The sequence below is a fragment of the Streptomyces sp. GQ60 genome (assembly GCF_059758875.1).
Window position 1 is genome coordinate 167,360 of sequence record NZ_JCAXEG010000003.1, and the last position, 56,915, is coordinate 224,274.

Consider the following 56,915-nt stretch of genomic DNA (forward strand, 5'->3'; position numbering starts at 1 on the left):
TCGAGGAGCGCCCACAGCTCGGAGAGGTTGTTCTCCACCGGGGTGCCGGTCAGCGCCACCCGCGCGGGCGCCGGGATCGTACGCAGCGCCTTCGCGGTCGCCGAGTGCGGATTCTTGACGTGCTGGGCCTCGTCCGCGACGACCATGCCCCAGGGCTGTTCGGCCAGCCGGGCCGCTCCCGCGCGCATGGTTCCGTACGTGGTGAGGACGAATCCCCCGGCGGGTTGGTCGGCCAGCCCTTCGAGGCTGCGGCCGGCGCCGTGGAAGCGGCGCACCGGCGTGCCGGGGGCGAACCTCTCGATCTCCCGCTGCCAGTTGCCCAGCAGCGAGGCCGGGCAGACCACCAGCGTCGGCTCGGGACGGTCGCGGTGCAGGTGGAGCGCGATCAGCGTGACGGTCTTCCCCAGACCCATGTCGTCGGCGAGGCAGCCGCCCAGCCCGAGCGAGGTCATCAGGTCCAGCCAGGCCAGACCACGCGCCTGGTAGTCGCGCAGGGTGGCCTTGAGCCCGGCCGGCTGGGGCAGCGGAGACAGCTCCCCGGTCAGCCGGTCCCGCAGGGCGGCCAGCGCGCCCACGGGCACCGCCGCCACGGGCTCGCCCTCCACCTCGGCGGTCCCCGTCAGCACGGCGGCCAGCGCGTCGACCGGATCCAGCAGGCCCAGCTCCCGCTTGCGCGCCTTGCGCACCAGCTCCGGATCGACCCGCACCCACTGGTCGCGCAGCCGCACCACGGGCCGGTGGGCCTGCGCGAGCGCGTCCATCTCCCCCGGGGTGAGCCGGTCCCCGCCGAGCGCCAGCTCCCAGGAGAAGGCGAAGAGGTGCTCGGCTTCGAAGAACGAGGTGCCGTCGGTGGCGGAACCGGGCGCGGTGGACCGTACGACGGCGGTCGCGGACAGGGTACGAGCCAGCTCGCGCGGCCAGTGGACCGCGACTCCGGCCTCCGCCAGCCGGGTCGCGGCCCGGCCCAGCAGGTCTTCGAGCTCGGGGTCCGAGAGGGCCAGGACATCGGGGACCGGCTGGTCCAGGAGCCGCAGCAGCGGCGGCCAGACCCGGGCCGCCCGGCGCAGCGCGAGGACGGCGTCGATGCGCGCGCGGGGTCCGAAACCGGCCGCGGCGGCGCCCGCCCAGAGCATCGCGGCGTCGGTGACCAGGGTCGGGTCGGCGAGGCTGTGCACCTGGACGACCGCGGCCCCGGCGCGGCGCACGTCCTCCTCCGGGTCGGTCCCGCTCTCGGCCTCGTCGAAGAGGCGGAAGGAGGACAGGTCGAGGCGGAGGGAGATCCCGACTCCGGTGTCCGCGCCGGAGGCGACCTGTGCGGCCCAGTCCCGTATCCCCGGAACCTGCTGCGGCTCGCGGGCCGCGAACGGCCGGCCCGCGGCGAAGGGCGCCGCGGGGGTCCGGGGCAGGCTGTCGGCGACGGCGTCGAGGAACGCCCTGACCAGCGCCTCCGGTTCGGGCAGGTGGAGCGGGCGGCGGCCGGCGAGCGGGGTGGCGTACCCCTCGTGGGGCAGGGCGGCGGCGACCGCGCGCAGGTGCGCGATGTCCTCGGCGTCCAGCGGCCCGGCCCGCCAGGCGTCGATGCCGTCGGGGGTCACCCCGGGCAGCAGACGGCCCCGTGCGACGAGGGAGAGCGCCTGGACGGCGGCGGTCCCCCAGGCGCGGGTCGCGGGATGCGTGACGGGTCTGCGGACCGCGCGGACGAGCACGGGCAGGGCGGCGGTGACCGTCAGCGTGACGGCGGGCACGGTGCGGGTACGAACGCCCTCGCCATGGGCGCGGACCACCTGGAGCGTGGCCGGGGCGCCCTCGGCGGGCAGGGGGTCCCCGTCGGGGGCCCAGAACGCGATGCGGCTCTCGCGGGGCACGGCGGCGGGCAGGAACACGGCCGCGTGCCGCGGCAGGGCGGAGGCGGACGCGTCCGACTGCCCCGGTGCGTGCCGCGTCGTCGGCGTGGCCATCGTGTCCCCCTCGCGCGCTCTCCGCGATCCCTGCGGCTTCCCGGTCGTCGGCGGCGGCCGGCGGTCTCCGTCGTCACCTTCGCGGTCAGCCGGATCCCCTCTGCCGTCGAGTCTAGGCGGGGGCACTGACAATGCTGCTGAGCTGCATGTTTCTCGGAGATCCAGAGGTCTTGAAATCGGAAACCCGACGGCCCGGCAAACCGACGACCAGGCGCCGCGGCCACCCCGCGGGCCAGCGATCCGGCTGCCCCGCGGCCAGGCAGCACAGCGGCCCGGCGACCGGCAGCTCAATGGCCCAGCGATCCGGCGCCCCGGCGGCCCGGCGGCCCTGCAATCCGCCCGCCCCGCGGGCCGGCAGGGAGACGGTCCGCCGGGGAAGCCCGGGAGGGGGGAAGCCGGGCGACCGGCAGCCCAGCGATCCGGCGCCCCGGCCGCCCGGCCGCCCCGGCCGCCCCGGCCGCCCCGGCAACGCAGCGACCCGGCGACCCGGTAGCGCAGCGGTTCAGCGGCCCCAGTGGCCGCGCTCGTGGGCGTACCCGTAGACCGGACGGTCCGGGGAGACGGCGGAGATGCGCCAGGGCCGGCCGGCCTCGTCGAGGCGGAGGGTGCCGGAACCGGTCGGGCCGCTCCAGCGGAGGTCCAGGTACCAGTCGCAGTCGCATCCGGTGCTGCTCGCCACCACCCGCAGGACGGCCGGTTCGGCGGCCGAGACCCGGAGCGGGAAGGCGGGGGCCTTGATCGCCTCCCCCTCGTTGTTGCCGGCCACCGGCCGGGCCAGCGGGCGCGGGGCGTCCAGGTTGACCGCGAATCCGGCCGGGGTGAGGCCTCCACCGCAGCCCTGCGACATCTGGTAGACGTTCCACGGCAGTGGGGACCGCCGCCCGGCCACCCGTACCTCCAAGTCCTCCAGGACCACGGCGTCCGGACCCGTGCCCAGCAGGGTGACCTCCACGATCTGCGTCCCCGCGTGAACGGCCTTCCGCCCCGCCGCCCACGCGGGCGCGTCGGCCTCCACCGGGGGCGGCGGCACCGCCGAGGGCGCCGGCTCGGCCAGGTACGCGTGGTCGCAGGCCGCCGCCCACACGTGCGACCGCACGGCCGCACGCAGGGGCGGGGAGGCCGGCGAGGGGCCACCCGTCGCCGCGGGCCCGGTGGATGCTCCCGTCGCTCCCGTCGAAGCTCCGGCCACCGGCCCGGTCGCCGTCGGCCCCGGCCCGGTCGCCGACGCCGTCGGCCCGGACGTCGCTGCCGTCCCCGTGGCCCCGGCCGTACCCGTGGCCGTCACCGGCGCCGTCGGTGCGGCTCGGGGCGCCCGGTGGTCCGGCCCCGTCCCCGGAAGCCACCTGACGCCCACCGCGAGGACCACGACCGCCGCGACCGCCACCCCGGCCAGCAGCAGCCGGCGCCCGGACCGGCGCGGCACGGGCGCCCCCGGAACATCGGGGTCCGCTGACGCCGCCTCCGGGTCGGTCTCCGGATCCGCCCCGCCGCCCTCATCTCCGGGCGACGCCTCCACCACCGCGACCGCCCGCCGCCGCGCGTCCGCCAGCAGCCAGGCCCGGTGCAGTTCCACCGCCTCCGCCGGCTTCGCCCCGCAGGCCCGTGCGAAGCGGTCCACCACCGCGAACTCCGCAGGCAGCGCCTCACCACTGCAGTAGCGGTGCAGGGTCGACGTACTCGTGTGGAGCGTGCGTGCGAGGGCCCCGTAGCTCCGCCCGCTCCGCTCCTTCAATTCCCTCATCGACCGCGCGAACGCCTGCGCCTCGGCCGATCTCCCCGTCCCGGAGTTCCGTTCCATGCCAAGGATGTTCCCGCAGCTGACGGTGTGTACGGCCGTTCCATTGTCCCGGATTCGTCCCGAACCGTAGGCCCCGGCCCGAGCGGGGGTAGAGCCTTCTCGACACACCGCTACACCATCACGGACCACACGGGGAGAACCGACCATGTTCCGACGCACCTCCCGATCCACCGGGACCGCCCGATCCACCCGATCCGCCCGGACCAGTGCCGTCCTCGCGGCCACCGCGGCCGCCGCCACCGCCCTCGTCCTGGCCGCCTCCACCACCTCCACCGCCGCCGTCACCGCGCCCGGCTTCCTGGCCGGGACCGACCTGCCCCCGCACCCGAGCTCGGCCTGGTACGCCGGGCAGGTCACCAAGGGGCTGCCCGAGTTCGCGCCGTTCTGCGTGGACGGCGTGCTCCCCGCCGCGGGGAGCTGGTACCGCGACTTCTCCACCGAGTTCGACACGGGCGCGGTACAGGTGTCCGTACGCACGTCCTCCAGCACCGCGGCCATCGAGCTCACGGCGGCCCTGGAGCGCAAGGTGGCGGCCTGCGCCGCCGACTGGCTGCGGACCACCCCGGGCGGTACGGCCTCCTGGCAGGACTACGGGAAGCTCACCGTCGAGGAAGGCGCGCACGTCTACGGGGTGCACACCTCCATGCCGGAATCCGAGCCGGGCGTGCACCTGTACGGCATCGGGCGCGACGGCTCCACCGTGACGATCGTGAAGTGGGGGCAGATGGGCTACCTGCACGAGGCCCCCCTCCCCGCCTTCAAGAAGACGACCGTGAAGGCCGTGAACAAGCTCAACCCCTGACGGGTCACGCACCCGGTGGGACCATGGAAGGGCCGGGGAGGCCGGGGAGGCCGGGACGGCGACGAGGTCGACGAGGTCGAGGCGGTGATGGCCATGCGCACCGGAAACGAGCCGGTGACCGCCCGCAGCGCGCTGCGGCTGCGCTTCTGGCTGAGCCTGTGGGGGCTGATCTGGGCCGGGGCCGGGGCGGCGGCGTTCTCGCTCGCCGCCCGGCCCGGGTGGGCCGCGGCCTGTGCCGCCGTCGCGGTGCTCGCGGCCGTGGACCTGGCCGTGGTGCTGCGCCGCATCCGCCAGGGCCCGCACTACCAGCCCGGCCGCGACGTCCCGCCGTACGAGCCCCCCGGCGCCTAAGGCCCGAGCCGGCCCGGCTACTTCTCGAAGCGGGCCGCCGCCAGGTAGTCCGGCTGGGGGTCGAGGGCGGCCGCGAGGCGGAAGTGTTTGCGGGCCTGGTCCGGCCGGCCGGCGCGCTGGTGGGTGCGGGCCAGCGCGAAGTGGGCGAACGCGTTGTCCGGCTCCCGCTCCAGCACGATCTCGAACTCCAGCTCCGCCGGCCGCAGTTGGGCGGCGGCGAAGAAGGCCCGGGCGCGGAGCAGCCGGGCCGCCGTGTTCTCCGGGTGGGCGGCTATGACCGAGTCGAGCAGCTTCACCGCACCGCGCGGGTCGCGCGCGGCGAGGAGCTGCTCCGCGGCCCGGTAGTCGATGACGTGCGTCTCGGGCGACGAGGACCGCGACGGCGGCGGGAGCTGCGGCGTGGTGTCGGACACGGTCTGTTCCTTCCCTCTACGGGCGGGTTCAACGCCTCGCGCACCGCCCGCTATTCCGTGGGCACGGGGCCCGGCGCTCCGTTCTCGCTGTTGACGCCGCGTGCACCGGTGGCGCGGTCCGCGCCGACGCCGGGCGGGATACGGCGGAGTCGCTCCCTGAGCTGGGTGTACAGCTCGGTGACGGCGGGCGACAGCGTCGCCGCCGGTGGCCGGGGAGACGGGAAGAGGCGGCGGAAGGGGTGGATCAGTCCGTCATACGTTCGGACGAAGACCTCCACGCCGGCGTCGGCCAGGGCTTCGGCGCGGGCATTGCCCCCGCCGCGCAGGGGGCCGTACCGGGTGGTGGCGGTGACCGCGGGGGCGAGGCCGCCGTACCCGCCCTCACCAGTCCGCGGACGCGGATCCGGGGGTGGGAGACCGAGCGGCTCCCAGCGACTTCGCGGGCCGCCGGATCCCGCTCAGGGGCCCGCCGCACCCGCCCGTCAGGCCGGAGGACACGCGCCGCCGGCGGCGGCCCGCGCCGTGAGCTCCTCCCACACCTTCCGCACCTGCGGGTCCAGCGCCTCCAGCGGCCCGTCGTTGTCGATCACGAGCGTGGCCACGGCCAGCCGCTGTTCCCGCGTGGCCTGCGCGGCCATCCGGGCCCTAGCCTCCGACTCCTCCATGCCCCGCAAGCCCGTGAGCCGGGCGAGCTGGGTGTCGGGGGCCGCGTCCACGACGACGACCAGGTCGTACAGGGGCGCGAGCCCGTTCTCGGCGAGCAGCGGTACGTCGTGCACCACGATCGCGTCGGGTCCCGCGGCGGCTTCCAGCTCGGCGGACCGGGCCCCGACCAGCGGATGCACGATCCCGTTGAGGATCCGCAGCTTCGCCGGGTCGGCGAACACGATCGAGCCCAGCTTCGGCCGGTCCAGCCCGCCTTCCGGAGTCAGTACGGACTCCCCGAAGGCCGCCACCACCGCCGCGAGCCCGGGCGTACCCGGCTCCACGGCCTCCCGCGCGATGCGGTCGGCGTCCACGACGACCGCCCCGTACCCCGCCAGCAGCCGCGAGACCTCGCTCTTGCCGGCGCCGATTCCGCCTGTCAGGCCAACTTTCAACATGCCGGGCAGACTAGCCCCCGCGCCCTGGGGCCCGTACGGACCCCCGACCCTAGGCCGTCTCTTTCGGATCTTGCCCGGCCCGCGCCGCCCGGCAAGATCCGAAAGAGACGCCCTAGACGGCTCCTCAGCCCTCGCCCTCGCGCTCCGCCAGGAACCGCTCGAACTCGAGCCCGATCTCTTCCGCCGACGGAATCTCGGCGGGCTCCGCGATCATGTTGCCCCGCGTCTCGGCGCCGGCCGCGGCGTCGTACTGGTGCTCCAGCCCCTGCACCAGGCTGACCAGCTCCTCGTCGCCCTCCCGGATCTGCCGGTCGATCTCCGTCTGCGTGCGGTGCGCCTCGGTGCGCAGCGCGTGCGCGACCGACGGCAGGACCAGCCCCGTCGCGGCGGTGATCGCCTCCAGGGCGGTCAGCGCGGCGTCGGGATACGGGGAGCGCGCCACATAGTGCGGTACGTGGGCGGCGACGCCCAGCACGTCGTGCCCGGCCTGGCCGAGGCGGAACTCGACCAGCGACTCGGCGCTGCCGGGGACCTGGGCCTCGTCGAAGGGGCTGCGGTGTCCCGGCATGAGGTCGGTCCGGTTGCCGTGCGGGGTGATCCCGACGGGCCGGGTGTGCGGGACCCCCATGGGGATGCCGTGGAAGTTGACCGAGAGCCGCACGCCCAGGCGCTCGACGATCTGCCGGACGGCGACGCAGAAGCGCTCCCACTCCACGTCCGGCTCGGGGCCGGACAGCAGCAGGAACGGCGCGCCCGTGGCGTCCTGGACGAGGCGCACCTCGAGCTGGGGCGCCTCGAACTCCGTCCAGTGGTCGCGCTGGAAGGTCAGCAGCGGGCGGCGCGCCCGGTAGTCCACCAGGCGGTCCGCGTCGAACCGGGCCACGACCTGGTGGGGCAGCGTGTCGAGCAGCCGCTCGACGATCTGCTCGCCGGTTTCGCCCGCGTCTATGTACCCCTCGAAGTGGTAGAGCATGACCAGTCCGGCCGAGTCCTGGGCGACCGCCAGGTCGGCCACCGCCAGGCCCTTGGCGTCCCATTCGTACAAACCTTGTGGATCAAGCACCGCCACCACTCCTCCTCCGCCGCGTTCCCTGGCAAGAACGTCCAAGAACCCGTGACCATTCCCCAGTTGACGGTATTCACGAGATCGCGGCCCGGGCACGGCGCGCGAGCCCGCACAACGCGGTAAGGCCCGCCCCCCTGAGGGGACGGGCCTTACCGGTGAAGATCAGCTCAGCTCACGCCGTGCTGCTGCGATCAGCTCTGGCCGCCGGCCAGCTTCTCGCGGAGCGCGGCCAGGGCCTCGTCCGACGCCAGGGCGCCAGAGGTCTCGTCCGCACCCTCGGAGGAGTACGAACCGCCCGAGATGCCCGCACCGGCGCTGCTGCTGCTGCTGCCCGCGGCCGGAGCGGCCGCACCCTCGGCAGCGGCGGCCTCGTCGGCCTCGCGGCTCTTGATGACCTGGGCCTGGTGCTGCTCGAAGCGCGTCTGCGCCTCGGCGTACTGGCCCTCCCAGGCTTCGCGCTGCTTGTCGAAGCCCTCGAGCCAGTCGTTGGTCTCGGGGTCGAAGCCCTCGGGGTAGATGTAGTTGCCCGCGTCGTCGTACGAGGCAGCCATACCGTAGAGGGTCGGGTCGAACTCGACCGAGGCCGGGTCGGCACCGAAGGACTCGTTGGCCTGCTTCAGGGACAGCGAGATCCGGCGACGCTCGAGGTCGATGTCGATGACCTTGACGAAGATCTCGTCGTTGACCTGGACGACCTGCTCCGGGATCTCCACGTGGCGCTCGGCCAGCTCGGAGATGTGGACCAGACCCTCGATGCCCTCGTCCACGCGGACGAACGCACCGAACGGAACCAGCTTGGTGACCTTACCCGGGACGACCTGACCGATCTGGTGCGTCCGGGCGAACTGCTGCCACGGGTCTTCCTGCGTCGCCTTCAGCGACAGGGAGACGCGCTCGCGGTCCATGTCGACGTCGAGGACCTCGACGGTGACTTCCTGGCCGACCTCGACAACCTCGGACGGGTGGTCGATGTGCTTCCAGGACAGCTCGGAGACGTGCACGAGACCGTCGACGCCACCCAGGTCCACGAAGGCACCGAAGTTGACGATCGAGGAAACGACGCCGGAGCGGACCTGACCCTTCTGCAGGGTGGTGAGGAACGTCTGGCGAACCTCGGACTGGGTCTGCTCGAGCCAGGCGCGGCGGGACAGGACCACGTTGTTGCGGTTCTTGTCCAGCTCGATGATCTTGGCCTCGAGCTCCTTGCCCACGTAGGGCTGGAGGTCGCGGACGCGACGCATCTCGACGAGAGAGGCCGGCAGGAAGCCGCGGAGGCCGATGTCCAGGATGAGACCACCCTTGACGACCTCGATGACGGTACCGGTGACGATGCCGTCTTCTTCCTTGATCTTCTCGATGGTGCCCCAGGCACGCTCGTACTGAGCGCGCTTCTTCGAGAGGATCAGGCGGCCTTCCTTGTCCTCCTTCTGGAGAACCAGGGCCTCGATCTCGTCGCCGACCTTGACGACCTCGTTCGGGTCGACGTCGTGCTTGATCGAGAGCTCGCGGCTCGGGATGACGCCTTCGGTCTTGTAACCGATGTCGAGGAGAACCTCGTCCCGGTCAACCTTGACGATGACGCCGTCGACGATGTCGCCATCGTTGAAGTACTTGATCGTCGCGTCGATCGCCGCGAGGAACGCGTCCGCGTCGCCGATGTCGTTGACCGCAACCTGCGGAGTGGTGGCGGTGGTCTCGGTGCTGCTCGTCATGTGGGAAAGGGCTCCGGTTACGGACAGAAAGTCGTAGGTACTGCTACGCCGGGAGCCCTTATCGGCATCTGCCGAAGAAGCCGGACAGCCAAGGAAGCCCCAGTTCCGCGAAATGCGGGGTGGGGGCCTCGAAAACCGAGGGGACATCGACAGATACAAGCGCAGCCTGCTAGGTCTGAGGAGCACAGGCTCGCAGCGCAACTTGTAGCATACGGGGGCAGCCGGACAGGGTCAATGCGCGAAGGCGCACACCCCGGGCGGATCACCGCACAACCGGCACAATTAACGGGCGGGCAGGTGCCGATGGCCCTTCCAGCCCGCTCTCCGCAGACATTCGCAGACTACGACGACGGGCCCCATGAACCAAGAGGACTGCGCCCCCGAAGCGGCGTACGACGCCGGATCGGCCGCCGATGACGATTCCGAGGCCACGCGGCGTGACGCGGGAGAAGCGGAGAGCAGCCGGGCGAGCCGGGGCTGGTGGGACCGCAACGCCGACGAGTACCAGAGCGAACACGGCGCGTTCCTCGGCGACGACCGCTTCGTCTGGGGCCCCGAGGGCCTGGACGAGGCGGAAGCGGCCCTGCTCGGCCCCGCCGCCTCCCTCAAGGGCAAGGACGTCCTGGAGATCGGCGCCGGCGCCGCCCAGTGCTCGCGCTGGCTGGCCGCCCGGGGCGCCCGCCCCGTCGCCCTGGACCTCTCCCACCGCCAGCTCCAGCACGCCCTGCGGATCGGCGAGGACGTTCCCCTGGTCGAGGCCGACGCCGGCCGCCTTCCCTTCCGCGACGCCTCCTTCGACCTCGCCTGCTCGGCCTACGGGGCCGTCCCCTTCGTCGCCGACCCCGTGAACGTCATGCGCGAGGTGCGCCGCGTCCTGCGCCCCGGCGGCCGCTGGGTCTTCTCCGTCACCCACCCCATTCGCTGGGCCTTCCCCGACGAGCCGGGCCCCGAGGGCCTGTCCGTCGCCGCCTCCTACTTCGACCGCACCCCTTACGTGGAGCAGGACGAGCAGGGCCGCGCCGTATACGTGGAGCACCACCGCACCCTCGGCGACCGGGTACGGGACGTGGTCGCGGGCGGCTTCCGCCTCGTGGACCTGGTCGAGCCGGAATGGCCCGCGTGGAACAGCCAGGAGTGGGGCGGCTGGTCCCCGCTGCGCGGCAACCTCATCCCCGGTACGGCGATCTTCGTGTGCGAGCGGGACTGAGCCGGTGACGGGACAGCGCGCGATCCGTACGGCCGCCCTCGACTCCCTTCCCGTACGGGAAGCCCTGCCCGCGCTCGTCTCGGCGCTCGACGCCCACGGCGCCGCCGTGCTCTGCGCCCCGCCCGGCACCGGCAAGACCACGCTGGTGCCGCTGGTACTGGCGGGGCTGGTGGGGCCGGCCGGCAGTGGATCGGCGCCCGGGCCGCGCCGCCGCGTCGTGGTCGCCGAACCCCGCCGGATCGCCGCCCGCGCGGCGGCCCGGCGGATGGCCCACCTCCTCGGCGAGCAGGTCGGCGCCTCGGTGGGCTTCACCGTGCGCGGGGAGCGGGTGACGGGGCCCTCCACCGTGATCGAGGTGGTCACCACCGGGGTGCTCCTCCAGCGGCTCCAGCGGGACCAGGAGCTCTCCGGTACCGACCTGGTGATCCTGGACGAGTGCCACGAGCGGCACCTCGACGCCGACACGGTCGCCGCCTTCCTCCTGGACGTGCGCGCGGCCCTGCGCCCGGAGCTGCGGCTCCTCGCGGCCTCGGCGACCACGGACGCTGCCGGCTGGGCCCGGCTCCTGGGTCACGGCGGCCCCGGTGACGCCCCCGTCGTGGAGGCGGCCGGCGTCTCCTACCCGGTGGAGACCGTGTGGGCCCCGCCGGCCCGCCCGGTGCGGCCGCCGCACGGGATGCGGGTGGATCCGGCGCAGCTCACGCACGTGGCCTCGGTGGTGCGGCGGGCGCTGGCGGAACGTTCCGGCGACGTCCTCTGCTTCCTGCCCGGCGTCGGTGAGATCGCCCGGGTCGCCGGGCAGCTCGGCGCGGCCGAGGCGGAGGTCCTCCAGATACACGGCCGCGCCCCGGCCTCCGTCCAGGACGCGGCGCTGTCGCCCGCGCCGCACCGCCGGGTCATCCTCTCCACCGCCGTAGCGGAGTCCAGCCTGACCGTGCCCGGCGTACGGATCGTCGTGGACTCGGGGCTGGCCCGCGAACCCCGGGTCGACCACGCCCGGGGCCTGGGAGCGCTGGCCACCGTACGGGCGTCCCGCGCGGCCGGCCGCCAGCGCGCGGGCCGGGCCGGGCGCGAGGCCCCGGGCGCGGTGTACCGCTGCTGGGCCGAGGCGGAGGACGGGCGGCTGCCCGCGTACCCCTCCCCCGAGATCCGGATCGCGGACCTCGCGCAGTTCGCCCTCCAGGCCGCCTGCTGGGGCGACCCGGACGCCACCGGCCTTGCCCTGCTCGATCCGCCGCCGGCCGGGGCCATGGCCGCGGCGCGCGAGGTGCTGCTCGCGGTGGGCGCGGTGTCCCCGGCGGGGCGGCCGACCCCGCGGGGGCTGCGGATGGCCCGCCTCGGCCTGCACCCGCGCCTCGCCCGCGCCCTCCTCGACGGCTCCGCCGCGCTGGGCCCGCGACGATCGTCGGAACTGGTGGCCCTGCTCAGCGAGGAGCCGCCGCGGGAGTACGGGGACGACCTGGCCGCGGCCTGGCGCCGGGCCCGGGCGGGCGGCGACCCGTACGCATCGCGCTGGCGCGCGGAGGCCCGCCGCCTGGAGCGCGCGGCGGCGGAAGGCGGCCCTGCGGGGCAGTCCACCACCCCGTCCCTGCCCGACGACGCCGCGGCCGGGCTCGTGGCCGCGCTCGCGTTCCCGGAGCGGGTCGCCCGGGCCAAGGGAGAGGGGGCCTTCCTCATGGCCTCCGGAACCGCCGCCGAGCTCGGCGAGGGGTCGGGGCTGCGCCGCGCGCCCTGGCTGGCCGTCGCGGTCGCCGACAGGCCGCCGCACTCCGCGTCCGCCCGCGTCCGGCTCGGAGCCCTCATCGACGAGGAGACCGGCCGCGCGGCTGCCGCCCACCTGTTCCGCGAGGGCGAAGAGGTGCACTGGGAGGACGGAGACCTCGTCGCCCGGAGCGTCAGCCGCCTCGGCGCCATCGAACTCACCGCCCGGCCCCTGCGCGACCCCGACCGCGCCCTCGTCCGGGCCGCACTGCTCGACGGACTGCGCACCGAGGGGCTCGGCCTGCTGCGCTGGACCCCGGACGCGCGGGCACTGCGGGCCCGGGTCGGCTTCCTGCACCGCACCCTCGGCCCGCCCTGGCCCGACGTGGCGGACGACGCGGATCTGCTGGAGCGGGCCGACGACTGGCTGGAGCCCGAACTGTCACGGGCCCGCCGGCGCGGTGACCTCGCGCGGATCGACGCCGGGCAGGCCCTGAACCGGCTGCTGCCCTGGGCCACCGGCGAGGCCGCCCGGCTCGACGAGCTGGCCCCGGAGCGGATCGAGGTGCCCAGCGGCTCCCGGATCCGCGTCGACTACGCGGCCGAGCACGGGCAGCCCGTGCTGGCGGTCAAGCTCCAGGAGCTGTTCGGGCTGGCCGAGACCCCCCGGGTCGCCGGGGTCCCCGTACTGGTCCATCTCCTGTCGCCCGCCGGCCGGCCCGCCGCGGTCACCGCCGACCTGGCCTCCTTCTGGCAGGGCGGCTACCGCGCCGTCCGCGCCGAGCTCCGCGGCCGCTACCCCAAGCACCCGTGGCCCGAGGACCCGGCGACCGCCGAGCCCACCCGGCACACCAACGCCCGGCTCAAGCGCTGAGCGGCCCCTCCCGCTCGGGGCGCCGGCCGCGCGCCTCCAGCAACAGCGCGAGCCCGAAGAGCGCGAGCCCGCCGGCCGCCAGCCCGATCGGGGCGTACGTGTGCAGCGCGAGGACCATGATCCGGTTCGACTTGACGAGGTCGACGGTGTAGTCGCTGTAGTCCTCGCGGATCTTCACGTGCCCGGCGAACACGGTGAGCTTCCCGTCGGGCGCGCTGCCCGCGATGCTCCCGCCGCGCATCTCCTGCTGGATCTCCTGCTCGGCGTTGACGGGCGCCCCGGTCACCGGGTCGACCCAGAACTTCGCCTTGGTCGAGTACCACAGGCTGGTTCCGGTGGTCTGCTCGAACGTCGCCGGGTCGATGGCCTCGATCGGCATCTTCTTCGGCAGGCCGACCTTCGTCCACGGAACGGTCTGCTCGAAGTAGTAGACGTCCATGCCCTTGAACGTGCGCGGACCCACGTAGTGGATGGGCGAGGAGGTGCGCGTCTGCTGGTCGAAGTAGAGGTAGTCGCGCGGCTCGGTGAAGAACGGCCACTTGAACTCGATCCCCTCGCGCTTGACCGGGTCCCCGTCGACCGCCTCGCCGGTGGCATGCACGGGGTCCTGGCTGTGCGCGTCGAAGATGTAGCGCTCCGGGATCTGGGAGACCATCTTCCCGTCCGGGTCCATGATGTGCGTCAGCGTGTCCCAGACCACCACGTCCTTGCCGGCGCTGGCCTCGATCGCCCTCGACGCCTCGACGTTGCCCTTGAGGGTCTGGACGATGGTGACCTTGTCGACCTTCTTGGGCTGCAGGGTGGCGTAGTCGATGAGGGTGGCGTCCTTCGCCTCCAGCACCATCTCCTGGTACTGGTTCGGCGGGATCTTCGCGAGCCTGGGGTACGCGTACCAGCGCAGCAGCGGTGCGAGAGCTGCACAGAACACGGCTACGGCTAGCAGGACGAGGCTTGCTCTGCGTCGCATGGCCGGGCCCTCCTCTACTTTCCGGGCGCGGCGGGCGCGGTGGTGAGCAGGGGCTTCGGTGAGGTCTTGCCTTCCGGCGCCCCCGTCGCCGTGATGGCGAAGACGAGGAGCACCGCGAGGACGAGACCGCTGGCGGCGGCGACGAATGCGCGCATGCCGGGGCCTCCGGAATCTGATTGGTCGTCAGGGCGGTGGCACCGTAGCAATGCGGGTGACAGATGAGAACCGTTTGCGCCACTGCTCGCGCGGGGACCTCGCGGTGGGCCGGTGACGGCCTGGACGCCGTCGCCGTCGTGGCGGGAACGCACCAGGTCCGGACGGCCGGTGCCCGGCTCGCACGCGGCCCCCGGATTCGCGGCGACGGCGCCGCCGGGGGCGGCCGGGGGCGGCCCGCGCCTCGGCCCGGGCCGAGCGGGGTCACTCCGGGGCCCCCGCCCCCGCTCGGGGGGCGGCGGGAGGCGGTGCGCGTCAGCGGGTCGGCGTGGGCGCCGGCGCGGCAGCGGACGCGGACGCGGCAGCGGACGCGGACGCGGCGGCGGACGCGGACGCGGCGGCGGACGGCGACGGCTTGGGCTTCGGCGACGGGGAGACGGAAGCCGTGGGCTTCGGAGCGGGCGCGGGCGTAGGTGCCTGCGTCGGGCTCGGCGTGGGCGTCGGGGTGGGGGTGGGCGTCGGGCTCGGCGTCGGCGTCGGGCTCGGCGTCGGCGTGGGGCTCGGCGTCGGTTTCGGCGAAGGCGTCGGGCTCGGCGTGGGCGTCGGGCTCGGCGTCGGCGTCGGCGTCGGCGTCGGCGAAGGCGTCGGGCTCGGCGTCGGCGTCGGCTTCGGGCTCGGAGTCGGACTGGGGGGCAGAGTCGGCTTCGGCGTAGGCGCCGGGGAAGGCGTGGGTGTCGGGCTCGGGCTCGGCTTCGGAGGTGTCACCACCGGGGTGCCGCCGCCACCGCTGCCGCGCCCCCGGCCGTCCGGGACCTCGTGCGTGCCCTTCAGGTAGTACGTGAACCACGACCGCACCGTCCGCAGGTACGCGGAGGAGTGGTTGTACGACAGCACGGCCCGGTCCAGATCCGCGTCCACCCGCAGGTCACGCGTACCGGCACACAGGTAGCGGCCGGCCGCGAGAGCGGCGTCGTGCACGTTGTTGGGGTCGCGCCGGCCGTCGCCGTTGGCGTCCTGGCCCCACGAGGCCCACGTGGACGGGATGAACTGCATCGGCCCGATCGCCCGGTCGTAGCGCGCGTCCCCGTCGTAGGCCCCGCCGTCGGTGTCCGAGATGTTCGCGAAGCCGTTGCCGTCGAGCACGGGGCCCAGGATCGGCCGCAGCGTCCTGCCCGCCGTGTCGACCTGGCCGCCGCGCGCCTGACCCGACTCGACCTTGCCGATCGCCGCGAGGAGCTGCCAGCGCAGTCCGCATCCGGGGTCGTTCCCGCCGACCGTCTGCTCCGCGTTGCGGTAGGCGGCGAGCACGCTCGCCGGTATCCCCTGCGCGCCCTCCCTCCCGCCCATGGCCACGGGCTCGTTGCGCGGCCCCGGGTCGGCGGCGGCCGGCGCCGCGGGCGGCGGCGTCGCCCCGTCCTCGGGCAGCAGCACGGCCGGCGGCTCCGGGCTCACCAGCGGCGGCAGGGCGGTGAAGTAGGAGCCGTCCCCCGCGGAGGCGTCGGGCACGGGTGCGGGCGCCGGCTCAGCGACCGGTGCCGCGTCCGCGCCGGCCGCGACCGGTCCCTGCGAGGCGGTCAGCACGGCGGCCACGAGAGCGGAGACGAGCACGGCGGCCCCGCCCTTGCGCACCACCCGGCCGAACCGCGTCGGTGTCCCCGCGGACGCGCGCCCCGGTATCCGAATCCGAGCCGTCATGAGCTGGACCCCCCTCCCCCTCGACGTCCGCGTGACCCTATGTCAACTCGCTGGACAGGGCACGCATCGTGGGTGGGAATTCATGATTTCCTCACGAGTTCCGTCGGCCACCCATACTGGATCCACCGATCGCACCGACCCGCACCGGTCGGTGAGCCGAGCCCCGAGACAAGGTCCCATGCCGTTCACCCTCAGCCATGCGGCTGCCGTACTGCCCGCCCTCCGCCGGTCCGGTCGTGCGCGAGGCCCCCTCGTCGGGTCGGCCCTGGTCCTCGGGTCCTTCGCGCCGGACACCTTCTACTTCGCCGACACGGTCGTCTCGGGCCTCAAGCCGTACGGCACCTTCACGCACTCGCTGCCCGGGATCCTGACCGCCGACGCGGTACTCACCGCCGTGCTCGCGGCGTGCTGGCTGCTGTTGCGCGAGCCGCTGATCGCGCTCCTGCCCCGCGGCCGGCAGGGCAGGGTGCACGCGTTCGTCCGGGGCGAGGAGTGGCGCGGGCGCCGACTGCCCGCGCTGGCCCTCTGGTTCTACCTCTCGGCGGTCATCGGCTCCCTCACCCACGTGGTGTGGGACGCCTTCACGCACGTCGACCGCTTCGGCACGCGCACCCTGCCGGAGCTGGGCGAGCCGCTCGCCTTCGGGCTGCCCCTCTACTCGTACCTGCAGTACGGGACTTCGGCACTCGCGGCCTTCTTCCTGCTCTGGTTCACGGCGACCGCGCTGCGCCGGCTGCCGGACTCGCCGCCGCCCGCGTCCGTCCCGGTGCTCGGCCGGGCCGAGGTGTGGGGTGCGCTCGCGCTGGTCCTCGGGTGCGTGGCGGTCGTGGTCACCCTGCGCGTGCTGCGCTTCTTCACCTTCTTCGACCGGATCCGCACCCCGCTCGACATCATCCCGACCGTCTGTTTCGGCGCGGGCGGCGGTCTCGCCGCGGGGCTGCTGCTGTACGGGGCCCTCGTGCGGCTGCGCCACCGGCGGGTCCGCGACCGGTCGGACGCGGACGCGGACGCGAGAACGCCCGTCCCCACCGCGTAGGCGGGGACGGGCGCTGCGCGGGCCACGGGGGCCGGGGATCAGTGCGCGGCGGACTCCCAGTCGGGGCCGACCCCCACGGACACGTCCAGCGGGGCCCGCAGGTCGACGGCGGCGCCCATCTCGCGGCGCACCAGCTCCTCCACCTGCTCGCGCTCTCCGGGCGCGATCTCCAGCACGATTTCGTCGTGGACCTGGAGCAGCATCCGCGACTTCAGCCCGGCCCCGGTGATCGCCTTGTCCACGCGCAGCATCGCGACCTTGACGATGTCGGCGGCGGTGCCCTGGATCGGCGCGTTCAGCGCCATCCGCTCGGCGGCCTCGCGGCGCTGGCGGTTGTCGCTGTTGAGGTCCGGGAGGTAGCGGCGGCGGCCGAAGACCGTCGCCGTGTAGCCGGTGGCGCGGGCCTCCTCGACGACGCGGCCCAGGTAGTCCCGGACTCCGCCGAAGCGCTGGAAGAAGGTCTCCATCAGGCCGCCGGCCTCGCCGGGCGCGATGTTCAGCTGCTGTGCGAGGCCGAACGCGGAGAGCCCGTAGGCCAGACCGTAGGACATGGCCTTGATCTTGCGCCGCATCTCGGCGTCGACCTCGGAGCGCTCGACGCCGAACACCTGGGAGGCGACGGTGGTGTGCAGGTCCTCGCCCGACTGGAAGGCTTCGAGCAGGCCCTCGTCCTCGGAGAGGTGGGCCATGACGCGCAGCTCGATCTGGCTGTAGTCGGCGGTCATGAGGGATTCGTAGCCCTCGCCGACGACGAATCCGCGGCGGATGGCCCGGCCCTCGTCGGTGCGCACCGGCACGTTCTGCAGGTTGGGGTCGGTGGAGGACAGCCGGCCGGTCGCGGCGACGGTCTGGCTGAAGCTGGTGTGCACCCGGCCGTCGGCGGCGATCATCTTGACCAGGCCCTCGACGGTGACGCGCAGCTTGGCCTGCTCCCGGTGGCGGAGCATGAGCACGGGCAGCTCGTGGTCGGTCTGGGTGGCCAGCCAGGCCAGCGCGTCGGCGTCCGTGGTGTAGCCGGTCTTGGTCTTCTTCGTCTTCGGCAGGTCCAGCTCGCCGAAGAAGACCTCCTGGAGCTGCTTGGGCGAGCCGAGGTTGAACTCGTGGCCCACCGCCGCGTGCGCCTCCTTCACCGCCTGCTGCACGGCGGCGGCGAACTGCTGCTCCATCGCTTCGAGATGGCTCCGGTCGACGGCGATGCCGGCCCGCTCCAGGCGGGCCAGCAGCTCGGACGTGGGCAGCTCCATGTCGTGGAGCAGCTCGGCCGCACCCACCTCGGGCAGCTTCACCGCGAAGGCGTCGCCGAGGTCCAGGACGGCGCGGGCCTGCGCCATCAGGGCCTCGGCCTCGGCGGTGTCGTCGGCGCCGAAGGCGAGCTGCCCGTCGGCGGCGGCGGGTGCCAGCTCCCGGTGCAGGTACTCCTGGGAGAGCACGTCCAGCGCGAAGGAGCGGCGGCCCGGCTTGACCAGGTAGGCGGCGAGCGCGGTGTCCATGGCCACGCCGGCCAGGATCCAGCCGTGCTCCGGGAAGACCCGCATCAGGGCCTTGGCGTTGTGGACCACCTTGGGCTTGGCGGCGTCGGCGGCCCAGGCGGCGAAGGCCCGCTCGTCGGCCTCGTCCAGGGCGGACGGCTCGAACCAGGCGGCCGCTCCGCCGGCCGAGGCCAGCGCGATCTCGGAGACGTTGCCGGTGCCGAGCGCCCAGCTGTCGACGGTGGAGATGCCGAGCGGGGCGCCCGCGTGGCTCTCCAGCCACGGCGCGAGCTCGCCGGCGCCGAGCACGGAGCCGTCCAGCTCGACGGCGGCGGCCACCGGGGCCGGGTCCTGCTCCTCGGCGGCGCCCGGGTCGACGGCGAGCAGCCGCTCGCGCAGGGAGGCGTTGCGGATCTCCAGTACGTCCAGGACTCCGGTGACGGCCGTCCGGTCGTAGGGGGCGCGGACCAGGTCGGCGGGGGTCTTGGGCAGGGCGACGTCCTTGACCATCTCGGTCAGGACCCGGTTGAGCTTCACGGCGTCCAGGTGGTCGCGGAAGTTCTGCCCGGCCTTGCCCTTGACCTCCTCGGCACGCTCGACGAGCTCCGCGAACGACCCGAACTGGGTGATCCACTTGGCGGCGGTCTTCTCGCCGACGCCCGGGATGCCGGGGAGGTTGTCGGACGGGTCGCCGCGCAGCGCCGCGAAGTCCGGGTACTGCTGCGGGGTGAGTCCGTACTTCTCCTCGACCTTCTCCGGGGTGAAGCGGGTGAGCTCGGAGACGCCCTTGGTCGGGTAGAGCACGGTCGTGTGCTCGGAGACGAGCTGGAAGGAGTCCCGGTCACCGGTGACGATCAGCACGTCGAAGCCGAGGGCCTCGGCCTGCGTGGCGAGCGTCGCGATCACGTCGTCGGCCTCGAAGCCGTCGACCGCGAAGCGCGGCACGCTCATCGCGTCGAGGAGCTCGCCGATCAGCTCCACCTGCCCCTTGAACTCGTCGGGGGTCTTGGAGCGGTTCGCCTTGTACTCGGGGAACTCCGCCGAGCGCCACGTCTTGCGGGACACGTCGAACGCCACCGCGAAGTGCGTGGGCGCCTCGTCGCGCAGCGTGTTCGCCAGCATCGACGCGAACCCGTAGATGGCGTTGGTCGGCTGCCCCGTCGCGGTGGTGAAATTCTCCGCGGGCAGCGCGAAGAACGCCCGGTACGCCAGGGAGTGCCCGTCCATGAGCATCAGGCGGGGGCGGTCCGCTGCGGTCGGCTGGTCGGTCTTCTTCGATGCTGAATCTGCCACGCCCCCGATCCTAGGCGCCGCCACCGACAAATCCGGACGGGCTGCGCTGCCGGCCGAAGGGACCGCCCGGAGCAGCCGCCCGAGCCGCCCGCCCCGGCCGCCGCCCGGGCCGCCGGTCAAATCCGGCGTCGGCGCCGCGGACGGGGCGTGACAGGATCGGATGTGTACGAAGAAGACTGCTCAAAGGGGAGCGACATGGCCACCAAGCCGCCCGCAGGTGATCCGGTACAGGACGCTCCACAGGTAGCGCCTCCCCAGCACGCGGCCGCCGGCCTGCCCGCGATCGGGCACACCCTGAGGATCGCGCAGGAGCAGATGGGCCTGGCCCGTACCGCCCGCACCCTCCTCAAGGTCAACCAGAAGAACGGCTTCGACTGCCCGGGCTGCGCCTGGCCCGAGGGCGACAAGCGGCACACCGCCGAATTCTGCGAGAACGGCGCCAAGGCCGTCGCGGAGGAGGCCACCCTGCGCCGGGTCACCCCCGCGTTCTTCGCCGCGCACCCGCTGGCCGACCTCGCCGGCCGCTCCGGCTACTGGCTGGGCCAGCAGGGCCGGATCACCCAGCCGATGTACCTCCCGGTGGGCGGCGAGCGCTACGAGCCGGTCAGCTGGGAGCGGGCCTTCGAGATCATCGCGGAGGAACTGCGCGCCCTGGACTCCCCCGACGAGGCCCTCTTCTACACCTCGGGCCGCACCAGCAACGAAGCGGCCTTCCTCTTCCAGCTGTTCGTCCGCGAGTTCGGCACCAACAACCTCCCTGACTGCTCGAACATGTGCCACGAGTCCTCGGGCTCGGCGCTGAACGAGACGATCGGCATCGGCAAGGGCAGCGTCTCCCTCGAAGACCTCCACCAGGCCGACCTGATCATCGTCGCCGGGCAGAACCCGGGCACCAACCATCCGCGCATGCTCTCCGCCCTGGAGAAGGCCAAGTCCGCCGGCGCGAAGATCATCTCGGTGAATCCGCTGCCCGAGGCCGGCATGGAGCGGTTCAAGAACCCGCAGACCCCCCTCGGCATGATCAAGGGCACCGCCCTCAACGACCTGTTCCTCCAGATCCGCATCGGCGGCGACCAGGCCCTCTTCCGCCTCCTCAACAAGCTGGTCATCGAGGCGGGCGGCGCCACCGACGAGGAGTTCATCCGCGAACACACCCACGGCTACGAGGAGTTCGCGGCCGCAGCCCACGACACCGACTGGGACGAGACCCTCACCGCCACCGGCCTCACCCGCCCCGACATCGAACGCGCCCTGGCCATGATCCTGGCCTCGAAGCGCACCATCGTCTGCTGGGCCATGGGCCTGACCCAGCACAAGCACTCCGTCGCCACCATCCGCGAAGTCGTCAACCTGCTGCTCCTGCGCGGCAACATCGGCCGACCCGGCGCCGGCGTCTGTCCCGTCCGCGGCCACTCCAACGTCCAGGGCGACCGCACCATGGGGATCTTCGAGCGGCCCGCGCCCGCCTTCCTCGACGCCCTCGACAAGGAATTCGGCATCACCTCGCCCCGCGAGCACGGCTTCGACGTCGTCCGCTCCATCAAGGCCCTGCGCGACGGCGAGGCCAAGGTCCTCTTCGCCATGGGCGGCAACTTCGTCGGCGCCACCCCCGACACCGAGGTCACCGAGGCCGCGATCCGCCGCGCCGCCCTGACCGTGCACGTCTCCACCAAGCTCAACCGCTCCCACGCGGTCACCGGCAAGCGCGCCCTGATCCTGCCCACCCTCGGGCGCACCGACAAGGACGTCCAGGCGACCGGCAAACAGTTCGTGACCGTCGAGGACTCCATGGGCATGGTCCACTCCTCCCGCGGCAACCTCGCCCCCGCCTCCCCGCACCTGCTCTCCGAGCCCGCGATCGTGGCCCGCATGGCCCGCGCCGTCCTCGGCAAGGCCTCCGCGACCCCGTGGGAGGAGTTCGGACGCGACTACGCGGCCATCCGCGACCGGATCTCCCGCGTCATCCCCGGCTTCGAGGACTTCAACGCCCGCGTCGCCCGCCCCGGCGGCTTCCAGCTCCCGCACGCCCCCCGCGACGAGCGGCGCTTCCCCACGAAGACCGGCAAGGCGAACTTCACCGCCGCCCCCGTGGAGTACCCGCGCCTCCCGGCGGGACGCCTGCTCCTGCAGACCCTGCGCAGCCACGACCAGTACAACACCACGATCTACGGCCTCGACGACCGCTACCGCGGGATCACCGGCGGCCGCCGCGTGGTCATGGTCAACCCCGAGGACGCCGCCGAGCTCGGGCTCGCCGACGGCTCCTACACCGACCTCGTCGGCGAGTGGCACGACGGCGTGGAGCGGCGCGCCCCCGGCTTCCGCGTCGTCCACTACCCGACCGCCCGCGGCTGCGCCGCCGCCTACTACCCCGAGACCAACGTGCTGGTCCCCCTCGACTCCACCGCGGACACCAGCAATACCCCGGCGAGCAAGTCCGTCGTCGTGCGCTTCGAGCCGGCCTGATAGAACGACCCGAACACAAGATGGTTAACGAACGTTGACGAACGGAGTCGGCCCATGGGCGAGCAGCAGCACGCGGTGAAGTTCCCGCAGGAGGTCCTCGACGAGTACACGGCCCTGGGCATCGACCTGCCCGCGCTGTTCTCGGCGGGGGACCTCGGCAAGCGGATGGACATCCGCATCCTCGAAGCCTCCGCCGAGCGCGTCGTCGCCACCATGCCCGTCGAGGGCAACACCCAGCCCTACGGACTCCTCCACGGCGGGGCCTCCGCCGTGCTCGCCGAGACCCTCGGCTCGGTCGGCGCGATGATGCACGGCGGCATCACCAAGGTCGCCGTCGGCGTCGACCTGAACTGCACCCACCACCGCGGCGCCCGATCCGGCCTGGTCACCGGCGTCGCGACCCCCGTACACCGGGGCCGCTCCACCGCCACCTACGAGGTGGTCATCACCGACGAACAGGACCGCCGGGTCTGCACCGCACGCCTGACCTGCCTGCTGCGCGACGTCGAAGCGGCCCCCGGGGCCTGACTCCGACGCGCCTGACCACGGGCCCGGCCCCGCCCCGCGAGGGACGGGGCCGGGCCCTCGCCACATCCGCCGGACCCGCCCCTGACACACCCGCCAGGCCTGCACCCCGCCGCACACCCGCCACGCAGAACCCCGCCACCCCAAAGCCCCGCCACCCGAGAACCCCGCCGCCCGCCCGGAATCCGCCAGTCCGCACACGTTCCGCCACAGACTGTTGTGTCACCGATGGTGACGGCCTACCGTCCCCCCATGGGGACCACGCCACGCACCGCGCTCCCGTACGCCGCTGCCGTCCTCGCCGCGCTGGTCCTGCCCGGATGCTCCAACTCCGCCCCGCACGCCGCCCCGAGCTCCTCCGCCGCCGCGCCCAGCCCCTCCTCACCTGCCCAGATCTGCACCGCCCTGGTCTCGTACTGGGCCAAAGAGGCCCTCAAGGGCAGCAAGTGGTCAGGGCTGGACTGGGAGCAGAAGGGCCTGTCCAACGATCAGTACGCGATCCACGAGGAAGTCGTAGCCGCCGGCCGGACCGAGGAGCGAACTCACGGACGGGCAAGCGGACTTGAGCTGATCGACCGGCTCGCGGCGCAGCGCTGCGCCGAGCGGGACGGAGCCACCCGGAGCTCCGAGAACTGGCGCCCTCCCCGGTGAGCCGGATGACCGGAATCGTGCATGCCATGTCCGGCTTCCGGTCACTTGTCGATGTACGGCCCCACCGCAGGTCGAGGGGCCTTTCACCGCCTGCGAAAGATCCAACGGCCGAAGTCGATCAGGCAATTCCGCTACTGTGCGTCACGTTCCCATCGGGCAGAATCAGGCCTTTACCTTCCCGAATGCCACCCGATGGATTCTTTCGGCCACACGCTGCAACATTCGACCAGTTTTGATCTATGACAGGACCATGAGGCCCTCAAGCCCCTTAGGGGAACGGGGATTTCTCAGCATGTGGTCAATCCCCGAGGTCGCTAAACGCCCGATATGCCCGTACTCCCGCCGCACATTCTTGGCCTTGGCATAACAAGAGCGTCACATCCTCCTTTCCCGCCTCCCCGCATTCGCCACCTCGGGCCTAGAGTCACGGCCAGTCACCGCGCCGCAAGGTGCGACTCAGCACGGCCGTGGATCTCCCAGTGCGGCCCGGCGAACAATCGGCGCCTCATCTGAGGCGGCCGCGCCAGGGAAAGGAAGAATCGTGCGACACCGTTCTTTGCTCGTCCTCACCACCGTCCTCACCACGGGTGCACTGACCCTCACCGCCTGCGGATCCCGCGACGAGGGCAAGCCTGCGGACAAGACCGACGGAGCCAAGACCGTCGTCGTCATCGGCGTGGACGCCCCGCTCACGGGCTCCCTCTCCGCGCTCGGCCAGGGCATCAAGAACTCTGTCGACCTCGCGGCCAAGACGGCCAACAAGAACAACGAGGTCCCCGGCATCGAGTTCAAGGTCGAGGCCCTCGACGACCAGGCGGTCCCCGCCTCCGGTCAGGCCAACGCCACCAAGCTCGTCGGCAACAAGGAGGTCATCGGTGTCGTCGGCCCGCTGAACTCCGGCGTCGCCCAGCAGATGCAGGGCGTCTTCGCCTCCGCCAACCTGGCGCAGGTCTCGCCCGCCAACACCAACCCCTCGCTCAGCCAGGGCGACAACTGGGGCAAGGGCGAGTACAAGCGCCCCTTCAAGACCTACTTCCGCACCGCCGCCACCGACGTGGTCCAGGGCAAGTTCGCCGCCCAGTACCTCTTCAAGGACGCCGGCAAGAAGAAGGTCTTCGTCGTCGACGACAAGCAGACCTACGGCGCCGGCCTGGCCGCGATCTTCTCCGACGAGTTCAAGAAGCTCGGCGGCGAGGTCATCGGCACCGACCACGTCACCGTGAAGGAGACCGACTTCTCCTCCACCGCCGACAAGGTCAAGAGCTCCGGCGCCGACTCCGTCTACTTCGGCGGCCAGTACCCCGAGGGCGGCCTGCTCGCCGACCAGATCAAGAAGGCCGGCGCCAACGTCCCGCTCATGGGCGGCGACGGCATCCAGGACCCCGCCTTCATCACCGCCTCCGGTGAGGCCAACGAGGGCGACCTCTCCACCTCCATCGGTTACCCGGTCGAGAAGCTCCCCACCGCCAAGACCTTCATCGCCGACTACGCGGCCGGCGGCTACAAGGACCCCTACGCGGCCTACGGCGGTTACTCCTACGACGCCGGCTGGTCCATCATCCAGGCCGTCAAGGCCGTCGCCGCCGCCAACGGTGGCAAGCTCCCGGCCGACGGCGCCCGCGCCGCCGTCGTCGACGCCCTCTCCAAGGTCTCCTTCGAGGGTGTGACCGGCAAGGTCGCCTTCGACCAGTACGGCGACACGACCAACAAGCAGCTCACGGTCTACAAGGTCGAGGGCGGCAAGTGGGTCGACGTCAAGAGCGACACGTTCAACCAGTAATCCAGTAGGACCGGGCCCGGTCCGTCCGACCGGGCCCACCCTCCCCAAAGAACCAGCCGCGCGAGGGCGCAACAGCGCCCTCGCGCGGAGTCTTATCCGACACGCTCATCGGAGGCCCTGCGGTGCACGAACTGCCGCAACAGCTGGCCAACGGCCTGTCCCTCGGTGCTCTCTATGGCCTCATCGCCATCGGGTACACCATGGTCTACGGCATCGTCCAGCTCATCAACTTCGCCCACGGCGAGATATTCATGATCGGCGGGTTCGGCGCGCTCACCGCGTACACCGTCCTCCCGACCGGCACATCCCTGCTGATCGCGATACCCGTCATGATCGTCGGAGGCGCGCTCGCCTCCGTCGCCGTGGCCACCGCAGCCGAACGCTTCGCGTACCGACCCCTGCGCAGCGCACCACGGCTCGCCCCGCTCATCACCGCAATCGGCCTCTCGATCGCGCTCCAGCAGCTCGTCTGGCAGTTCTACCCGGACGCCAAGAAGGCAGTCAGCTTCCCCGAATTCAAGGGCGCGGCCTTCAAGATCACCGACAGCCTCGCCATCCAGCGCGCGGACGCCTTCGTCCTCGTCCTCGCCCCCCTGTGCATGCTCGCCCTCGGCATCTTCGTCTCCAAGAGCCGCAGCGGCCGCGCCATGCAGGCCACCGCGCAGGACCCCGACACCGCGAAGCTGATGGGCATCAACACCGACCGCATCATCGTCATGGCCTTCGCCATCGGTGCCGCGTTCGCCGCCGTCGCAGCCGTCGCCTACGGCGTCGACAAGGGCCAGATCAACTTCGAGATGGGCTTCATCCTCGGACTCAAGGCCTTCACCGCAGCCGTCCTCGGCGGCATCGGCAACATCTACGGCGCCATGGTCGGCGGCGTGGTCCTCGGCCTCGCCGAAGCCCTCTCGATCGCATACATCGAAGAGATCCCCGGCATGCAGCAGCTCGGCGGTGGAGCCTGGTCCAACGTCTGGGCCTTCGTACTCCTCATCGTCGTCCTCCTCGTGCGGCCACAAGGCCTGCTCGGTGAGCGCGTCGCGGATCGGGCGTGAGAACCATGACCACCAACACCACCCCGCAGACCGCCCCGGCCAAGCAGGGCCCCGCCCCCACCGCACTGCTCTACGCGGTCGTCGCCGGCAGCCTCCTCACCATCGTCAGCGCCTTCCTGGCCTGGACGTGGACCCCCGAATTCCCCGGCGACCTGACCTACTACGGCAGCCCCGCCAGCCTCCAGTACGTCACCCTCGTCGGAGCGGCCCTCACCCTCGCCTTCGCGCTCTCCGCGCTCGGCGTCAAGGGCTTCCACTGGCTGACCCCCGCCGGATCCCACAAGGCCGTCAAGTTCCTGGCCCTCGGCAACTTCCTGGCCACCTGGTTCACGGTCATCTCCATCGTCGTCGTCCTCGGCAAGATCGCCGACCTCGACCCCGGCGCCTACGCAGCCCTCGTCGGCTCGCTCGTCCCGGCCCTCGCCGCGCTGAAGCTCACCGACGACAGCCACAAGGCGGCCCCCGCCAAGCCGCTGCCCTCCTGGGCCGAAATCCTCATCATCACCGGCGTCTTCGCCCTCGGCCTCTACGTCGTCACCTTCGGCATCGACACCGACGACAAAGAGCCGCAGCTCTTCGTCGCCTACCTGATCACCGTCGGCTTCGCCGCCTTCGGCCTGCTCAAGTCGGGCCTCCTGGACCGGTTCAGCACCATCACGGCGAACAACCGGCAGGTCACCCTCATCGGGACCGCCGCCGCCGCGATCGCCTTCCCGTTCATCCAGCAGAGCGGCGACACGTACACGCTCATCGCGGTCAACATCCTGATCTTCGCGACCGTCGCCCTCGGCCTCAACGTCGTCGTCGGCCTCGCCGGCCTCCTCGACCTCGGCTACGTCGCCTTCCTCGGCGTCGGCGCCTACGCCGCGGCCCTGGTCTCCGGAAGCACCGCCTCCGCCTTCGGCATCCACCTGCCCTTCTGGGCAGCGGTCATCGTCGGAGCCCTCGCCTCGCTCATCTTCGGCGTGGTCATCGGCGCACCGACCCTCCGCCTGCGCGGCGACTACCTCGCCATCGTCACCCTCGGCTTCGGAGAAATCTTCCGCATCGCCATGGGCAACCTCGACGGCCAGTCCGGCCCCGACATCACCAACGGCCCCAACGGCATCCCCAACATCCCCCACCTCGAACTCTTCGGGTGGAACTTCGGGGAATCCCACGTGGTCGGCGGCATCACCCTCGGCGCCTACGCCAACTACTACTTCCTGATGCTGCTCGTGATGGCCCTGGTCATCGTGATCTTCGCCCGCGCCGGCAACAGCCGCATCGGCCGCGCCTGGGTCGCCATCCGCGAAGACGAGACCGCCGCAGAAGCCATGGGCATCAACGGCTTCAAGGTCAAGCTCATCGCCTTCGCCCTCGGCGCCACCCTCGCCGGCCTCGCCGGCACCGTCCAGGCACACGTCAACAGCACGGTCGTCCCCGAGAACTACGTCTTCGCCGGGCCCGTCCCGCCGAACTCCGCGTTCCTCCTCGCCGCCGTCATCCTCGGCGGCATGGGCACCATCCGCGGCCCCATCCTCGGCGCCGCACTGCTCTTCCTGATCCCGGCGAAGCTGGCCTTCCTCCAGGACTACCAGCTCCTCGCCTTCGGCATCGCCCTCATCCTGCTCATGCGCTTCCGCCCCGAAGGCCTCATCGCCAACAAGCGCGCGAAGCTCGAGTACCACGACGAAGAGACGACTGACCAGGCCCCCACGGACCTGGCCACCGCCAAGGCGGGGGCGTGAACGACATGACCACCACGGACACCACCACCACGACCACCGTGCTCGAAGCCAGCGGCGTCACCATGCGCTTCGGCGGCCTCACCGCCGTCAAGGGCGTCGACCTCAAGGTCAACGCCGGCGAGATCGTCGGCCTGATCGGCCCCAACGGCGCCGGCAAGACCACCTTCTTCAACTGCCTCACCGGGCTGTACGTCCCCACCGAGGGAACCGTCAGCTACAAGGGCACCGTCCTGCCGCCCACGCCCCACAAGGTCACCGCAGCAGGCGTCGCCCGCACCTTCCAGAACATCCGGCTCTTCCACAACATGACCGTGCTGGAAAACGTCCTCGTCGGACGCCACACCCGCACCAAGGAAGGCCTCTGGTCCGCCCTCCTGCGCGGCCCCGGCTTCAAGAAGGCCGAAGCCGCCAGCGAAGCGCGCGCCATGGAACTCCTGGAGTTCATCGGCCTGAAGCACAAGGCCGGACACCTCGCCAAGAACCTCCCCTACGGCGAACAGCGCAAGCTCGAAATCGCCCGCGCGCTGGCCAGCGACCCCGGCCTCATCCTCCTGGACGAGCCCACCGCCGGCATGAACCCGCAGGAAACCCGCGCCGCCGAAGAACTCATCTTCGCGATCCGCGACATGGGCATCGCCGTCCTCGTCATCGAGCACGACATGCGCTTCATCTTCAACCTCTGCGACCGCGTCGCCTGCCTCGTCCAGGGCGAAAAGCTCATCGAGGGCACCGCCTCCGAGGTCCAGGGCGACGAACGCGTCATCGCCGCCTACCTCGGCGAACCCTTCGAAGGCGCCCCCGGCGCGGAGGAAGTGGCCGAAGTCGAGGCCGCCGAATCCGCCGCCCCGGACGCGGACGCGGACACCGACGCGGACGCGGCTCCGGACGCGGACGCCGACGCGAACTCGGACGCCGACGCGGACGCGGACGCGGACGCGGACGCGGACGCGGACGCGGACAGCACCACCAGCACGGACACGGAAGGAGAGGCCAAGTGACCGCACTGCTCAAGGTCGAAGACCTCAAAGTCGCGTACGGCAAGATCGAAGCCGTCAAGGGCATCTCCTTCGAAGTCAACGAAGGCGAAATCGTCTGCCTCGTCGGCACCAACGGCGCCGGCAAGACGACCACCCTGCGCACCCTCTCCGGGCTCCTCAAGCCCACCGCGGGCAACATCACCTTCGACGGCAAGCCCCTGGCCGGCGTACCCGCCCACAAGATCGTCTCCATGAAGCTGGCGCACTCCCCCGAGGGACGCCACATCTTCCCCCGGCTGACGATCACCGAGAACCTCCAGCTCGGCGCCTTCCTCCGTACGGACAAAGAAGGCATCGAGAAGGACATCCAGCGCGCCTACGACCTCTTCCCCATCCTGGGAGAGCGCCGCAAGCAGGCCGCCGGAACCCTCTCGGGCGGCGAGCAGCAGATGCTCGCCATGGGCCGCGCCCTCATGTGCCAGCCCAAGCTGCTCATGCTGGACGAGCCCTCCATGGGCCTCTCCCCGCTGATGATGCAGAAGATCATGGCCACGATCGCCGAACTCAAGGCGACCGGCACCACGATCCTCCTGGTCGAGCAGAACGCCCAGGCCGCCCTCTCGCTGGCGGACACGGCCCACGTGATGGAGATCGGCAAGATCGTCCTGTCCGGCACCGGCCAGGAGCTCCTGCACAACGAGGACGTCCGCAAGGCGTACCTCGGCGAGGACTGAGCACTCCCCTCGTCGTACGAGTGAGGCCCGCCTCCGGATCCTGGATCCGGAGGCGGGCCTCACTGTTTGCCGTACTTGGGGGGGGTGCTACTCGCCCTTGCCCGCGGCGGCCTTCTTCTCCTCGGCGTCCTCGATGACGGCCTCGGCGACCTGCTGCATGGACATCCGGCGGTCCATGGAGGTCTTCTGGATCCACCGGAACGCGGCCGGCTCGGAGAGCCCGTACTGCGTCTGCAGGATGCTCTTGGCACGGTCCACGAGCTTGCGGGTCTCCAGGCGGAGCGAGAGGTCGGCGACCTCCTTCTCCAGCGCACGGAGCTCGGCGAAGCGCGACACGGCCATCTCGATGGCCGGTACGACATCGCTCTTACTGAAGGGCTTCACGAGGTACGCCATGGCCCCGGCGTCGCGGGCCCGCTCGACGAGATCGCGCTGCGAGAACGCGGTGAGCATCAGCACGGGGGCGATGGACTCCTCCGCGATCTTCTCGGCGGCGGAGATCCCGTCCAGGACGGGCATCTTCACATCGAGGATGACCAGGTCGGGACGGTGCTCCCGGGCCAGCTCGACGGCGGTCTGCCCGTCTCCGGCCTCACCTACGACGGCGTAGCCCTCTTCCTCCAGCATCTCCTTGAGGTCGAGACGGATGAGCGCCTCGTCCTCGGCGATGACGACGCGCGTCGTCAGCGGCGGAACGTGCGACTGGTCGGCGTCGGGCGTGGGCGTCGACTCGTGCTCGGCGGTCACTGCGGCTCCTCTTTGCGGGGCTGTCCTGCTTGGATGAGCCTACCTAGCAGCGGCGCAGCATGGTCACCCGGTACACTCCGACGTGCAACCTAGCCGGGTTGGCGGAATGGCAGACGCTGATGTCTCAAACACATCTGTCCGAAAGGACGTGCGGGTTCGAATCCCGCACCCGGTACTCCCCAAAGAGCGAACGTCCACTTTCGTGTGAACGTTCGCTTTTTGCTACGTACGGCTGTCGCTCGTCACTCAGAGTGGCGCCATGGAGTTCCACAGCCTAGAGATACGACAGACAGCCGTTTCCTTGCTGCGCGGCGGCACGAGAAACGCGGACGTGGCCCGTCGGCTGAACGTGCCGCTCGGCACGGTCGGCTATTGGAAGCACAAGGACCGTGCGAAGCACGGCGAATGCCCCGGAGCGCACAAGCCCGACTGCCCCCGGTGCGACGGCACCACTCTCGACGAGCAGGCCTACGCATACGCGCTGGGCCTCTACCTGGGCGACGGCTACATAAGCCACTACTCGCACCACCGCGTGCCGACCCTCGCAATCACCTGCGACGAGAAGTGGCCAGGGCTTATGGACGCTGCCGAACACGCACTGCGGCGGGTATTCCCAGGCAATCAGGTGTGCCGCCTGCGCAGGTCCGGATGCCGCGATATCAAGGTGTCCTCAAAGCACCTGGCATGCCTGTTCCCGCAGCACGGCCCGGGCAAGAAGCACGACCGACGGATCTCCCTCGAGGACTGGCAGCAGGCCATCGTCGACGCCCACCCGTGGGAATTCATCCGGGGACTGATCCACTCCGACGGGTGCCGGGTCACCAACTGGACCGTCCGCAACGGCAAGCGCTACGAGTACCCCCGATACTTCTTCACCAACAAGTCCGACGACATCCGGAAGCTCTGTACGGACACCCTCGCCAAGGTCGGCGTCCAGTGGACGATCCTCGCTCGCGGCAGCGACCCCTTCAACGTGTCCATCGCGAGGAAGGCGTCGGTCGCGCTCATGGACGCCCACATCGGGCCGAAGCACTAGCCCGGCAGGTCGCCGCTGCCGCCCAGGTTGGCGACGAGCCGCCGCAGGCCGTCGATCGTCGCCGCGTACGCCGCATCGTCGACACCCTCCCGCATCCGCGCGTGGACCTTCGCGTTGCGGTCGCGCGCCCGCACCCGGCCGGCCTCGCCCTGCTCCGTGAGGGTCAGCACGCCCTCCGACTCCATGAGCCAGCCCCGGGCCGCGAGGTCGTCGTAGAGGGCGTCGAAGTCGGTGTCCTGGTCATCGTACGGGGCAAGCTTCTCCGTCAGGGCCGCGCGCTTCCAGTGGGCCGGGGACGCGGCCACGTGGTTGAGGGTCCACCAGTGGGGCTGGGTGAGGTTTTCCTCGGCGAGGGCGGCGCGGAGGCCGCCTATGGCGAGGTTGGCGGCTTCGCGGGCCCAGTAACCGATGGGCTGGGCCGCGAGCTGGTCCTGTGTGTACGTCTTCGTCGTCGTCATGCCGGGAGGCTATGACCTCGAGTCAGCTTGAGGTCAAGGCGTGTTGGCGGGTCCGGTCACCCTCGGCCCGTGAGGCCGTGCAGGACGGTCGTCACGTGGGCTGGGGCGTCGGCCGGGTCGAGGGGGGCGTGGGCGATGAGGAGGCGGTACCAGAAGGGGCCGAAGACCAGGTCGGTGGCGTGGTCGAGATCCGTGGTGGTGGGGAGCTCCTCGCGCGTTACCGCCCGAGTCAAGAGAGTGGCAACGACCTCGCGGCGGGTGGCGACCCAGGCACGGAAGGGCTCGGCGAAGGCGGGGTCGAGCTGGGCTTCGGCCATGAGGCCGGTGAGGGCTCTGGTGCGGACGGGGTCGCGGCCGACGCGGTAGAGGTCGGTGACGAAGGCGGTGAGGTCGCCGGTGAGGGTGCCGGTGTCGGGTTCGGGGACGCGGGTGGCGGTTTCGTGGGCGTAGGCGTCCATGACGAGGGCGGGCTTGGATTTCCACCAGCGGTAGACGGTGCTCTTGGCGACGTTGGCGCGCTTGGCTACGCCTTCGATGGTGAGGGCGCCGTAGCCGTTCTCGACGAGGAGTGCGGCGGTGGCTTCGAGGACGGAGTGGTGGGCGTCTTCGTTGCGGAGGCGGCCGCCGGTGCGGGGCGGGTTGCTCGAAGAGTTGCTCGAAGGAGTGATTGACACGGCTTCACGATAGCCCTACCGTTTTATCGAAACGCGTCGTCGCGTTTTGATTGATGGCCCCGATGAGGGATACGAGGGGTGGAGCCATGGGCAGGATCGTGATCGCGCACGGGTACGGGATGAATGCCGGGGAGCACTGGTATGCGGCGACGGGTGAGGAGTTCGCCGCGGAGGGGCATGAGGTGCGGATTCCGAACTTCCCCGAGCCGTTCGCGCCGGAGGCCGGGGTGTGGCTGAAGGAGCTGGAGGCCTCGGTGGAGGGGGCGCCGGCCGGAGAGACCGTGTTGGTGGGTCACAGTCTGGGTGGGGTGAGTGTGCTGCGGCTGCTGCAAGAGCACGACACGGAGGCCGAGGGGGCGTTCGCGGGGGTGGTGTTCGTGGCGTCGATGTCCGGCGACGTGGGGTATGACGCGTTGGCGCCTTTCTTCTCGCCGGAGTTCGACTGGCAGCGGATCCGGAGGGCCGCGCGGGAGTTCCGTGTGCTGCACGCGGCGGATGACCCGGTGACCGGGGAGGCGACGGGTGAGCATGTGCTGCGGTTCGTGCGGGAGTTGGGCGCCGAGGCGCGGGTGACCGCGTCGGGCGGGCACTTTCCGAGTACGGGTGAGAGCCGCTCGGTGTTGCCCGACGCGGTGCGTCTTATACGTGAGGTGCTGTAGCCGCTTGCGGGCGGTGTCAGCGGACTGCGTCGCCGATGTGGTGGATGCGGACGAGGTTGGTGGATCCGCTGATGCCGGGGGGTGAGCCGGCGGTGATGACGACGACGTCGCCGGGTACGCAGCGGCCGATGCGCAGGAGCTCTTCTTCGACCTGGGCGACCATGGCGTCGGTGGAGTCGACGTGGGGTCCGAGGAAGGTTTCGACGCCCCAGGTGAGGTTGAGTTGGGAGCGGGTGGCGGGGTCGGGGGTGAAGGCGAGGAGGGGGATGGGTGAGCGGTAGCGGGAGAGCCGGCGGACGGTGTCTCCGCTCTGGGTGAAGGCGACGAGGAATTTCGCGCCGAGGAAGTCGCCCATTTCGGCGGCGGCGCGGGCGACTGCTCCGCCTTGGGTGCGGGGCTTGCTGCGCTCGGTGAGTGGGGGGAGGCCCTTGGCGAGGATGTCTTCTTCGGCGGCTTCGACGATGCGGGCCATGGTGCGGACGGTTTCGATGGCGTACTTGCCGACGCTGGTCTCGCCGGAGAGCATGACGGCGTCGGTGCCGTCGATGACGGCGTTGGCGACGTCGGATGCTTCGGCGCGGGTGGGCCGGGAGTTGTCGATCATCGAGTCGAGCATTTGGGTGGCGACGATGACGGGCTTGGCGTTGCGCTTGGCGAGCTTGACGGCTCGCTTCTGGACGATGGGGACCTGTTCCAGGGGCATTTCGACGCCGAGGTCTCCACGGGCGACCATGATGCCGTCGAAGGCGGCGACGATGTCGTCGATGTTTTCGACTGCCTGGGGCTTTTCGACCTTGGCGATGACGGGGAGGCGTCGGCCTTCTTCGTCCATGATGCGGTGGACGTCTTCGATGTCGCTTCCGCTGCGGACGAAGGAGAGGGCGATGATGTCGGCGCCGATGCGCAGGGCCCAGCGGAGGTCTTCGATGTCTTTTTCGGAGAGGGCGGGGACGGAGACTGCGACGCCGGGGAGGTTGAGTCCCTTGTTGTCGGAGACCATGCCGCCTTCGATGACGCGGGTGTGGACGCGGGGGCCGTCGACGGCGGTGACTTCGAGGGTGACGCGGCCGTCGTCTACGAGGATGCGTTCGCCGGTGGTGACGTCGGCGGCGAGGCCTTTGTAGGTGGTGCCGCAGGTGTGGCGGTCGCCTTCGTGGTCTTCGACGGTGATGGTGAATTCGTCGCCGCGTTCAAGGAGTACGGGACCTTCGCGGAAGCGGCCCAGGCGGATCTTCGGGCCTTGAAGGTCGGCGAGGATGCCGACGCTGCGGCCGGTTTCGTCGGAAGCCTTGCGGACGCGTTGGTAGCGGTCCTCGTGTTCGGCGTAGGTGCCGTGGCTGAGGTTGAAGCGGGCGATGTCCATTCCGGCTTCGACCAGGGCTTTGATCTGGTCGTATGAGTCGGTGGCGGGGCCCAGGGTACATACGATTTTCGCTCGGCGCATGGGGCGAGCGTATGCCCCTACCAGGGAGTAGGAAATTGGTTCCGGGTGTCCACTCAACAACCTTTGAGCAAAAGCTTGTTGACAATTGTTGAATGTGCATGGGGGTGCTCTGATGAGCACCCCCGGGCACCGATTCTTCAGGGTTTTCAGAGCCGGGGAGGGGTCATGGTGAAGCGTGCGTTCACCTGCGCGTAGACGGTCTGGCGCTGGGGTTCGAGGTCGAGCGCGGGGGCGCCCGCTTCTTCGGCGGCGCTGAAGGCCATGGTGCGCATTCCGGCGCCGGCGGTCTGGAAGGGGGTGGGGGCGTTCTCGGCTCCGAGGTCGGCGAGTTCGACGAGGGCGGCGAGTTCGGCTCCGAGGGCGGCGGCGTATTCGCGGGCGCGTTGGACGGCTTCGAGTACGGCTTGGCGGCGGGCTTCGCCGTGGGCGGGCGAGGTGGGGCGCAGGGCCCACCAGGGTCCGTCGACCTGGGTGAGTTCGAGGTCGGCGAGGCGGGTGGTGAGTTCGCCGAGGGTGGTGAAGTCGTTGAGTTCGGCGGTGAGGTGGACGCGTCCGTGGTAGGCGCGGATGCGTTCGCCGCGGCCGTGGCGGGTGAGTTCGGGGGTGATGGAGAAGGCGCCGGTTTCGAGTTTTTCGACGGGGTCGCCGTAGCTTTTGACGAGGTCGAGGACGGCGTTGTTGCGGCGGGTGAGGTCTTCGAGGGCGGTGCGCCGGTCGGTGCCGCGGGCGCTGACGGTGATTCCGATGCGGGCGATCTCGGGGTCGACTTCGAGGGTGGCTTCGCCGCGGACGGCGACGCGTGGGACTTCGGGGGTTCCGTAGGGCTGGTGCGATGCGTCCTGGGTCATGGATTCACTCTCGCACTGCTGCTCGTACGGGGGCGGTCATCGGATCGAAACCTGGTGGGGGTGTTGCGGCTTGTTGCGGCTGGGTCAGAATCTACGCGCGTTACCTGTCTACACGCGTACCTCACAAGGGGAGATGGCATGGCGTTCGACCGTAGGACATTTTTGGGCACTTCGGCTGCGACGGGTGCGGCTGTGGCGTTGGCGGGGGCCGCGAGCACCCCGGCCGTCGCGGCTGAGGCCGTGGCCGGCGGCGCTTCGGCCGCGGGGGCGAAGACGTACGCGTTCACGGTGATGGGGACGACGGACCTGCACGGGAACGTCTTCAACTGGGACTACTTCACGGACAAGGAGTTCGACGACAAGGCGCACAACGACGTCGGTCTGGCCAAGATCTCGACGCTGGTGAACCAGGTGCGGGCGGAGAAGGGGCGGCGCAACACGCTGCTGATCGATGCCGGTGACACCATTCAGGGGACGCAGCTTTCGTACTACTACGCGAAGGTGGATCCGATCACGGCGCGGCGTGGTCCGGTGCATCCGATGGCGCAGGCGATGAACGCGATGGGGTATGACGCGGCGGCGCTGGGGAACCACGAGTTCAATTACGGCATTCCGGTGTTGCGGAAGTTCGAGGAGCAGTGCGAGTTCCCGTTGCTGGGGGCGAACGCGCTGGATGCGAAGACGTTGCGGCCGGCGTTCCCGCCGTACAGCATGCACCGGCTGCGTACTCCGCACGGGCGGGATGTGAAGGTGGCGGTGCTGGGTCTGACGAATCCGGGGATCGCGATCTGGGACAAGGCGAACGTGCAGGGGAAGATGACGTTCCCGGGTCTTGAGGAGCAGGCCGCGAAGTACGTGCCGCGGCTGCGGTCGCTGGGTGCGGACGTGGTGATCGTGTCGGCGCATTCGGGTTCGAGTGGCACGTCGAGCTACGGGGACCAGTTGCCGCACATCGAGAACGCGGCGGGCCTGGTGGCGGAGCAGGTGCCGGGGATCGACGCGATCCTGGTGGGGCACGCGCATACGGAGATCCCGGAGTACCGGGTGCGGAACAAGGCGACGGGCAAGGACGTGGTGTTGTCCGAGCCGTTGAAGTGGGGTCAGCGGCTGACGTTGTTCGACTTCGAGCTGACGTGGGCGAGGGGCTGCTGGTCGGTGGCGAAGGTGTCGGCGCGGGTGCTGAACTCGAACACGGTGGTGGAGGACCCGGAGATCGTGGGGCTGCTGTCGGACGAGCACCGCAAGGTCGTGGCGTATGTGAACCAGGTGATCGGTACGTCGATGCAGGCGATGTCCGCGGTGGAGGGGCCGGTCAAGGACGTGGCGATCATCGATCTGATCAACCATGTGCAGGCGGAGACGGTGCGGGGTGCGCTGGCGGGTTCGGAGTGGGGTGCGCTGCCGGTGCTGTCGCAGGCTTCGTGTTTCTCGCGGACGGCTGCGATTCCGGCCGGGGAGGTGACGATCAGGGATGCGGCGGGTCTGTATCCGTTCGAGAACACGCTGGAGGCGCGGCTGCTGACGGGTGCGCAGGTCAAGGAGTATCTGGAGTATTCGGCGAAGTACTACGTGCGGACGGCTCCCGGTGAGGTGGTGGATCCGGCGAAGCTGACGAACGCGGACGGCATTCCGGACTACAACTACGACGCCGTGTACGGGTTGACGTACGACATCGACATCTCCGAGCCGGTGGGTTCGCGGATTTCGGGGCTGTCGTTCCAGGGGAAGCCGGTGGATCCGGCGGCGCAGTTCGTGCTGGCGGTGAACAACTACCGGGCTGCGGGTGGCGGCAACTTCCCGCACGTGCCGCAGTCCAAGCAGCTGTGGGCGAACTCGGATGAAATACGCAACACGATCATCCAGTGGGTGAAGGCGAAGGGGACGGTGGACCCGGCGCAGTTCGCGTCCGTGGACTGGCGGCTGACCCGAGCCGGGGTACCGGTCTTCTAAAGCATCGTCTTCTGAACGTTTCTTCTTACGGTTGCTCGACCAGTGGGAGCAGTTCGCCGGCGGGTTGGGGCCGGGTGTGTTCCCGCTGTTCGAGGCCGAAGGTGGTGAAGGCGGTGCGGGTGGGCTGGGGGTAGGGCTCTTTGCCCGTCAGGGTGTTCAGGATGGCGGCGCTGCGCCAGGCGGCGAGGCCGAGGTCGGGGGCTCCGACGCCGTGGGTGTGGCGTTCGCCGTTCTGGACGAAGACGCTGCCGGTGACGGCCGGGTCGGTGAGCATGCGGTAGCGGTCGTCGATGCGGGGGCGGCCGGAGGAGTCCTTGCGCAGGTAGGGGTCGAGTCCGGCGAGGAGGCGGCCGAGGGGGCGTTCGCGGTAGCCGGTGGCGAGGACGACGGCGTCGGTGGTGAGGCGGGAGCGGCTGCCCTGGTCCACGTGTTCGAGGTGGAGTTCGACCTTCGTGGTGGCGACGCGGCCGGCGGTGCGGACGCTGACTCCGGGAGTGAGGACGGCGTCGGGCCACCCTCCGTCGAGGGTGCGGCGGTAGAGCTCCTCGTGGATGGCGGCGATGGTGGCGGCGTCGATGCCCTTGTGGAGTTGCCACTGGGCGGGGACGAGGCGGTCGCGGACCGGTTCGGGGAGGGAGTGGAAGTAGCGGGTGTAGTCGGGGGTGAAGTGTTCCAGGCCGAGCTTGGAGTACTCCATGGGGGCGAAGGAGGGGGTGCGGGCGAGCCAGGTGAGGCGTTCGCGGCCGGCGGGGCGGGAGCGGAGCAGGTCGAGGAAGACCTCGGCTCCGGACTGGCCCGATCCGATGACGGTGACGTGGTCGGCGCCGAGGATGCGCTGCCGGTTGTCGAGGTACTCGGAGGAGTGGATCACCGGGACGGTGGGGGCTTCGGCGAGGGGGCGCAGTGGTTCGGGGACGTAGGGGGCGGTCCCGATGCCGAGGGCGAGGTTGCGGGTGTAGGTGCGGCCGAGGGCTTCGGCTTCGCCGTCGGCGTCGACTTGGGTGAAGTCGACTTCGAAGAGGTCGCGTTCGGGGTTCCAGCGGACGGCGTCGACTTGGTGGCCGAAGTGGAGTCCGGGCAGGCGACCGGCGACCCAGCGGCAGTAGGCGTCGTATTCGGCGCGCTGGATGTGGAAGTTCTCGGCGAAGTAGAAGGGGAAGAGTCGTTCCTTGTGCTTGAGGTAGTTGAGGAACGACCAGGGGCTGGTGGGGTCGGCGAGGGTGACGAGGTCGGCGAGGAAGGGGACTTGGAGGGTGGCTCCGTCGATGAGGAGTCCGGGGTGCCAGCGGAAGTCGCGGCGCTGGTCGTAGAAGGCGGTGGCGAGTTCTCCGGCGCCTTGCTGGGGCAGGCCGTGGGCTAGGGCCGCGAGGGAGAGATTGAAGGGGCCGATGCCGATTCCGACGAGGTCGTGGGGTGCATCGAGCTGGGCGGTCATCGGTGGGTGCTGCCTTCCAGGAGGTTCACGAGGGCGTCCAGGTCCCCCGCCGTGGTGTGGGGGTTGAGCAGGGTGGCCTTGAGCCAGAGGCGGCCGTCGGCGGTGGCCCGGCCCAGTACGGCGGTGCCGTCGAGGAGGAGGGTGCGGCGCAGGGTGGCGATTGCGGTGTCGTCGGCGTGGGTGGGCCGGAACAGGACCGTGCTGATGGTGGGCGCGGCGTGGACTTCGAAGGCGGGGTGTGCTTCGAGGAGCCGGGCGAGGTGTTCCGCGAGGGCGCAGGTGCGGTCGATGAGGTGGGTGAGGCCGTCTCGGCCGAGTGAGCGCAGGGTGGCGGCGATCTTGAGGGCGTCTGCGCGGCGGGTGGTGCGCAGGGAGCGGCCGAGGAGGTCGGGCAGTCCGGCTCGGGTGTCGTCGGGGGCGTTGAGGTAGTCGGCCTGGTGGGTGAGGGGGGCCAGGAGGGTGGTGTCGGGGACGGTGAGGAGTCCGGCGGCGATGGGTTGCCAGCCGAGTTTGTGCAGGTCGATGGTGATCGACCGGGCGCGGTGCAGGCCGGCGAGTTTGGGGCGGTGGCGGGGGCTGAGGTGGAGGAGTCCGCCGTAGGAGGCGTCGATGTGGAGGTCGGCGCCGTGCTGTTCGCAGAGGTTGGCGAGGGCGTCGAGGGGGTCGATGAGGCCGGCGTCGGTGGTGCCTGCGGTGGCGGTGACGAGGGCGGGGCCGGTGGTGGTGGCGAGGGCCTCGGCGAGGGTGGCGGGGGTGAGGGTTCCGGTGGGAGTGGGGAGGCTGCGGGCGGGGGGCAGGCCGAGGAGCCAGGCGGCGCGCGGGATGGAGTGGTGGGCGTTGGCGCCGTGCAGGACGGTGAGGTGGGGGCCGTGGCGTTCGCGGGCGAGGAGGAGGGCGAGGTGGTTGGCTTCGGTGCCGCCGGTGGTGAGGACGGCGTCGGGGTGGGGGGTGTCGTGGAACTCCGCGGCGAGGGTGCGGGTGAGGAGGGTTTCGAGGGCGGAGGCGGCGGGGGCCTGGTCCCAGGAGTCGAGGGAGGCGTTGAGGGCGCTGGCGGCGAGGTCGGCGGCGGCCGCGACGGCGAGGGGCGGGCAGTGCAGGTGGGCTGCGCAGAGGGGGTCTGCGGGGTCGGCCGCGCCGGCGGTGAGGGTGTGGACGAGGGTCCGTAGTGCTTCGTGATCGCCGTGGCCGTGGTCGGGGAGGACGTCGCCGAGTGCGGCGGTGACGCGGGCGGTGACGGCTTCGGGTCCGCCGGCGGGGAGGGGGCCGCCGCGGGCGTGGGCTCCGGTGCGCAGGGCGTCGAGGACGGTGGCGAGGAGTGGTTGCAGGGCGTCGGGGCCGTGGGGTCCGCCGGCGAGCGGGGCGGCGCCGCGTCTGCCTGTGCCGGGGGGCGCTGTCATGCGGTTGTCCTCACGGGAACGGTTCGGCGGCGGGTGGTACCGCTCTGCTGGGTCGGGGACCCGGGGGGTACAACGATCCGACCCGAATGGGGTAACCGCCCGGGTTTATGAGTGGTTGATTTCAGGCCGTCGGGATGGCCTGGAGAGAACACTTCGAGCGGAGACCGACGTCGTTCCGCTGCCTGCCGCCGCACCCGCACCCCCTGCTTCCGGCGGCCGGTTACCCAACGACGCAGCCCCGCGCCGGAACGGCGGAGGCCGGCGTACGCCTCCTCGCGCCTGCCCGTCCACGCGGGTTCGGGGCCGCGCACCCCGCTGCTGCCTGCGGGGCTGCCTGCGGGGCTGTCGACGCGTGGGGTCGACGAGGGCGTGGATCCGCCGACGTCCGGGTCGTTGGCCCGGGGGCGCAGGCGGGGTGGTGGGGCGTCAGCGGCCTGAGAGCGCGCGCAGAGGGCGGCAGGCCTGAGGTGCCCGTCCCTGGCGGCCCGTCCCGGCGCGACGGGCCCGACCCCCGCGGATCCGAGGTCCGGGCAGGAGCCGGGCGGGGCCGAGCCGGGCGATGCCTGGCCGAGCCGGCGGGGCCGGGCGAGCCGGGCAGGGCCGGGCGGGGCGGGGCGGGGCGGGCAGGGCCGGGCGGGGCGGGGCGGGGCGGGCAGGGCCGGGCGGGGCGGGGCGGGCAGGGCGGTGCCTGGCCGGGCGGGGCCGGGCGAGACGGCGAGACGGAGCCTGGCGGTGCCTGTCCGAGTCGAGCGGGCCGAGGCGGGCGATGCCGCCCCGGCCCCGCCGGGCGGGCCGGGCGGGCCGGGCGGACCCGGCAGGCCCGGCAGGCCCGGCAGGCCCGGCAGGCCCGGCAGGCCCGGCAGGCCCGGCAGGCCCGGCAGGCCCGGCAGGCCCGGCAGGCCCGGCAGGCCCGGCAGGCCCGGCAGGGCCCGGCAGGGCCCGGCAGGGCCCGGCAGGGCCCGGCAGGGCCCGGGCGGCATTGCGTCAGTGATCGCGCCCGGGGTCTCGGCCGGGTCGTGGGGTTAGGGGCGGGCGCGGAGGGCGCGGGACAGGTCGTCGAGGTGGTCGACGAGTTTGCGGTGGAGGAGCGGCGTGATGTCGGGGGCGGTCAGGGCGGCGTGGCCGGCCTGGAGGTTGGCTTCGGTGATCTCGTGGCCGGGGAGGGCCCAGCGGCCTGCCGCGTCGGCGATGGCGGGGCCGCGGCGGGCGGCGAGTGCGACGGCTTCGGGGTAGGCCCGGGGTACGTACTCCCGTACCAGGTCGGCCTGTTCGGGCTGCCAGAAGCCTTGGGCGGTGGCGGTGAAGAGGTAGTTGGAGAGGGAGTCGTCGTGGAAGAGGCGCTCCCAGGCGGCGGCCTTGGCCTCGGCGGTCGGGAGGGCGGCCCGGCAGCGGGCGGCGCCTTCGCGGCCGGTGGCGCTGGGGTCGGCGGTGAGCGCTTCCTCGATCTCGGCTTCGCCGGCCGCCCCGAGGACGGACAGCCGGGCGAGGATGCGCCAGCGCAGTTCGGGGTCGAGTGCGGGGCCGCCGGGGACGGTGCCGTCGGCGAGCCAGCCGGCGATGGTGTCGGGCTGGGTGGCGCTGTCGACGAGGGCGCGGACGGCGACGAGCCGCAGGCCGGGGTCGGAGCCGTCCTCGGTGCGCCGCAGCAGGTCGCGGGCGATGGCGGTGAGGGTGGTGAGGGCGTCGCCGCGGCGGTCGGGGGTGAGGTAGCGGTCGGCGATCTGGGCGCGGGTGAAGCTGAGGACGCCTTGGACGATCGCGAGGTCGGTTTCCTCGGGTACGTGGGCTGCGGCGGTCGCCAGGTAGTCGGCGGCGGCCAGTTCGCCGTCGCGGACCATGTCGCGCAGGGAGTTCCAGACGACGGCGCGGGTGAGCGGGTCGGGGATGCGGGAGATGCCGCGCAGGGCCGTTTCGAGTGAGGTCGGGTCGAGGCGGACCTTGGCGTAGGTGAGGTCTCCGTCGTTGAGGACGAGGAGGGCGGGGCGCGGGCCGCTCACGGAGAGGACCTCGTCGGTGGGGACGTCGAGGGCGAGGACCTCGCGGGGTTCGATGGCGCCGTCCGGGGCGCGGTCGTAGAGGCCGGCGGCGATGTGGTGGGGGCGGTTGCCGGTGCGGTCGACGGTGAGGGTCCAGCCGCCGTGGCTTTCTTCGAGGCGGGGGGTGAGGGTGTCGACTCCGGTGGTGCGCAGCCAGGTCTCGGCCCAGGTGTGGACGTCTCGGTCGGTGTGGGCGGCGAGGGAGTCGACGAAGTCGGCGAGGGAGGCGTTGGCGAACTTGTGGCGGGCGAAGTGGGTGTTGATGCCGGCCAGGAAGTCCTTCTCGCCGAGCCAGGCGACGAGTTGGCGCAGGGCGGACGCGCCCTTGGCGTAGGAGATGCCGTCGAAGTTGAGGAGGGCGGAGGCGGTGTCGGGGACGGAGGCGGCGTCCGGGGCGACGGGGTGGGTGGAGGGGCGCTGGTCGGCGTCGTAGCCCCAGGGTTTGCGTTCCATGCCGAAGCCGGTCCAGGTCTCGGTGAAGCGGGTGGCTTCGATGAGGGTCTGGTAGCCCATGAATTCGGCGAAGGATTCGTTCAGCCAGATGTCGTCCCACCAGTTGAGGGTGACGAGGTCGCCGAACCACATGTGGGCCATCTCGTGCGCGATGGTCACGGCGCGGCGCTGGCGTTCGGCGTCGGTGACGGCGGAGCGGAAGACGTAGTCGTCGCGGAAGGTGACGAGTCCGGGGTTCTCCATGGCGCCGGCGTTGAACTCGGGTACGAAGGCCTGGTCGTAGGAGTCGAAGGGGTAGGGCTCGGTGAACTTCTCGTGGAAGCGGTCGTAGCAGGCGGTGGTGAGGTCGAGGATCTCCTGCGCGTCGGCGTCGAGGTGGGGGGCGAGGGAGCGGCGGCAGTGGATGCCGAAGGGGAGCCCTGCGTGTTCGGTGCGGACGCTGTGCCAGGGGCCGGCGGCGACGGCGGCGAGGTAGGTGGAGATGACGGGGGTGGGGGCGGAGCGCCAGATGCCCGCCTCGGAGGCGGATCCGTCGCCCGAGCCGGCGCCGCTGTCGCCGAGGCGTTCGCCGATGCGGGAGGTGATGCCGTTGGCGAGGACGGTCCAGTGCGGCGGGGCGGTGACGGTGAACTCGAACACGGCCTTGAGGTCGGGCTGGTCGAAGGCCGGGAAGACGCGCTGGACGTCGTCGAGGAACATCTGGGTGTAGACGTACGTCTCCCCGTCCGCGGGGTCGGTGAAGCGGTGGAGGCCTTCGCCGGTGCGGGAGTAGCGCATGCGGGCGGCGATGCGGAGCTCGTGGGGGCCTTCGGCGAGGCCGGTGAGGGGGAGGCGGCCGTCGGTGAGGGAGGCCGGGTCCAGGGGGTGTCCGTCGAGGGCGGCGGAGCGCAGTTCGGCCGGTTTCAGCTCGACGAAGGTGTCGCCGGCGGCGCGGGCGGTGAACCGGATGACGGTGCGGGACTCGAAGGTCTCGTCGCCGGTGGTGAGGTCGAGGTCGACCTCGTACTGCCGGACGTCGAGGAGCCGGGCTCGGAGCTGCGCTTCGTTGCGCGTCAGTGCGGACATGGGCCCATGCTGCCGGATGGCGGCGCCGGGCCCAGCTTCTATTCTTCGCCTTCGCCTTCGCCCTCGCCGGCGGCGATCGTCTCGTGGTGGCGGATTACCTCGGCGATGATGAAGTTGAGGAGCTTCTCGGCGAAGGCGGGGTCGAGTTTGGCGTTCTCGGCGAGCTGGCGCAGCCGGGCGATCTGGCTGGCCTCGCGGCCCGGGTCGGCCGGGGGAAGCTGGTGGCGGGCCTTGAGGTGGCCGACTTGCTGCGTGCACTTGAACCGCTCGGCGAGCATGTGGACCACGGCCGCGTCGATGTTGTCGATGCTGTCCCTGAGCCGGGCCAGCTCGGCGGTGACGTTCTCATCGATGTCCCTGGTGTTCATGGTCCACGAGAATACGTGGCGCTCCTGTTCGGGTCGTCGGCTGGTCGGCCACTGAGACGCCGCGGGGGCGCGCTGGCGCGCGCCGGAGTCTGGGTCTGGGTCTGGGCCTAGAGGGTGGCTCAGCGATCCCCGGCCCCTGGCCCGCCTCCCGGCTGCGGAGGCGGGTGCCCATCGGGGCGGCGAGGCCAGGAGCACAGCCGGCTACGGGCCCGGTCGGGCGGACGGTACGGGCCCGGGCGGCGCAGTCGGGGCGGTACGCCCGAGCAGAGCGGCCGGCCAGGGCGGACCGCGTGCGGCGGTCGGACAGGGTGGCCCCGTCGGGGCGGGGGCGTCGTCGCGGCGAGGCGCCGCCGAGACGCGGGGCCGCCGAGGCGAGTCGCCGCCGAGGCGAGTCGCCGCCGAGCCCGGGAGCCGTGAAGACAGGGGGCCGTCGGGGCGGGGTGCCGGGGTGCCGTCGGCCGAGGTGACGGGTGGCGGGGTGCCGGGGTGGCGGGGTGCCGTCGGGCAAGGTGCCGGGGGTCGGGGTGGCGAGGTGCCGTCGGGCGAGGGCCGTCCGAGCGGGCTGCCGTCGGGCGGGGTGGCGCGGTGCCGTCGGCCGAGGTGACGGGGGTCAGGGTGGCGCGGTGCCGTCGGCCGAGGTGACGGGTGGCGGGGGTCAGGGTGGCGCGGTGCCGTCGGGCGCGGCGCCGTCCGGGCGGGGTGGCGCGGTGCCGTCAGCCAGCTGCCGTCCGGGCGGGGTGCCGTCGGCCGAGGTGGCGGGGGTTGGGGTGGCGGGGGTCGGGGTGGCGAGGTGCCGTCCGGGCGGGGTGCCGGGGTGGCGGGGGCCGTCCGGGCGGGGTGCCGGGTGGCGGGGGCCGTCCGGGCGGGGTGCCGGGTGGCGTTTAGAGGGGGAGGAGGGCTGTGACCAGCCAGCCGCCTTCGGGGGCGGGGCCGGCGGTGAGGGAGCCGCCGAGGGCTGCGGCGCGTTCGGCCATGCCGACGAGGCCGTAGCCGCCGCCGCGGGCTTTCTCGGAGAGTTTCGCCGGACGGCCGCCGTCGTCGGCGATCCGTACTTCGAGGCCGGCCGGGACGGTGCGCAGGCCGACCCGGACGGCGGTGGCGGTGGCGGCGTGCTTGCCGATGTTGGTGAGGGCTTCGAGGACGATCCGGTGGGCGGTGGCGGCGACGTCGGCGGGGAGCCGGGCCTGCAGGCCCTCTTCCACGTAGAGGACGACGGGCGGGCCGGTGGCGGCGAATCGTTCCGTCAGCTCGCGGATCTCCCGGAGGCCGGCGACGGGGGCGGTGCCGGCGGAGCCTGCCGTGCCGACGCCCTTGCCCGTCTCCGGGCCGGTGTCCGCGGCGCCCTCGCGGAGGATCTTGACCAGGCGGCGCATGGAGCCGAGCGCCTCGTCGCCGGCGGTCTCGATGCGGCCGAAGATCTCGCCGGCGCGTTCGGCGGAGACCTTGGTGTAGCGGGCGGCGCGCGCCTCGACGACGATCCCCGTCACGTGGTGGGCGACGAGGTCGTGGAGCTCGCGCGCCAGTTCCAGGCGCTCGGCACTGCGTACGGCGCGCAGCTCGCGGACCCGCTGGACGGACTGCAGGCGCAGGAGCAGGGAGTACGCGGTGACGACGACGGCGAGCACGGAGAAGAGCAGCGTGAAGCGGCCCGGGTCCGCGTCGCGGACGGGCACCGACATGCAGCCGAGGACGAGGAGGGGGGCGAGGACGGCGGCGGTGCGGGCGGGGGCGCGGAGCAGGACCTGGGTGAGCAGGACGAGCAGGGCGATGGCCTCGCCGCCGCCCCAGACGACGAGGGGGTGGTTGCCGAAGATCAGGGAGAGGGTGACGACCCAGGTGACGGCGGCGGCGAACCAGGCGCGGACGAGGAGGGGGATGCGCGGCCAGGGCGCGGCACTGAGGCAGACGAGGATGCCGGACACCCAGACGGCGGCGTGCGGGGTGCTGGGCTGGCGGGCGAGGACGACGCCCTCGAAGGTGACGAGGGCGAGGAGGGTGACGGAGAGGGTGATGCGGATCCAGTCCGCGGCGTAGGGGTGGCGGCGGGCCCACGGCCCCAGGGGGCTCACAGCGGGGCCCGGGGCGTGCGGGTGGCTCCGCCGGTTCTGCGGTGCTCCGTCGAGGTGGCTTCGCCCGGGGGCCGGGTGGCTCCGCCGGGGGTGTGCGGGCTTCGGCGCAGGCGGGCGCCCGCCGGGGTGCTGCCCGTACCCACGGGTGTCGGGCCAGGGCCCGTCAGAGCCCTGCCCGGACCCGTGGGAGCCGGTGTCGCCGGGGACGGCGTGCGCCGGCTTCCTGGGGCGCCGCCCCAGGCCCCGCGCCTCAAACGCCGGCGGGGCTGATTTGGTCCGGCGGCACCCGCGCCGCGGCGAGGTGCATTCCGCCCGGCGGCACGCGACCGGCACGGCTGATTTTGCCCGGCGGCGCCCGCACGGCGGCGACGTGGATTCTGCCCGGCCGTGCGCGACCGGCACGGCTGATCGCGCCCGGCGGCACCCGCGCCGCGGCGAGGTGGATTCTGCCCAGCGGCACGCGACCGGCACGGCTGAATTTTCCCGGCGGCGCCCGCGCCGCGGCGGGGTGGATTCTGCCCGGCGGCACGCGATCGGCACGGCTGATCGTGCCCGGCGGCGCCCGCACCGCGGCGGGGTGGATTCTGCCCAGGGGCACGCGATCGGCACGGCGGGTTGTGGCGGGCGGCGCCCGCGCCGCGTTGGGGCTCGGTCCGGGGGTGGGGGCGGGTCACGCCGGGGTGCCTGCCAGGCCGCTTTCCCAGGCCCAGGCGGCGATTTCGACGCGGTTGCGGGCGTCCAGTTTGGCCTGGACGTTGGCCAGGTGGGTCTTGACGGTGGAGAGGGAGACGAAGAGCTCCCCCGCGATCTCGGCGTTGGTGAGGCCGCGCGCGAGGCAGCGTACGACCTCGCGTTCCCGGTCCGTCAGGGGCTCCGCCGGGCGGCGGGCGGCCGCGGCGGCGGCCGGGGTGCGGTGGGCCATTTCGCGCAGCAACCGTACGGTGATGGCGGGTGAGACGAGGGAGTCTCCGACGGCCGCCGCCCTCACCGCTTCAACCAGCATGGCCGGGCTCGCGTCTTTGAGGAGGAAGCCGGACGCTCCGCCCTGGAGCGCCGCGTGGACGTACTCGTCGAGGTCGAAGGTGGTGACGATGACGATGCGGGGGATGTCGCGGCCGGAGAGCCGGCGGGTGACTTCGAGTCCGTCGAGTTTGGGCATGCGGATGTCGAGGAGCAGGACGTCGGGGCGGTGTTCGGCGACGGCCGCGAGGGCTGCTTCGCCGTCGACGACGTCGGCGACCACTTCGATGTCCGGCTGGCTTTCGAGGATCATCCGGAAGCCGGTCCTGACCATCTCCTGGTCGTCCGCGATGATCACTCTGATCGCCATGCGCCGCCTGCCCCACTGTCGCCCGCTGCCTGTGCTGTCCCGGCTTCCCCGGCATTCCCACCCGGTGGGATCTCTCCATGGGACCTGCGGGCGCGTCGGCCCGCAACCGCACGGCAGACCGCCGGGAGCATGCCGCAAGGCCGGAACGGCGTCGTTCCGGCCTCACGGGACTGCGATCGACCTTACGGACATCTGGGGCATCGCGCCTCGTTCTTCCGGCCCCTGTCGGATGGGCCGGGAGGACGAGGGCGACAGGGCCGCGGGGTGGTCAGAGCGTGGCGGCCGCGCTCTTGATCGCTGCGGCGAAGGTGGAGACCTCCGTGTAGACGCCGGGGTAGTCGGGACGGGCGCAGCCCTCGCCCCAGCTGGTTATCCCGACCTGGATCCAGGCGTTGGTGTCGTCCCGGCGGAACATGGGGCCGCCGGAGTCGCCCTGGCAGGTGTCGATGCCGCCCGCGTCGAATCCGGCGCAGATCTCCTCGGCGGGCACGAGGGAGCTGCCGTAGGAGGCCTGGCAGGAGGCGTCGGAGACGAAGGGGACGGTGGCCTTGCGCAGGTAGCGCTGCTGACCGCCGCCTTCGCGGGTGGCGCCCCAGCCGGCGACGGTGAAGGTGCCGCTGTCGTAGGCCTTGGTCTCGGCGATCTTGAGGGTGGGCAGGTTGATGGGTTGGGCGAGCTTGATGAGGGCCCAGTCCTTGCCCGTGCCGTTGTAGCCGGGGGCCTGGAGGACCTTCGTGGACTTGACCTTGATGGCGCTGGAGCTGCGCAGGTCGACGACTCCGGCGGTGGCGGTGATGGTGGTGTTGTTGCCGGAGCCGTTCACGCAGTGGGCGGCGGTGAGCACGATCTGCTGGGTGTAGAGGGCGCCGCCGCAGCCCATGGAGAGCCGGACCATGAAGGGGAATTCCCCCTGGGCGGCGGGGGTTCCGCCGACGACGGGAACCGGGGAAGCGGTGGCGGCGCCGAGCTGGAGGCTGATGGCCGCGAGGGTCACCGCTCCGGCGGTGACGATGCGCTTGAGGGTGGTGGTGAGGCTGGACACAGTCGACACACTGCCTTTCGTGGGGGGTTGGGCCGTGCGCGTCACCTCGTGGCGGGTGGGACAGGCGGGTGGGACAGACCACATGGGTGACGGGGACATGACACACCGCTCGCCCGGAGGGCTTCAAGAACGCGTTTTCGGACAATTTCCGGCCGGAGGGGCCCGATGACGCACAAGGGGCGGCCGCGCAGCCCCGTCGAGCACGGATTTCCTCATCTGGAGACGGTCCGCGCGGCCGTCACCGCGCTGTTCCGGCGGCTGTCCGCCGACGGGATCCGTGCCTACGACACGCCCTTCGCCCCCGCCGACGCGGCCTTCCCCGCCTCCGAGGACCTGTACCCGGGCGCCCATCGGGTGGCTTCCGCGATGGTCCGCGCCCTGCGGCTGCCCGACGCGCGCCTGGTCGTGGGGTTCCGGGCGATGGAGGAGGCGGCCACCGTGGAACTCGCCGCCGGTCCCGAGTACTTCGTCGAGGTCAACGACCGCTTCCGGGTCCACCGCCGCGATCTGGCGGCCGCCCTCGCCCACGAGGTCACGCACGTACTGCTGCACCGCCTGGACCTGCGCTTCCGCGCGACGGTCGACAACGAGATCCTCACCGACACCGCCGCCGCCTACCTGGGCGCCGGCTGGCTGCTGCTCGACGCCTACCGGGAGGACGAGCTCACCCACCAGAAGCTCGGCTACCTCACCCCGGAGGAGTTCGGCTACGTCCTCGCCAAACGCGGCCGGTTCCTCGGCGGCGAGGACCTCTCCCCGTGGTTCACCGGTCCGCAGGCCTACGAGGCGTACGTGCGCGGCCGCGCCCGGGCCGACCGGGACCTGCGCCGGGCCCCGCTGGCGGCCGCGGGCCGGCCGGAGCGGCTCCGGTACGCGGCGGCCCGCCGGACCGGGGCCGCCCCGCCCGGGGCCGCGTACGGCTTCGAGGCGCACGCGGACGGGCTGCGGGTGAGCTTCCCGTGCCCGGTGTGCGGACAGCGGCTGCGACTGCCCGCGCACGGCGGACCGGTCCGGGCCCGCTGCGGGCTGTGCCGCACGGTACTGGAGTGCGACACGTAGCGCGCCGCGTGACGGAGGTTCACCACCCGGCCATGAAAAGTTACTTACCAGCCAGTAGACATGAGGGCGGACGATCCCCAGCCTGGTCACGTACATGCCAACACGTGATCGAGGAGCGTCCCCCATGCGCAGCACCCGTACCACTGCCGCCGCTGTGGCCGTAGCAGCGGCCGTACTGGCCCTGGTTCCCGCCGCCTCCGCCCAGGCGGCCCCCGCGGCCGTCACCGCCGTCGCCTCCGCCACCGCCTCCGCGCCGGGCGGCAACGCGGCGATCCTGGGCATCGACTACACCGTCTGGCAGCGCGACGTCTCCGCCGTCATCGACGCGGCCCGCCCCGGGATCGAGCAGCGCATCGCCGCCTCGCCGGCCGGTGAGAAGCCGGCGATCGTCCTCGACATAGACAACTCGTCGCTGGAGACGGACTTCCACTGGTTCTGGACCTTCCCGACCCCCGCGATCGCCCAGGTCCGGGACCTGACCCGGTACGCGAACGACCGCGGGGTCGCCATCTTCTTCGTCACCGCCCGCCCGGGGATCATCTATTCCCTCACCGAGCGCAACCTCAAGGCGGTCGGCTACCCCGTCTCGGGCCTCTACGTGCGCGATCTGCCCGCGCTGTTCGGCGAGGTCAGCGCGTACAAGACGGCCAAGCGGGCCGAGATCGAGGCGCGCGGCTACACGATCATCGCCAACATCGGCAACAACCAGAGCGACCTGGTCGGCGGCCACTCCGAGCGCACCGTCAAGCTCCCGGACTACGACGGCAAGCTCTCCTAGGCCAGGCCAGGCCAGGCCAGGCCAGACAGGCCGAGGCCTAGTCCAGCCCGGCGGCGATCGCGTTGACGGCGGCCCAGCCGAAGGCCATGGCGGGGCCGATCGTCGCGCCCGGCCCGGGGTAGGTCTCCCCCATCACCGCCGCCGAGCAGTTGCCGGAGGCGTAGAGACCCGGGATCGGCGTGGAGTCCTCGCGGAGCACCCGGCCGTCGGTGTCCGTGACGAGGCCGCCCTTGGTGCCGATGTCCCCCGGGTGCACGGGGACCGCGTAGAAGGGTCCCTTCTCGATCGGCGCCAGGTTCGGGTTGGGCAGTGTCGGGTCGCCGTAGTAGCGGTCGTAGACGCTCTCGCCCCGCCCGTGGTCCTTGTCGGTGCCGACCGCGGCGAAGGAGTTGAAGCGGCCGATCGCGGCGGGCAGGCCGGGGGCGGAGATCTGCCGGGCCAGTTCCTCGACGGTGTCGGCCTTCTTCAGGAAGCCGCTCTCCAGCCACTTCTTGGGGAAGGGCTGTCCGGGGAAGAGTCCGGCGAAGATGTACCGGGCCTTGGAGCGGGCGTCCAGGATCAGCCAGGACGGCACCGTCCCGGCGTCGGGACGGTCGGCGGCGTACATCCGGTCCACGAACGCGTGGTACGGCAGGGCCTCGTTGGCGTAGCGCTCCCCCGCCTCGTTGACGATGACCATGCCGGGGATGCCCCGGTCGGCGACGAGGAAGAAGGGCTTCTCCCCCGGCGGGCACACCGACGGCGCGCCCCAGACCCTGTCCAGCAGATCGGTGGCGGCCCCCAGTTCCTCACCGAGCTTCAGGGCGTCGCCGGTCTGGCCCTCCGAGGCGTGCGTCCAGGCCGTGGACGTGGGCGCGGGCAGGTGCTTCTCGCGCAGTGCCTGGTCGTGCGAGAAGCCGCCCGAGGCCAGCACGACCCCTCCCCGGGCCGCCACCGTCACCTCGCGTCCGGCGCGCAGGACCCGTACGCCGGTCACCCGCCCGGCCGGGTCCGTGACCAGGCCGGTCAGGGGCGCCGACAGCCACAGTTCCCCGCCGAGGGTGTCCAGGGAGAGCCGCATGCGGGCGATGAGCGCCTCGCCGAGGGAGAGCGGCCTGCGGCCGGTGGCCAGGGCCTTGACCGCGCGCAGGCCCACCTTGACGGCGGTCTTCTTGCCCGCCCAGGTCCGGCTGACCATGTTCAGGAAGCGGAAGTCGTACGAGGTCATGGTCAGCCCGTAGGTGGGCAGGCCGGCCCGGCGCATGGAGGCGCCGAGACCGCCGAGCCGTTTGAAGTCGACGATGCACGGTTCGATGGAGCGGCCCTGCGCCATGCCGCCCTGGGCCTCGGGGAAGTAGTCCGAGTAGCCGGGGGTGTACATGAAGCGGATCTCGGTGCGGTCGTGGAACTCCTTGACCATGCGCGGCCCGTGGCGGAGGTACGCGTCCTTGCGGGCGGCCGGGACCCGGTCGCCGACGGTGGCGTCGAGGTAGGCGCGGGCCTTCTCGCGGGTGTCGGCGAGGCCGGCGCGGTCGAGGTGGAAGTTGCCGGGGATCCAGATCGCGCCGCCGGAAAGGGCGGTGGAACCCCCGTACGTGTCGGTCTTCTCCACGACGAGGACGCTCAGGCCCCGCAGCCGGGCGGTGACGGCGGCGGCGAAACCGGCGGCGCCTGAGCCGACGACCACCACGTCGTAGGCGTGCTCCGTGGCGTGCTCGCTTGTCATCCGAAGGCTCCCGTGGCGTAGGCGCTGCGGTAGTACAGCAGGGGTGATCCGCCGTCGCGGGCGCTCAGTTCGAGGACCCGGGCGGTGACGAGGTAGTGGTCGCCCGCTTCGTGGACCTCTTCGAGGGCGCAGTCGACGGTGGCGAGGGCGCCGGTGACGCGGACGGCTCCGTGGGCGGAGCGTTCCCAGTCGACGCCCGCGAACTTGTCCGCGCCGCGGCGGCCGAGCGCTTCGCACACGGCGCGCTGCTCCTCGGCGAGGATGCTGACGCCGAAGCGCCCGGCGGCCCGCACCTTGGGCCAGCTCGAAGAGCCCTTGCCCACGCAGAGCAGGACCAGCGGCGGGTCGAGGGAGAGGGAGGCGAAGGACTGGCAGGCCAGCCCGGCCGGGCGGCCGTCGTCCGCGACGGCCGCGACGACGGTGATGCCGGAGGCGAAGGCGCCGAGGACCTCGCGGAACAGGGCCGGGTCGACCGCGCCGGCGGTCCCGGCGCCGGCGGTCCCGGTCAGCCGTTCCACTGGTGGCCCCAGAAGCTGTCCGCGGTGATCTCCTTCGCGGTCCAGGTGGCGGGGTCGACGAGGAGGCCGTCCCAGCCGTACTCGACCTGGAAGCCGCCGGGGGCCTGGGCGTAGAAGGAGACCATGTGGTCGTTGGAGTGCCGGCCGAGGGTGGAGGCGATGGGGATGCCGGCCGCGTTCATGCGGTCGAGGCAGTAGCCGATGTCGTCGAGGGTCTCCAGCTCGACCATGAAGTGGACGATGCCGGGCGGCAGCGCGCCGGGGTAGAGCCCGAGGCTGTGGTGGCGGCGGTTGGGGCTGAGGAAGTGCATCCAATGGAAGTCCCGGCCGGGCTTGCCGGTGGGGACGGCGACCGGGGGCAGCCGCATCGAGTCGCGCAGTTGGAAGCCGAGGAGGTTCTCGTAGAAGTCGAGGGTGGCCTCGGTGTCGGCGGCGGGCAGGACGACGTGGCCCAGGCCGAGGCTCCCCTCGCGGCCGCCGGTGACGAACCGGTTGCCGTACCGGGCCGCGAGCGGGGTGTGGTCCTGGGCCTGGCCCCAGTAGATCTCCAGGGGGTTGCCGCTGGGGTCCTCGCAGTGGATGAGGCCCTGGACGCGGCGGTCGGCGAGGGTCTCGGCGTCGCCCTGCTTGACGGGGTGTCCGGCGGCCTCCAGCTCGGCGGCGGCGTCTTCCAGGGCTCGGGCGTTCGGCGCTTCGAAGCCGGCGGCGAGCAGCCGGTCCTGGGTGCCGGCGACGAACTGGAAGCGGTGCGTGCGGTCGTCGATGCGGACGCCCAGGCAGGTGTCCGTGGTGCCCGCGGCTTCGGCCATGCCGAGGATGTCGAGGACGTAGGTGCGCCAGGCGGCGAGGTCGGCGGTCTCGATGCGGAGGTAGCCGAGTGCGCGGATGTCCATGGGGGAACTCCTCGGTGGGATCGGTGGGATCGGTGGGATCAGTGGAGGAAGAAGTCGGTGGCGAGGCGGTTGAACTCGTCGGCGGCCTCGGTCTGCGCCCAGTGCCCGCAGTGCGGGAAGACGTGCAGGCGGGCGTCGGGGATGGTCTTCAGCGCGAGGAAGGCGCCGTCGACCGGGTTGACGCGGTCCTCGCGGCCCCAGGTCAGCAGGACGGGGCGGCTGATGCGGTGGGCGTCGCGCCAGAGCATGGCGGCCTCGGGCCACTTGGCGAAGGAGGCGCCCATACGGACGTTGCCGAGCCTGGCTTCGGGGTCGGTGGCCTGGGCGTAGCGCTCCTCGACGAGGGCGTCGGTGACGATCACCGGGTCGTGGGCGAGGGTGGTGAGGAAGGTCCGCATCTGCTCGCGGGTGGGCTCGGGGGCGAGGCTGAACTCGAAGAGCCGCTTGATGCCTTCGGTGGGGTCGGCGGAGAAGAGGTTGAGCGAGATCCCGCCGGGGCCCATGAGCAGGAGCTTGTCGACGCGTTCGGGGTGGTCCAGGACGAGCCGGGTGGCGGTGCCTCCGCCGAGGGAGTTGCCGATGAAGCTCGCCCGCTCGATGCCGAGCTCGTCCATGAGGGCGAGGACGGCGTTCGCGCTGAAGCCGAAGTAGTCGCGGTCGGGTTCCGGCTTGTCGGAGCGGCCGTAGCAGGGCTGGTCGACGAGCAGGGTGCGGAACCGCTCGGCGAAGTGGGGCAGGTTGCCGCCGAAGTTGGACCAGCCGGAGGCACCGGGCCCGCCGCCGTGCAGCATGATCACGACGGGGGCGTCGGGGCCGTCGGGTCCGTCGGGGGGACCGGCCGCGTGGTAGTGCAGGGTCAGGGCGCCGGCCTGGGCGGTGCGGGAGGTGTTCTCGTACGTGAGTACCTGCGCGCTCACAGCATCGTGTCGCTGGATGTCGAGGCCGAGCGCGCCCTGTCCGAAGAGGACCAGGGCCCGCTCCGGGTCGTTGGCGGCGTGGCCGCGGCCGGTGTGGACGTCGCGCCAGGCGCGCTGGACGGGGTGGGGGCCGGTGCGCATGGCGCTGCCGCCCGCGTTCTCCATGAGGAGGTCGACGGCGGCGACGCAGCGTTCGGTGGCGAGGACCTGGTCGCGGCGGGCCCGGGTGCGCAGCGGTGTGGGGAGTTCCTCGCCGCGTTCGGCGAGGGCGTAGAGCTCGGAGATGTTGCGCTGGAGCTGGAGCCAGGAGGCGTCGATGTCGCTGGCGGCGCGGGCGATGCGGACCTGGGCGAAGGGGTCTTCGGCGACCTGCTGGCCGTAGGAGATGCGGAAGCGTTCGCGGGTCGCGCGGACGTAGTCCTCGTAGGCGCCTTCGGCGATGCCGACGATGGGGGTGGAGATGGTGGTGGTGAAGACGGAGGCGTAGGGGAGCCGGTAGAGCGGCTCGGGGTTGAGACGGTGGCCGGGTACCTGGAGGGCGGTGACGGGGCCGAAGCTGAGGGCGCGGTGTTCGGGGACGAACACCTCCTCGACGACGATGTCGTTGGAGCCGGAGCCGCGCAGGCCGACGGTGTCCCAGACGTCGTCGATGCGGTACTGGGTGCGCGGGATCAGGAAGGTCCGCATGTCGACGGGGCGGCCTTCGGCGTCGGTGACGAGTCCGCCGAGCAGGGCCCATTCGGCGTGGTCGCAGCCGGAGGAGAAGTGCCACCGGCCGCTGAGGGTGAAGCCTCCGTCGACGGGGGTGACCTTGCCGGTGGGGGCGTAGGACGAGCAGATCCGCGTGTCGCGGTCCTGGCCCCAGACCTCTTCCTGGGCGCGGGGGTCGTAGAGGGCGACGTGCCAGGGGTGGACGCCGACGACGGAGGCGACCCAGCCGGTGGAGCCGCAGGCCTTGGCTATGTCCTTGACTGCGGCGTAGAAGAGGGCGGGGTCGGCGGCGTACCCGCCGTGGGCCTTGGGCTGGAGCAGCCGGAAGAAGCCGGTGGCGGCGAGTTCCTTGATGCTCGCCCCGGGGACTTTGCGCCGGCTTTCGGCCTCTGCGCTGCGCTCGCGGAGGGCGGGGGCGAGGGTGCGGACCGCTGCGAGGACCTCTTCGTCACTCATGGTGTCCCCTTCTCAGATCAAGGATCTTCAGGCGTTCGGGATCGATGGCGAGGAACGTACGCCGGGTGGGTCCGGGCGCGGAACGAGCTGTTCCCGCTGAGCGGGAAGCTCCTCGGAACTCGGAACTCGGAACTCGGACCTCGGACCTCCTTGGGACTCCGCCGGACTCCTTGAAGCGACTCCCCGAAACGACTACTTGAAGTATTACTGAATGAAATAGAACCCTTCCGAGTGCTTCCCTCCGGCCGGGGGCCCGTGGCAGGGTCGCCCCAACGCCTCACGCAGGGGGTCTTCTCGTGTTCGACCAGGTCATGGAGACCGAACTCGCACCGCTGTCGCTGCTGGAGAAGGCCGCGAAAGTGCTGGGCGCCTTCGAGGGTCCACAGCCGCGGCTGTCGCTCACCGAGGTCGTGCGCCGCTCCGGAATCCCGCGTTCTTCCGCCCACCGGATCCTCGACCAGCTGGTGCAGTTGCGCTGGCTGGACCGCGAGGGCCGGGACTACCGCATGGGCATGCGCATGCTGGAGCTGGGCGCGCTCGCCTCCCATCACAACCGGCTGCGCCGGGCCGCGCTGCCGCTGCTGCACGCGCTGCACGAGCAGACGGGCCGGGTGGTGCACCTGTCGGTGCTCGACGGGGCCGAGGTGGTCTGCCTGGAGCGGATCGGCGGTTCGGAGGCCACCACGGTGCCCTCGCGGGTCGGCGGCCGGATGCCGGCCTACTGCACGGCCGCCGGCAAGGCGATCCTCGCGTTCAGCGATCCCGCCGCGGTGGAACACGTCCTCGCGCAGGGGCTGCGCCCGCGCACCGCGCGCACCCTGATCCGGCCGTTGGCGCTGCGTTCGGAGCTGGCGGCCGTCCGCGAGCGCGGGGTGGCCTACGACCGCGAGGAGAGCTTCCGGGGCATCTCCTGCGTGGCCGCGCCGCTGCGGGGCGCCGGGCGGGCCGTGGCCGCCGTGTCGGTGTCCTCCTGCCGGGGTGACCGGGAGACGGCCCGCCTCGCGCCGGCGGTACTGGCCTGCGCGCGGTCGGTGTGGCGGGAGCTGTACGGGCCGGGCCGGCCGGGGCGGGCCGCGGCGGCGCCGGAGCGGGACCTGGAGCCGGCGGTCTCGGCGCAGGCCATGGACAACATGATGGGGTGGCTGCGGTTCAGCGAGTGGATGTAGTGGGTAGTGGTACCCCAACGCACGAGTGACCGCGGGCCCGACCCCTCGCCAGGGGGCCGGGCCCGCGGTCGTACGGCGGGGCCCGTCCAGCGGTGCCGCTCAGCCGTCGTAGCTGATGCTGACGCGGTCGCCGAGCGGCAGGGCCTGGCAGGCCAGGACGTAGCCGTCGGCCAGGTCCTCGGGGG

Annotated in this window: 46 protein-coding genes and 1 tRNA gene (2 of these 47 running past the window's edge); 20 read left to right on the top strand and 27 right to left on the bottom strand. The window is 72.0% G+C overall.

Annotated features, from left to right (window positions below; all coding sequences use genetic code 11):
* Both AC6CKD_RS09430 and AC6CKD_RS09435 read right to left on the bottom strand, forming a co-directional pair.
* Positions 1 to 1,958: the 5' portion of an SCO1167/SCO6262 family helicase gene (locus AC6CKD_RS09430; protein ID WP_498326479.1), read on the bottom strand. 919 nt of this gene lie to the left of the window's left edge; only the first 1,958 of its 2,877 coding nucleotides appear in the window; its start codon is at positions 1,956 to 1,958; its stop codon lies beyond the left edge, outside the window.
* Positions 1,959 to 2,460: 502 nt separating this feature from the next.
* Positions 2,461 to 3,756 carry a helix-turn-helix domain-containing protein gene (locus tag AC6CKD_RS09435; RefSeq protein ID WP_498326480.1) on the bottom strand — a complete coding sequence of 432 codons (1,296 nt, stop codon included), beginning with the start codon at positions 3,754 to 3,756 and terminating at the stop codon, positions 2,461 to 2,463.
* Positions 3,757 to 3,901: 145 nt separating this feature from the next.
* On the opposite strand from AC6CKD_RS09435, the gene AC6CKD_RS09440 reads away from it, so the two are divergent.
* The gene (locus tag AC6CKD_RS09440) at positions 3,902 to 4,558 is read left to right on the top strand and encodes a hypothetical protein (protein ID WP_498326481.1); all 657 of its coding nucleotides are present in this window, start codon (positions 3,902 to 3,904) and stop codon (positions 4,556 to 4,558) included.
* Between the two features lie 15 nt (positions 4,559 to 4,573).
* Entirely contained in the window at positions 4,574 to 4,909 is a 336-nt protein-coding gene (locus tag AC6CKD_RS09445; protein WP_498326483.1) for a DUF6343 family protein, read from the top strand.
* Between the two features lie 17 nt (positions 4,910 to 4,926).
* Here AC6CKD_RS09445 and AC6CKD_RS09450 read toward each other — a convergent pair whose 3' ends face one another.
* The 4 genes from AC6CKD_RS09450 to rpsA form a co-directional block, all read right to left on the bottom strand.
* A complete protein-coding gene (locus AC6CKD_RS09450; RefSeq protein ID WP_478684706.1) occupies positions 4,927 to 5,322 on the bottom strand; it encodes a tetratricopeptide repeat protein in 396 nt (131 codons plus the stop codon).
* 482 nt (positions 5,323 to 5,804) lie between these two features.
* Positions 5,805 to 6,425: a dephospho-CoA kinase gene (coaE, locus tag AC6CKD_RS09455; protein WP_498326484.1), complete on the bottom strand. Its 621-nt coding sequence runs from the start codon at positions 6,423 to 6,425 to the stop codon at positions 5,805 to 5,807.
* A gap of 124 nt (positions 6,426 to 6,549) precedes the next feature.
* On the bottom strand, positions 6,550 to 7,488 hold the full coding sequence (locus AC6CKD_RS09460) for a PAC2 family protein (protein ID WP_498326485.1): 939 nt from the start codon (positions 7,486 to 7,488) through the stop codon (positions 6,550 to 6,552).
* 194 nt (positions 7,489 to 7,682) lie between these two features.
* Positions 7,683 to 9,203 (bottom strand): 30S ribosomal protein S1, encoded by a 1,521-nt coding sequence (gene rpsA / locus AC6CKD_RS09465; protein ID WP_327307303.1) that lies wholly within the window; start codon positions 9,201 to 9,203, stop codon positions 7,683 to 7,685.
* Positions 9,204 to 9,561: 358 nt separating this feature from the next.
* Here rpsA and AC6CKD_RS09470 point away from each other — a divergent pair, with 358 nt between their 5' ends.
* Together AC6CKD_RS09470 and hrpB are read left to right on the top strand one after the other, a co-directional pair.
* Positions 9,562 to 10,410 (top strand): class I SAM-dependent methyltransferase, encoded by an 849-nt coding sequence (locus AC6CKD_RS09470; protein WP_498326486.1) that lies wholly within the window; start codon positions 9,562 to 9,564, stop codon positions 10,408 to 10,410.
* 4 nt (positions 10,411 to 10,414) lie between these two features.
* The gene (gene hrpB, locus AC6CKD_RS09475) at positions 10,415 to 12,985 is read left to right on the top strand and encodes an ATP-dependent helicase HrpB (protein WP_498326487.1); all 2,571 of its coding nucleotides are present in this window, start codon (positions 10,415 to 10,417) and stop codon (positions 12,983 to 12,985) included.
* Here hrpB and pgfA read toward each other — a convergent pair.
* The 3 genes from pgfA to AC6CKD_RS09490 all read right to left on the bottom strand — a co-directional run bounded on the left by pgfA (position 12,975) and on the right by AC6CKD_RS09490 (position 15,800).
* The gene (gene pgfA / locus AC6CKD_RS09480) at positions 12,975 to 13,952 is read right to left on the bottom strand and encodes a cell envelope lipid trafficking protein PgfA (protein ID WP_498326488.1); all 978 of its coding nucleotides are present in this window, start codon (positions 13,950 to 13,952) and stop codon (positions 12,975 to 12,977) included. The two genes, hrpB and pgfA, sit on opposite strands and share 11 nt — an antisense overlap.
* A gap of 14 nt (positions 13,953 to 13,966) precedes the next feature.
* Positions 13,967 to 14,107, bottom strand: coding sequence for an SPW_0924 family protein (locus tag AC6CKD_RS09485; protein ID WP_243338278.1), 141 nt, complete (start codon positions 14,105 to 14,107; stop codon positions 13,967 to 13,969).
* 313 nt (positions 14,108 to 14,420) lie between these two features.
* On the bottom strand, positions 14,421 to 15,800 hold the full coding sequence (locus AC6CKD_RS09490; protein WP_498326490.1) for a lytic transglycosylase domain-containing protein: 1,380 nt from the start codon (positions 15,798 to 15,800) through the stop codon (positions 14,421 to 14,423).
* Between the two features lie 178 nt (positions 15,801 to 15,978).
* On the opposite strand from AC6CKD_RS09490, the gene AC6CKD_RS09495 reads away from it, so the two are divergent.
* The gene (locus AC6CKD_RS09495) at positions 15,979 to 16,836 is read left to right on the top strand and encodes a DUF4184 family protein (RefSeq protein ID WP_498326492.1); all 858 of its coding nucleotides are present in this window, start codon (positions 15,979 to 15,981) and stop codon (positions 16,834 to 16,836) included.
* Positions 16,837 to 16,874: 38 nt separating this feature from the next.
* On the opposite strand, the gene polA is transcribed toward AC6CKD_RS09495, so the two are convergent.
* Complete coding sequence (gene polA, locus AC6CKD_RS09500) at positions 16,875 to 19,598, bottom strand: DNA polymerase I (RefSeq protein WP_498326493.1); 2,724 nt, start codon at positions 19,596 to 19,598, stop codon at positions 16,875 to 16,877.
* Positions 19,599 to 19,793: 195 nt separating this feature from the next.
* Between polA and AC6CKD_RS09505 the strand changes: the two genes are divergently transcribed.
* From AC6CKD_RS09505 to AC6CKD_RS09540, 8 genes are all read left to right on the top strand, one after another.
* Positions 19,794 to 22,064: an FdhF/YdeP family oxidoreductase gene (locus AC6CKD_RS09505; protein WP_498326494.1), complete on the top strand. Its 2,271-nt coding sequence runs from the start codon at positions 19,794 to 19,796 to the stop codon at positions 22,062 to 22,064.
* A 54-nt stretch (positions 22,065 to 22,118) separates the two neighbouring features.
* The gene (locus tag AC6CKD_RS09510) at positions 22,119 to 22,592 is read left to right on the top strand and encodes a PaaI family thioesterase (protein ID WP_266909588.1); all 474 of its coding nucleotides are present in this window, start codon (positions 22,119 to 22,121) and stop codon (positions 22,590 to 22,592) included.
* 249 nt (positions 22,593 to 22,841) lie between these two features.
* On the top strand, positions 22,842 to 23,240 hold the full coding sequence (locus AC6CKD_RS09515; protein ID WP_498326495.1) for a hypothetical protein: 399 nt from the start codon (positions 22,842 to 22,844) through the stop codon (positions 23,238 to 23,240).
* A gap of 541 nt (positions 23,241 to 23,781) precedes the next feature.
* Positions 23,782 to 25,020 carry a branched-chain amino acid ABC transporter substrate-binding protein gene (locus AC6CKD_RS09520; protein ID WP_498326496.1) on the top strand — a complete coding sequence of 413 codons (1,239 nt, stop codon included), beginning with the start codon at positions 23,782 to 23,784 and terminating at the stop codon, positions 25,018 to 25,020.
* 122 nt (positions 25,021 to 25,142) lie between these two features.
* Positions 25,143 to 26,075: a branched-chain amino acid ABC transporter permease gene (locus AC6CKD_RS09525; RefSeq protein ID WP_478684719.1), complete on the top strand. Its 933-nt coding sequence runs from the start codon at positions 25,143 to 25,145 to the stop codon at positions 26,073 to 26,075.
* 5 nt (positions 26,076 to 26,080) lie between these two features.
* Positions 26,081 to 27,805 carry a branched-chain amino acid ABC transporter permease gene (locus tag AC6CKD_RS09530; RefSeq protein ID WP_498326497.1) on the top strand — a complete coding sequence of 575 codons (1,725 nt, stop codon included), beginning with the start codon at positions 26,081 to 26,083 and terminating at the stop codon, positions 27,803 to 27,805.
* A gap of 5 nt (positions 27,806 to 27,810) precedes the next feature.
* Positions 27,811 to 28,803 (top strand): ABC transporter ATP-binding protein, encoded by a 993-nt coding sequence (locus tag AC6CKD_RS09535; RefSeq protein ID WP_498326940.1) that lies wholly within the window; start codon positions 27,811 to 27,813, stop codon positions 28,801 to 28,803.
* Positions 28,800 to 29,516: an ABC transporter ATP-binding protein gene (locus tag AC6CKD_RS09540; protein WP_385379383.1), complete on the top strand. Its 717-nt coding sequence runs from the start codon at positions 28,800 to 28,802 to the stop codon at positions 29,514 to 29,516. The genes AC6CKD_RS09535 and AC6CKD_RS09540 overlap by 4 nt, the downstream gene beginning before the upstream one ends.
* 87 nt (positions 29,517 to 29,603) lie before the next feature.
* Here the strand turns inward: AC6CKD_RS09540 and AC6CKD_RS09545 are convergent, their stop codons facing one another.
* Positions 29,604 to 30,263 (bottom strand): ANTAR domain-containing response regulator, encoded by a 660-nt coding sequence (locus tag AC6CKD_RS09545; RefSeq protein ID WP_250744985.1) that lies wholly within the window; start codon positions 30,261 to 30,263, stop codon positions 29,604 to 29,606.
* A 92-nt stretch (positions 30,264 to 30,355) separates the two neighbouring features.
* Between AC6CKD_RS09545 and AC6CKD_RS09550 the strand changes: the two genes are divergently transcribed.
* Together AC6CKD_RS09550 and AC6CKD_RS09555 are read left to right on the top strand one after the other, a co-directional pair.
* Positions 30,356 to 30,438, top strand: a tRNA-Leu gene (locus AC6CKD_RS09550).
* An 84-nt stretch (positions 30,439 to 30,522) separates the two neighbouring features.
* Positions 30,523 to 31,299 carry a transposase gene (locus AC6CKD_RS09555; protein WP_498326498.1) on the top strand — a complete coding sequence of 259 codons (777 nt, stop codon included), beginning with the start codon at positions 30,523 to 30,525 and terminating at the stop codon, positions 31,297 to 31,299.
* On the opposite strand, the gene AC6CKD_RS09560 is transcribed toward AC6CKD_RS09555, so the two are convergent.
* Positions 31,296 to 31,757 carry a winged helix DNA-binding protein gene (locus AC6CKD_RS09560; protein ID WP_498326499.1) on the bottom strand — a complete coding sequence of 154 codons (462 nt, stop codon included), beginning with the start codon at positions 31,755 to 31,757 and terminating at the stop codon, positions 31,296 to 31,298. The two genes, AC6CKD_RS09555 and AC6CKD_RS09560, sit on opposite strands and share 4 nt — an antisense overlap.
* 56 nt (positions 31,758 to 31,813) lie before the next feature.
* Complete coding sequence (locus AC6CKD_RS09565) at positions 31,814 to 32,431, bottom strand: TetR/AcrR family transcriptional regulator (RefSeq protein ID WP_498326501.1); 618 nt, start codon at positions 32,429 to 32,431, stop codon at positions 31,814 to 31,816.
* Positions 32,432 to 32,517: 86 nt separating this feature from the next.
* On the opposite strand from AC6CKD_RS09565, the gene AC6CKD_RS09570 reads away from it, so the two are divergent.
* Positions 32,518 to 33,090, top strand: a complete 573-nt coding sequence (locus tag AC6CKD_RS09570; RefSeq protein WP_498326502.1) for an RBBP9/YdeN family alpha/beta hydrolase — start codon at positions 32,518 to 32,520, stop codon at positions 33,088 to 33,090.
* Positions 33,091 to 33,106: 16 nt separating this feature from the next.
* On the opposite strand, the gene pyk is transcribed toward AC6CKD_RS09570, so the two are convergent.
* Positions 33,107 to 34,534: a pyruvate kinase gene (gene pyk / locus AC6CKD_RS09575; protein ID WP_498326503.1), complete on the bottom strand. Its 1,428-nt coding sequence runs from the start codon at positions 34,532 to 34,534 to the stop codon at positions 33,107 to 33,109.
* Positions 34,535 to 34,680: 146 nt separating this feature from the next.
* Positions 34,681 to 35,382, bottom strand: a complete 702-nt coding sequence (locus AC6CKD_RS09580) for an SIMPL domain-containing protein (protein WP_498326504.1) — start codon at positions 35,380 to 35,382, stop codon at positions 34,681 to 34,683.
* A gap of 138 nt (positions 35,383 to 35,520) precedes the next feature.
* Here AC6CKD_RS09580 and AC6CKD_RS09585 point away from each other — a divergent pair, with 138 nt between their 5' ends.
* Positions 35,521 to 37,332, top strand: coding sequence for a bifunctional metallophosphatase/5'-nucleotidase (locus tag AC6CKD_RS09585; protein WP_498326506.1), 1,812 nt, complete (start codon positions 35,521 to 35,523; stop codon positions 37,330 to 37,332).
* A 25-nt stretch (positions 37,333 to 37,357) separates the two neighbouring features.
* On the opposite strand, the gene AC6CKD_RS09590 is transcribed toward AC6CKD_RS09585, so the two are convergent.
* The 7 genes from AC6CKD_RS09590 to AC6CKD_RS09620 form a co-directional block, all read right to left on the bottom strand.
* The gene (locus AC6CKD_RS09590; RefSeq protein ID WP_498326507.1) at positions 37,358 to 38,767 is read right to left on the bottom strand and encodes a lysine N(6)-hydroxylase/L-ornithine N(5)-oxygenase family protein; all 1,410 of its coding nucleotides are present in this window, start codon (positions 38,765 to 38,767) and stop codon (positions 37,358 to 37,360) included.
* A complete protein-coding gene (locus tag AC6CKD_RS09595) occupies positions 38,764 to 40,164 on the bottom strand; it encodes a pyridoxal phosphate-dependent decarboxylase family protein (RefSeq protein WP_498326508.1) in 1,401 nt (466 codons plus the stop codon). Before AC6CKD_RS09595 ends, AC6CKD_RS09590 begins: the two co-directional genes overlap by 4 nt.
* Before the next feature lie 1,022 nt (positions 40,165 to 41,186).
* A complete protein-coding gene (gene pepN, locus AC6CKD_RS09600) occupies positions 41,187 to 43,718 on the bottom strand; it encodes an aminopeptidase N (RefSeq protein WP_498326509.1) in 2,532 nt (843 codons plus the stop codon).
* A 38-nt stretch (positions 43,719 to 43,756) separates the two neighbouring features.
* Entirely contained in the window at positions 43,757 to 44,086 is a 330-nt protein-coding gene (locus tag AC6CKD_RS09605) for a chorismate mutase (RefSeq protein ID WP_389698327.1), read from the bottom strand.
* An 881-nt stretch (positions 44,087 to 44,967) separates the two neighbouring features.
* On the bottom strand, positions 44,968 to 46,155 hold the full coding sequence (locus AC6CKD_RS09610; protein ID WP_498326510.1) for a sensor histidine kinase: 1,188 nt from the start codon (positions 46,153 to 46,155) through the stop codon (positions 44,968 to 44,970).
* A 670-nt stretch (positions 46,156 to 46,825) separates the two neighbouring features.
* Positions 46,826 to 47,485 (bottom strand): response regulator, encoded by a 660-nt coding sequence (locus AC6CKD_RS09615; protein WP_498326511.1) that lies wholly within the window; start codon positions 47,483 to 47,485, stop codon positions 46,826 to 46,828.
* A gap of 268 nt (positions 47,486 to 47,753) precedes the next feature.
* The gene (locus AC6CKD_RS09620) at positions 47,754 to 48,536 is read right to left on the bottom strand and encodes a S1 family peptidase (protein WP_498326512.1); all 783 of its coding nucleotides are present in this window, start codon (positions 48,534 to 48,536) and stop codon (positions 47,754 to 47,756) included.
* Positions 48,537 to 48,692: 156 nt separating this feature from the next.
* On the opposite strand from AC6CKD_RS09620, the gene AC6CKD_RS09625 reads away from it, so the two are divergent.
* Positions 48,693 to 49,586: a hypothetical protein gene (locus AC6CKD_RS09625; RefSeq protein WP_498326513.1), complete on the top strand. Its 894-nt coding sequence runs from the start codon at positions 48,693 to 48,695 to the stop codon at positions 49,584 to 49,586.
* 124 nt (positions 49,587 to 49,710) lie between these two features.
* A complete protein-coding gene (locus AC6CKD_RS09630) occupies positions 49,711 to 50,364 on the top strand; it encodes an HAD family acid phosphatase (protein ID WP_498326514.1) in 654 nt (217 codons plus the stop codon).
* Positions 50,365 to 50,401: 37 nt separating this feature from the next.
* On the opposite strand, the gene AC6CKD_RS09635 is transcribed toward AC6CKD_RS09630, so the two are convergent.
* From AC6CKD_RS09635 to hsaA, 4 genes are read right to left on the bottom strand one after another with little or no spacing between them, the layout of a single operon-like run.
* Positions 50,402 to 52,069, bottom strand: a complete 1,668-nt coding sequence (locus tag AC6CKD_RS09635) for an FAD-dependent oxidoreductase (protein ID WP_498326515.1) — start codon at positions 52,067 to 52,069, stop codon at positions 50,402 to 50,404.
* Positions 52,066 to 52,587, bottom strand: coding sequence for a flavin reductase family protein (locus tag AC6CKD_RS09640; RefSeq protein WP_498326517.1), 522 nt, complete (start codon positions 52,585 to 52,587; stop codon positions 52,066 to 52,068). The genes AC6CKD_RS09635 and AC6CKD_RS09640 overlap by 4 nt, the downstream gene beginning before the upstream one ends.
* Positions 52,575 to 53,480 carry a VOC family protein gene (locus tag AC6CKD_RS09645; RefSeq protein WP_498326518.1) on the bottom strand — a complete coding sequence of 302 codons (906 nt, stop codon included), beginning with the start codon at positions 53,478 to 53,480 and terminating at the stop codon, positions 52,575 to 52,577. Before AC6CKD_RS09645 ends, AC6CKD_RS09640 begins: the two co-directional genes overlap by 13 nt.
* A gap of 38 nt (positions 53,481 to 53,518) precedes the next feature.
* On the bottom strand, positions 53,519 to 55,564 hold the full coding sequence (gene hsaA / locus AC6CKD_RS09650; RefSeq protein WP_498326519.1) for a 3-hydroxy-9,10-secoandrosta-1,3,5(10)-triene-9,17-dione monooxygenase oxygenase subunit: 2,046 nt from the start codon (positions 55,562 to 55,564) through the stop codon (positions 53,519 to 53,521).
* A 296-nt stretch (positions 55,565 to 55,860) separates the two neighbouring features.
* Here hsaA and AC6CKD_RS09655 point away from each other — a divergent pair, with 296 nt between their 5' ends.
* On the top strand, positions 55,861 to 56,730 hold the full coding sequence (locus AC6CKD_RS09655; protein WP_498326520.1) for an IclR family transcriptional regulator: 870 nt from the start codon (positions 55,861 to 55,863) through the stop codon (positions 56,728 to 56,730).
* A gap of 99 nt (positions 56,731 to 56,829) precedes the next feature.
* On the opposite strand, the gene AC6CKD_RS09660 is transcribed toward AC6CKD_RS09655, so the two are convergent.
* A protein-coding gene (locus tag AC6CKD_RS09660) for a 2Fe-2S iron-sulfur cluster-binding protein (RefSeq protein WP_498326521.1) crosses the window boundary here: on the bottom strand, positions 56,830 to 56,915 show its final stretch. The gene runs 1,051 nt beyond the window's last position; 86 of the gene's 1,137 nt are visible here — the last part of the coding sequence; its start codon lies off the right edge, out of view — the gene reads right to left on this strand; its stop codon occupies positions 56,830 to 56,832.

Excerpts from the sequence above, each read along its gene's own strand:
- AC6CKD_RS09635 (WP_498326515.1), bottom strand. The coding sequence starts at position 52,069 with ATGACAAGCGAGCACGCCACGGAGCACGCCTACGACGTGGTGGTCGTC.
- AC6CKD_RS09440 (WP_498326481.1), top strand. The coding sequence starts at position 3,902 with ATGTTCCGACGCACCTCCCGATCCACCGGGACCGCCCGATCCACCCGA.
- AC6CKD_RS09590 (WP_498326507.1), bottom strand. The coding sequence starts at position 38,767 with ATGACCGCCCAGCTCGATGCACCCCACGACCTCGTCGGAATCGGCATC.
- AC6CKD_RS09630 (WP_498326514.1), top strand. The coding sequence starts at position 49,711 with ATGCGCAGCACCCGTACCACTGCCGCCGCTGTGGCCGTAGCAGCGGCC.
- coaE (WP_498326484.1), bottom strand. The coding sequence starts at position 6,425 with ATGTTGAAAGTTGGCCTGACAGGCGGAATCGGCGCCGGCAAGAGCGAG.
- AC6CKD_RS09535 (WP_498326940.1), top strand. The coding sequence starts at position 27,811 with ATGACCACCACGGACACCACCACCACGACCACCGTGCTCGAAGCCAGC.
- AC6CKD_RS09515 (WP_498326495.1), top strand. The coding sequence starts at position 22,842 with ATGGGGACCACGCCACGCACCGCGCTCCCGTACGCCGCTGCCGTCCTC.
- AC6CKD_RS09595 (WP_498326508.1), bottom strand. The coding sequence starts at position 40,164 with ATGACAGCGCCCCCCGGCACAGGCAGACGCGGCGCCGCCCCGCTCGCC.
- pyk (WP_498326503.1), bottom strand. The coding sequence starts at position 34,534 with ATGCGCCGAGCGAAAATCGTATGTACCCTGGGCCCCGCCACCGACTCA.
- AC6CKD_RS09645 (WP_498326518.1), bottom strand. The coding sequence starts at position 53,480 with ATGGACATCCGCGCACTCGGCTACCTCCGCATCGAGACCGCCGACCTC.
- AC6CKD_RS09615 (WP_498326511.1), bottom strand. The coding sequence starts at position 47,485 with ATGGCGATCAGAGTGATCATCGCGGACGACCAGGAGATGGTCAGGACC.
- AC6CKD_RS09435 (WP_498326480.1), bottom strand. The coding sequence starts at position 3,756 with ATGGAACGGAACTCCGGGACGGGGAGATCGGCCGAGGCGCAGGCGTTC.
- rpsA (WP_327307303.1), bottom strand. The coding sequence starts at position 9,203 with ATGACGAGCAGCACCGAGACCACCGCCACCACTCCGCAGGTTGCGGTC.
- AC6CKD_RS09505 (WP_498326494.1), top strand. The coding sequence starts at position 19,794 with ATGGCCACCAAGCCGCCCGCAGGTGATCCGGTACAGGACGCTCCACAG.
- AC6CKD_RS09510 (WP_266909588.1), top strand. The coding sequence starts at position 22,119 with ATGGGCGAGCAGCAGCACGCGGTGAAGTTCCCGCAGGAGGTCCTCGAC.
- AC6CKD_RS09495 (WP_498326492.1), top strand. The coding sequence starts at position 15,979 with ATGCCGTTCACCCTCAGCCATGCGGCTGCCGTACTGCCCGCCCTCCGC.
- AC6CKD_RS09625 (WP_498326513.1), top strand. The coding sequence starts at position 48,693 with ATGACGCACAAGGGGCGGCCGCGCAGCCCCGTCGAGCACGGATTTCCT.
- AC6CKD_RS09485 (WP_243338278.1), bottom strand. The coding sequence starts at position 14,107 with ATGCGCGCATTCGTCGCCGCCGCCAGCGGTCTCGTCCTCGCGGTGCTC.
- AC6CKD_RS09490 (WP_498326490.1), bottom strand. The coding sequence starts at position 15,800 with ATGACGGCTCGGATTCGGATACCGGGGCGCGCGTCCGCGGGGACACCG.
- AC6CKD_RS09470 (WP_498326486.1), top strand. The coding sequence starts at position 9,562 with ATGAACCAAGAGGACTGCGCCCCCGAAGCGGCGTACGACGCCGGATCG.
- AC6CKD_RS09555 (WP_498326498.1), top strand. The coding sequence starts at position 30,523 with ATGGAGTTCCACAGCCTAGAGATACGACAGACAGCCGTTTCCTTGCTG.
- AC6CKD_RS09530 (WP_498326497.1), top strand. The coding sequence starts at position 26,081 with ATGACCACCAACACCACCCCGCAGACCGCCCCGGCCAAGCAGGGCCCC.
- pepN (WP_498326509.1), bottom strand. The coding sequence starts at position 43,718 with ATGTCCGCACTGACGCGCAACGAAGCGCAGCTCCGAGCCCGGCTCCTC.
- hsaA (WP_498326519.1), bottom strand. The coding sequence starts at position 55,564 with ATGAGTGACGAAGAGGTCCTCGCAGCGGTCCGCACCCTCGCCCCCGCC.
- AC6CKD_RS09580 (WP_498326504.1), bottom strand. The coding sequence starts at position 35,382 with ATGACCCAGGACGCATCGCACCAGCCCTACGGAACCCCCGAAGTCCCA.
- pgfA (WP_498326488.1), bottom strand. The coding sequence starts at position 13,952 with ATGCGACGCAGAGCAAGCCTCGTCCTGCTAGCCGTAGCCGTGTTCTGT.
- AC6CKD_RS09560 (WP_498326499.1), bottom strand. The coding sequence starts at position 31,757 with ATGACGACGACGAAGACGTACACACAGGACCAGCTCGCGGCCCAGCCC.
- AC6CKD_RS09605 (WP_389698327.1), bottom strand. The coding sequence starts at position 44,086 with ATGAACACCAGGGACATCGATGAGAACGTCACCGCCGAGCTGGCCCGG.
- AC6CKD_RS09570 (WP_498326502.1), top strand. The coding sequence starts at position 32,518 with ATGGGCAGGATCGTGATCGCGCACGGGTACGGGATGAATGCCGGGGAG.
- AC6CKD_RS09585 (WP_498326506.1), top strand. The coding sequence starts at position 35,521 with ATGGCGTTCGACCGTAGGACATTTTTGGGCACTTCGGCTGCGACGGGT.